This is a genomic window from Fibrobacter intestinalis, from assembly GCF_900167415.1.
Classification (GTDB): Bacteria; Fibrobacterota; Fibrobacteria; order Fibrobacterales; family Fibrobacteraceae; genus Hallerella; species Hallerella intestinalis.
Genome location: NZ_FUWU01000018.1, coordinates 1 through 56,578 on the forward strand (window position 1 = coordinate 1; position 56,578 = coordinate 56,578).

At 49.9% G+C, this 56,578-nt stretch carries 51 protein-coding genes and 4 tRNA genes; 26 read left to right on the forward strand and 29 right to left on the reverse strand.

Annotated features, from left to right (window positions below):
- Positions 1-214 precede the first annotated feature (214 nt).
- The 3 genes from metG to B5D40_RS06340 are packed head-to-tail and all read left to right on the forward strand — an operon-like array spanning position 215 to position 5,166.
- Positions 215-2,308 (forward strand): methionine--tRNA ligase, encoded by a 2,094-nt coding sequence (gene metG / locus B5D40_RS06330; protein WP_078776244.1) that lies wholly within the window; start codon positions 215-217, stop codon positions 2,306-2,308.
- 22 nt (positions 2,309-2,330) lie between these two features.
- Entirely contained in the window at positions 2,331-3,086 is a 756-nt protein-coding gene (locus B5D40_RS06335; protein ID WP_078776245.1) for a TrmH family RNA methyltransferase, read from the forward strand.
- 40 nt (positions 3,087-3,126) lie between these two features.
- Complete coding sequence (locus B5D40_RS06340; protein ID WP_078776246.1) at positions 3,127-5,166, forward strand: ATP-dependent DNA helicase RecG; 2,040 nt, start codon at positions 3,127-3,129, stop codon at positions 5,164-5,166.
- A gap of 126 nt (positions 5,167-5,292) precedes the next feature.
- On the opposite strand, the gene B5D40_RS06345 is transcribed toward B5D40_RS06340, so the two are convergent.
- The 4 genes from B5D40_RS06345 to B5D40_RS06360 form a co-directional block, all read right to left on the reverse strand.
- Positions 5,293-5,937, reverse strand: a complete 645-nt coding sequence (locus B5D40_RS06345; protein WP_078776247.1) for a 50S ribosomal protein L25 — start codon at positions 5,935-5,937, stop codon at positions 5,293-5,295.
- Positions 5,938-5,964: 27 nt separating this feature from the next.
- Positions 5,965-6,037, reverse strand: a tRNA-Gln gene (locus tag B5D40_RS06350).
- Between the two features lie 45 nt (positions 6,038-6,082).
- Positions 6,083-6,934, reverse strand: a complete 852-nt coding sequence (gene ispE, locus B5D40_RS06355) for a 4-(cytidine 5'-diphospho)-2-C-methyl-D-erythritol kinase (RefSeq protein ID WP_234978158.1) — start codon at positions 6,932-6,934, stop codon at positions 6,083-6,085.
- A 115-nt stretch (positions 6,935-7,049) separates the two neighbouring features.
- Entirely contained in the window at positions 7,050-7,640 is a 591-nt protein-coding gene (locus tag B5D40_RS06360; RefSeq protein WP_078776248.1) for a hypothetical protein, read from the reverse strand.
- A gap of 69 nt (positions 7,641-7,709) precedes the next feature.
- Here B5D40_RS06360 and B5D40_RS06365 point away from each other — a divergent pair.
- Positions 7,710-7,782: transfer RNA gene (locus B5D40_RS06365), tRNA-Gly, on the forward strand.
- A 105-nt stretch (positions 7,783-7,887) separates the two neighbouring features.
- Here the strand turns inward: B5D40_RS06365 and hisD are convergent.
- From hisD to B5D40_RS06390, 4 genes are all read right to left on the reverse strand, one after another.
- Positions 7,888-9,165 carry a histidinol dehydrogenase gene (hisD, locus tag B5D40_RS06370; RefSeq protein WP_078776249.1) on the reverse strand — a complete coding sequence of 426 codons (1,278 nt, stop codon included), beginning with the start codon at positions 9,163-9,165 and terminating at the stop codon, positions 7,888-7,890.
- Positions 9,162-10,748, reverse strand: coding sequence for a citramalate synthase (gene cimA, locus B5D40_RS06375; RefSeq protein WP_078776250.1), 1,587 nt, complete (start codon positions 10,746-10,748; stop codon positions 9,162-9,164). The genes hisD and cimA overlap by 4 nt, the downstream gene beginning before the upstream one ends.
- A 43-nt stretch (positions 10,749-10,791) precedes the next feature.
- On the reverse strand, positions 10,792-11,349 hold the full coding sequence (locus B5D40_RS06380) for a DJ-1 family glyoxalase III (RefSeq protein WP_078776251.1): 558 nt from the start codon (positions 11,347-11,349) through the stop codon (positions 10,792-10,794).
- Positions 11,350-12,162: 813 nt separating this feature from the next.
- Entirely contained in the window at positions 12,163-13,638 is a 1,476-nt protein-coding gene (locus B5D40_RS06390) for an amidophosphoribosyltransferase (protein WP_078776253.1), read from the reverse strand.
- 272 nt (positions 13,639-13,910) lie between these two features.
- Here B5D40_RS06390 and B5D40_RS06395 point away from each other — a divergent pair, with 272 nt between their 5' ends.
- Complete coding sequence (locus B5D40_RS06395) at positions 13,911-14,843, forward strand: NAD-dependent epimerase/dehydratase family protein (RefSeq protein WP_233126366.1); 933 nt, start codon at positions 13,911-13,913, stop codon at positions 14,841-14,843.
- Here the strand turns inward: B5D40_RS06395 and B5D40_RS06400 are convergent.
- The gene (locus B5D40_RS06400) at positions 14,818-15,840 is read right to left on the reverse strand and encodes an aminoglycoside phosphotransferase family protein (protein ID WP_078776254.1); all 1,023 of its coding nucleotides are present in this window, start codon (positions 15,838-15,840) and stop codon (positions 14,818-14,820) included. The two genes, B5D40_RS06395 and B5D40_RS06400, sit on opposite strands and share 26 nt — an antisense overlap.
- 315 nt (positions 15,841-16,155) lie before the next feature.
- Between B5D40_RS06400 and B5D40_RS06405 the strand changes: the two genes are divergently transcribed.
- Complete coding sequence (locus tag B5D40_RS06405; RefSeq protein ID WP_078776279.1) at positions 16,156-17,556, forward strand: anthranilate synthase component I family protein; 1,401 nt, start codon at positions 16,156-16,158, stop codon at positions 17,554-17,556.
- A gap of 29 nt (positions 17,557-17,585) precedes the next feature.
- Complete coding sequence (locus B5D40_RS06410; protein WP_078776255.1) at positions 17,586-19,187, forward strand: bifunctional anthranilate synthase component II/anthranilate phosphoribosyltransferase; 1,602 nt, start codon at positions 17,586-17,588, stop codon at positions 19,185-19,187.
- 308 nt (positions 19,188-19,495) lie between these two features.
- Here the strand turns inward: B5D40_RS06410 and tnpA are convergent, their stop codons facing one another.
- From tnpA to B5D40_RS06435, 5 genes are all read right to left on the reverse strand, one after another.
- Positions 19,496-19,819, reverse strand: coding sequence for an IS200/IS605 family transposase (gene tnpA, locus B5D40_RS06415; RefSeq protein ID WP_078776280.1), 324 nt, complete (start codon positions 19,817-19,819; stop codon positions 19,496-19,498).
- A 189-nt stretch (positions 19,820-20,008) separates the two neighbouring features.
- A complete protein-coding gene (locus B5D40_RS06420) occupies positions 20,009-20,539 on the reverse strand; it encodes a hypothetical protein (RefSeq protein WP_143394379.1) in 531 nt (176 codons plus the stop codon).
- On the reverse strand, positions 20,511-21,572 hold the full coding sequence (locus tag B5D40_RS06425) for a LamG domain-containing protein (protein WP_078776257.1): 1,062 nt from the start codon (positions 21,570-21,572) through the stop codon (positions 20,511-20,513). Before B5D40_RS06425 ends, B5D40_RS06420 begins: the two co-directional genes overlap by 29 nt.
- A 90-nt stretch (positions 21,573-21,662) precedes the next feature.
- Positions 21,663-21,944, reverse strand: a complete 282-nt coding sequence (locus tag B5D40_RS06430; RefSeq protein WP_233134237.1) for a DUF4417 domain-containing protein — start codon at positions 21,942-21,944, stop codon at positions 21,663-21,665.
- A 55-nt stretch (positions 21,945-21,999) separates the two neighbouring features.
- Positions 22,000-23,127 (reverse strand): helix-turn-helix domain-containing protein, encoded by a 1,128-nt coding sequence (locus B5D40_RS06435; RefSeq protein ID WP_073306289.1) that lies wholly within the window; start codon positions 23,125-23,127, stop codon positions 22,000-22,002.
- A 359-nt stretch (positions 23,128-23,486) separates the two neighbouring features.
- On the opposite strand from B5D40_RS06435, the gene B5D40_RS06440 reads away from it, so the two are divergent.
- From B5D40_RS06440 to B5D40_RS06455, 4 genes are read left to right on the forward strand one after another with little or no spacing between them, the layout of a single operon-like run.
- Complete coding sequence (locus tag B5D40_RS06440; protein WP_158222084.1) at positions 23,487-24,164, forward strand: DUF4417 domain-containing protein; 678 nt, start codon at positions 23,487-23,489, stop codon at positions 24,162-24,164.
- Positions 24,157-24,588: a hypothetical protein gene (locus tag B5D40_RS06445; protein ID WP_143159516.1), complete on the forward strand. Its 432-nt coding sequence runs from the start codon at positions 24,157-24,159 to the stop codon at positions 24,586-24,588. Before B5D40_RS06440 ends, B5D40_RS06445 begins: the two co-directional genes overlap by 8 nt.
- Before the next feature lie 2 nt (positions 24,589-24,590).
- Entirely contained in the window at positions 24,591-24,983 is a 393-nt protein-coding gene (locus tag B5D40_RS06450; RefSeq protein ID WP_073306283.1) for a hypothetical protein, read from the forward strand.
- A 40-nt stretch (positions 24,984-25,023) separates the two neighbouring features.
- On the forward strand, positions 25,024-25,356 hold the full coding sequence (locus B5D40_RS06455; protein ID WP_073306282.1) for a hypothetical protein: 333 nt from the start codon (positions 25,024-25,026) through the stop codon (positions 25,354-25,356).
- 56 nt (positions 25,357-25,412) lie between these two features.
- On the opposite strand, the gene B5D40_RS06460 is transcribed toward B5D40_RS06455, so the two are convergent.
- The 5 genes from B5D40_RS06460 to B5D40_RS06485 all read right to left on the reverse strand — a co-directional run bounded on the left by B5D40_RS06460 (position 25,413) and on the right by B5D40_RS06485 (position 28,718).
- Entirely contained in the window at positions 25,413-25,655 is a 243-nt protein-coding gene (locus B5D40_RS06460; RefSeq protein ID WP_233126368.1) for a DUF4417 domain-containing protein, read from the reverse strand.
- Positions 25,656-26,011: 356 nt separating this feature from the next.
- Positions 26,012-26,491: a 3-hydroxyacyl-ACP dehydratase FabZ gene (gene fabZ, locus B5D40_RS06470; RefSeq protein ID WP_078776259.1), complete on the reverse strand. Its 480-nt coding sequence runs from the start codon at positions 26,489-26,491 to the stop codon at positions 26,012-26,014.
- Positions 26,460-27,344 carry a UDP-3-O-acyl-N-acetylglucosamine deacetylase gene (locus B5D40_RS06475; RefSeq protein ID WP_078776260.1) on the reverse strand — a complete coding sequence of 295 codons (885 nt, stop codon included), beginning with the start codon at positions 27,342-27,344 and terminating at the stop codon, positions 26,460-26,462. The genes fabZ and B5D40_RS06475 overlap by 32 nt, the downstream gene beginning before the upstream one ends.
- Positions 27,328-27,873 (reverse strand): NUDIX hydrolase, encoded by a 546-nt coding sequence (locus B5D40_RS06480; protein ID WP_233134238.1) that lies wholly within the window; start codon positions 27,871-27,873, stop codon positions 27,328-27,330. Before B5D40_RS06480 ends, B5D40_RS06475 begins: the two co-directional genes overlap by 17 nt.
- A 110-nt stretch (positions 27,874-27,983) precedes the next feature.
- The gene (locus B5D40_RS06485) at positions 27,984-28,718 is read right to left on the reverse strand and encodes a hypothetical protein (protein WP_078776261.1); all 735 of its coding nucleotides are present in this window, start codon (positions 28,716-28,718) and stop codon (positions 27,984-27,986) included.
- On the opposite strand from B5D40_RS06485, the gene B5D40_RS06490 reads away from it, so the two are divergent.
- The 5 genes from B5D40_RS06490 (at position 28,713) to B5D40_RS06510 (ending at position 32,991) form a co-directional block, all read left to right on the forward strand.
- Positions 28,713-29,204, forward strand: a complete 492-nt coding sequence (locus tag B5D40_RS06490; protein WP_073306275.1) for a peptide chain release factor — start codon at positions 28,713-28,715, stop codon at positions 29,202-29,204. The genes B5D40_RS06485 and B5D40_RS06490 overlap by 6 nt on opposite strands.
- A 133-nt stretch (positions 29,205-29,337) precedes the next feature.
- Positions 29,338-30,078 carry a DNA cytosine methyltransferase gene (locus B5D40_RS06495; protein ID WP_198951005.1) on the forward strand — a complete coding sequence of 247 codons (741 nt, stop codon included), beginning with the start codon at positions 29,338-29,340 and terminating at the stop codon, positions 30,076-30,078.
- Positions 30,068-30,463 (forward strand): DNA cytosine methyltransferase, encoded by a 396-nt coding sequence (locus tag B5D40_RS06500; protein ID WP_073306271.1) that lies wholly within the window; start codon positions 30,068-30,070, stop codon positions 30,461-30,463. The genes B5D40_RS06495 and B5D40_RS06500 overlap by 11 nt, the downstream gene beginning before the upstream one ends.
- A 1-nt stretch (position 30,464) precedes the next feature.
- On the forward strand, positions 30,465-31,415 hold the full coding sequence (locus B5D40_RS06505) for an AvaI/BsoBI family type II restriction endonuclease (RefSeq protein ID WP_078776262.1): 951 nt from the start codon (positions 30,465-30,467) through the stop codon (positions 31,413-31,415).
- A gap of 124 nt (positions 31,416-31,539) precedes the next feature.
- Positions 31,540-32,991, forward strand: coding sequence for an NfeD family protein (locus tag B5D40_RS06510; protein WP_078776263.1), 1,452 nt, complete (start codon positions 31,540-31,542; stop codon positions 32,989-32,991).
- On the opposite strand, the gene B5D40_RS06515 is transcribed toward B5D40_RS06510, so the two are convergent.
- Together B5D40_RS06515 and B5D40_RS06520 are read right to left on the reverse strand one after the other, a co-directional pair.
- Positions 32,968-33,972 (reverse strand): tryptophan--tRNA ligase, encoded by a 1,005-nt coding sequence (locus B5D40_RS06515; RefSeq protein WP_073305359.1) that lies wholly within the window; start codon positions 33,970-33,972, stop codon positions 32,968-32,970. The genes B5D40_RS06510 and B5D40_RS06515 overlap by 24 nt on opposite strands.
- A gap of 24 nt (positions 33,973-33,996) precedes the next feature.
- Positions 33,997-34,809 carry a thymidylate synthase gene (locus B5D40_RS06520; protein WP_078776264.1) on the reverse strand — a complete coding sequence of 271 codons (813 nt, stop codon included), beginning with the start codon at positions 34,807-34,809 and terminating at the stop codon, positions 33,997-33,999.
- A 51-nt stretch (positions 34,810-34,860) separates the two neighbouring features.
- On the opposite strand from B5D40_RS06520, the gene B5D40_RS06525 reads away from it, so the two are divergent.
- Positions 34,861-35,391 carry a DUF4416 family protein gene (locus B5D40_RS06525; RefSeq protein WP_078776265.1) on the forward strand — a complete coding sequence of 177 codons (531 nt, stop codon included), beginning with the start codon at positions 34,861-34,863 and terminating at the stop codon, positions 35,389-35,391.
- A 162-nt stretch (positions 35,392-35,553) separates the two neighbouring features.
- Here B5D40_RS06525 and B5D40_RS06530 read toward each other — a convergent pair whose 3' ends face one another.
- The 6 genes from B5D40_RS06530 to B5D40_RS06555 form a co-directional block, all read right to left on the reverse strand.
- The gene (locus tag B5D40_RS06530) at positions 35,554-37,152 is read right to left on the reverse strand and encodes an EAL domain-containing protein (RefSeq protein WP_078776266.1); all 1,599 of its coding nucleotides are present in this window, start codon (positions 37,150-37,152) and stop codon (positions 35,554-35,556) included.
- 66 nt (positions 37,153-37,218) lie between these two features.
- A complete protein-coding gene (locus tag B5D40_RS06535; RefSeq protein ID WP_078776267.1) occupies positions 37,219-38,115 on the reverse strand; it encodes a hypothetical protein in 897 nt (298 codons plus the stop codon).
- Between the two features lie 24 nt (positions 38,116-38,139).
- Positions 38,140-41,523, reverse strand: a complete 3,384-nt coding sequence (locus B5D40_RS06540) for an MFS transporter (protein ID WP_078776268.1) — start codon at positions 41,521-41,523, stop codon at positions 38,140-38,142.
- 33 nt (positions 41,524-41,556) lie between these two features.
- A complete protein-coding gene (locus B5D40_RS06545; protein WP_078776269.1) occupies positions 41,557-45,000 on the reverse strand; it encodes an MFS transporter in 3,444 nt (1,147 codons plus the stop codon).
- 18 nt (positions 45,001-45,018) lie between these two features.
- Complete coding sequence (locus B5D40_RS06550; protein WP_078776270.1) at positions 45,019-45,828, reverse strand: hypothetical protein; 810 nt, start codon at positions 45,826-45,828, stop codon at positions 45,019-45,021.
- 82 nt (positions 45,829-45,910) lie between these two features.
- Positions 45,911-47,290, reverse strand: coding sequence for an aminopeptidase P family protein (locus B5D40_RS06555; RefSeq protein ID WP_078776271.1), 1,380 nt, complete (start codon positions 47,288-47,290; stop codon positions 45,911-45,913).
- A gap of 95 nt (positions 47,291-47,385) precedes the next feature.
- Here B5D40_RS06555 and B5D40_RS06560 point away from each other — a divergent pair, with 95 nt between their 5' ends.
- The 9 genes from B5D40_RS06560 to B5D40_RS06600 all read left to right on the forward strand — a co-directional run bounded on the left by B5D40_RS06560 (position 47,386) and on the right by B5D40_RS06600 (position 52,942).
- Positions 47,386-47,697: a hypothetical protein gene (locus tag B5D40_RS06560; RefSeq protein WP_073305339.1), complete on the forward strand. Its 312-nt coding sequence runs from the start codon at positions 47,386-47,388 to the stop codon at positions 47,695-47,697.
- A 3-nt stretch (positions 47,698-47,700) separates the two neighbouring features.
- Positions 47,701-48,648, forward strand: a complete 948-nt coding sequence (locus B5D40_RS06565) for a PhoH family protein (RefSeq protein WP_078776272.1) — start codon at positions 47,701-47,703, stop codon at positions 48,646-48,648.
- Positions 48,645-50,933, forward strand: a complete 2,289-nt coding sequence (locus tag B5D40_RS06570; protein WP_073305335.1) for an HD family phosphohydrolase — start codon at positions 48,645-48,647, stop codon at positions 50,931-50,933. Before B5D40_RS06565 ends, B5D40_RS06570 begins: the two co-directional genes overlap by 4 nt.
- Positions 50,934-51,054: 121 nt before the next feature.
- Positions 51,055-51,240 (forward strand): hypothetical protein, encoded by a 186-nt coding sequence (locus tag B5D40_RS06575; RefSeq protein WP_073305334.1) that lies wholly within the window; start codon positions 51,055-51,057, stop codon positions 51,238-51,240.
- Positions 51,241-51,315, forward strand: a tRNA-Val gene (locus B5D40_RS06580).
- A 5-nt stretch (positions 51,316-51,320) separates the two neighbouring features.
- Positions 51,321-51,396, forward strand: a tRNA-Asp gene (locus B5D40_RS06585).
- Between the two features lie 141 nt (positions 51,397-51,537).
- Positions 51,538-51,783 carry a hypothetical protein gene (locus B5D40_RS15265; protein ID WP_143394380.1) on the forward strand — a complete coding sequence of 82 codons (246 nt, stop codon included), beginning with the start codon at positions 51,538-51,540 and terminating at the stop codon, positions 51,781-51,783.
- A gap of 28 nt (positions 51,784-51,811) precedes the next feature.
- On the forward strand, positions 51,812-52,372 hold the full coding sequence (locus B5D40_RS06595; RefSeq protein WP_078776282.1) for a YdeI/OmpD-associated family protein: 561 nt from the start codon (positions 51,812-51,814) through the stop codon (positions 52,370-52,372).
- 51 nt (positions 52,373-52,423) lie between these two features.
- Entirely contained in the window at positions 52,424-52,942 is a 519-nt protein-coding gene (locus tag B5D40_RS06600; RefSeq protein WP_078776274.1) for a methylated-DNA--[protein]-cysteine S-methyltransferase, read from the forward strand.
- Between the two features lie 375 nt (positions 52,943-53,317).
- Here the strand turns inward: B5D40_RS06600 and B5D40_RS06610 are convergent, their stop codons facing one another.
- A complete protein-coding gene (locus tag B5D40_RS06610) occupies positions 53,318-54,487 on the reverse strand; it encodes a phosphoglycerate dehydrogenase (protein WP_078776276.1) in 1,170 nt (389 codons plus the stop codon).
- 21 nt (positions 54,488-54,508) lie between these two features.
- Complete coding sequence (gene ispG / locus B5D40_RS06615; protein ID WP_078776277.1) at positions 54,509-56,260, reverse strand: (E)-4-hydroxy-3-methylbut-2-enyl-diphosphate synthase; 1,752 nt, start codon at positions 56,258-56,260, stop codon at positions 54,509-54,511.
- Positions 56,261-56,578: the final 318 nt, after the last annotated feature.

Genomic DNA, 56,578 nt, shown 5'->3' on the forward strand with positions numbered 1-56,578 from the left:
GCGTTCAACTTCAAGAGGGCCATGAGGCGCTTTTTTGCCCTGTTGGAATGGCTGTACTTTTTTTTGCCTTCTGTGGAACGGAATGAACAAAAAATGCGAACGTCCTTATCTTACGTTCGCAAAGTGACTTTTTAAGGGCTGACTAAATATAATTGAGACTATTTGGTGGAAGACTGATTATCATTCCCCAATCAAAAATTCTATCTTTCCGCCCATGAAAAATTTTTACGTAACCACTCCGATTTATTATGTCAATGACGCGCCCCATATTGGGCACTCCTACACGACGGTCCTCGCCGACATCCTCACCCGTTTCCACAAACTTCTGGACTACCAAACCTTTTTCCTGACCGGCACCGACGAGCACGGCCAAAAAGTCCAGCGAGCGGCGGCAAAGCGCGGCGTTTCACCGCAGGAACACGTGGACGAATACAATCTGCGGTTCAAAAATCTGTGGAAGAAAATGGATATCGGCTACGACTTTTTCATTCGCACGACCGATGCCGACCACAAGCAATTCGTGAGCCAGTGCCTGCAAATGCTCTGGGACAAAGGGCAGATTTATTCCAAAGAATACGAAGGCTGGTATTCTGTCGGCGAAGAGCGTTTTTTCACGCAAGACGAACTCGACGAAAACGGCTGCGACCCGATCAGTCACCGTCCCGTCGATTGGATAAAAGAAAAGAACTATTTCTTCAAAATGGGTTCCTATCAGCAGCAACTGATCGACTATCTCGAAAGCCATAAAGATTGGATCGTGCCGGATTACCGCTGGAACGAAATCCGCGGATTTTTAAAACAGCCGCTGAACGACCTTTGCATCAGCCGCCCGAAAGCGCGCTTGAGCTGGGGCATTCCCCTGCCGTTCGATACCGACTATGTGACCTACGTCTGGTTTGACGCCCTGTTGAACTATGTGAGCGCTGTGATGAAATTGGACGAAAACGGCAATCTGGTTCCCCGAAGGACATTTGCCAATGGAGAACCTATTTGGCCGGCATCCTACCACCTCGTCGGCAAGGACATCATCACCACGCACAGCGTTTACTGGCCGACCATGCTTTTCGCTTTGGGATTCCCTCTCCCGAAACACATTCTGGCGCACGGCTGGTGGCTCGTCGGCAACGACAAAATGAGCAAGACGACGGGAAACGTCGTCAATCCGATGGATTACATGGAAAAATACGGCGTCGATTCTTTCCGCTACTACCTCGCCCGGGATATGGTCGTCGGTCAGGATGCTAGCTTTACGCACGAAAGCTTTATCCGGCGCATCAATGGCGACTTGGCCAACGACTTGGGAAACGTCGTCAATCGCGTTCACCGGCTGGTTCTCACCCATTTCGGCGGAGTTCTGCCCAAGCCCGAATTCCCCTTTGGAGACGAAGAAAAAGCCATTCAAAATCAGTCCGAAAAATTGAGCGCATCCGTCAATGCCCTGCTGGAAAATGTGAAACTTTCCCAGGCCGTCGAAGAAATCATGTCGCTCGTGCGCTCCGTAAACCGCTACTTTGAAGTCAAAGCTCCATGGAAAATGGCCAAGGAAGAAAGTCGGAAGGGCGAACTCGCCACCGTACTCTTCACCGCCGCCGAAGCCATCCGCTTGGCGCTCAGCTTTCTTTCGCCCATCATTCCGTCCAAAAGTCGGGAAGGTCTCGCCATGCTCGGCACTTCCCTCGACAGCGTTCAGGATTTGAACTGGGGAAAATTCCAGGGCGGCGAAAAATTTGGCGAAGGCGCAGCCCTTTTCCCGCGGATCGTCGAAGAAATCAAAAAGCCCGAAGCGCAAGCAAAGCCCAAGCAAAACAAGCCTCTTTCGGCAGAAGACGTCCCAGCGGCGATGGATATCCGCGTGGCAAAAATTGTCGATGTGCAAAACCATCCGGACGCCGACTCGCTCTACGTGCTAAAAGTCGATGCGGGCGAACCTGAAATGCGCACCATCTGTTCGGGCCTTCGCGCAAGCTATACTGCGGAAGAACTCCAAGGCCGCATGATCGTCCTTTTTGCCAACCTCAAGCCCGCCCCGCTCCGCGGCATCATGAGCAACGGGATGCTCTTTGCCGGCGACACCAATACGGAACACGTCTGCAAACTGCTCACCCCACCCGAAAGCGCAAAACCCGGCGACCGCGCCCTCTTCCAGGGAATCGCCCCTTCAGCGGAAGCCCGCATTCTCAAGGTCAAGGATTTTGAAAAAATTTCGCTCGACGTACACGGCCAAGTGGTTTTCTGCGGAAAGAACGCTCTGGAAGTGAACGGACAGCCCGTCAAATGCGACGTGGCGGAAGGCGCAAAAGTCCATTAAATCCGCACTTTCGGCAACGCGCATGTATTCCGAACGCAAATTTTTGAATCTTCCGCCCAAGACCCGCGCCAAACGCTTTGCGGAACTTTTGCGGATTCTCATTTTGCAGCTGGGAAACGACATCGCCCAAGCCAAAAAGGAATACGGCGATTACGCCGAATGGGCGAAGCTTCCTCCCGAAAAACGGCTGGACGGCAAGAACCAGGCGGAACTCATCGAGCTATACAAAAACTTTCGGCAGGAATGCGGACTCGGTTTTGAACGGGACGTGTATCTGGAAAACGAACCCGGCGACAGACAGGATTCCGTTTTGCCCACGCTGCCTTATAGCGTCCTGGCGCACAATCTGCGCAGTGCTTTCAACGTCGGCTCCCTATTCCGCACAGCCGATTGCTTGGGACTTGAAGCGGTCCACTTGTCCGGATACACACCCGACATTTCACACGCCATGCTGAAAAGCGCCGCCCGGGGAACTGAAAAATGGGTAAAGAGCCAACGCTGGGATTCGCCGCTGGACTGCATCCAAAATTTTCGGCAGCAGGGCTACGCCATTTTGGCACTGGAAACCGGCGAAAACGCCATCCCCATTCAGAACGTCGTCTGGCCTAAAAAAGGACTCATCCTGTTGGGAAACGAAGAGCTGGGAATCGCTCCGGAACTTTTGAAAGAATGCTCCCTGAAAATCGAAATTCCCATGGCCGGCAGAAAAGCGAGCTTGAACGTCGCCAGCGCCTTCGCTATTTTAGCCTACGCCATCCGGAACGCTTACGGATTCTAACATACCCCAATTTTCCATTCCGTCTTTCTATTTTTAAAATATGGATTTGTCTTCGATTCCGGGGCTTGGACCCAAACGGCTGAAAGCGCTTTCCGAATCCGGACTGCACTCGGTTTCCGATTTGCTTTTCAACATTCCGCGCACCTGGCTCGACAGGACCCGCCTGAATAAAATCGCCGAAAGCAAAGTCGGCGAAAACGTCATCTTTACGGGCGTGATTCGGCGTTCGGGAATTGTGCCGGGCAGAATGAGCCGGGTCTTAGCCGTTCTGGACGACGGAACAGGGCAAGTGAACCTCGTTTTTTTTCGCGGGGCGAGGCATTGGGCCAAGACGATTACCGTAGGAAGCCGTTGGTGCGTCATCGGCAAGCTCGGCGATTACCGCGGCCTCCAGCTGGTCCATCCCGAAATGCAAAGAATGGAAGAGGGCGAAGAATTTGCCGGCGGAATCGAACCCGTCTATACCATCACCGAAGCGGAACACGCGGCCAAAATTGAGCAGAATTTTTTCCGAAACCTGTATCCCAAAATTTTTGCATTGCCCAATCTTTCGGTTCCCAATGCGCCACCGTCGGAACTGACTGACTATATGGGAATCGCGCCCGTTATCGAAAATTTGAAACGGCTGCATACGCCCAAAACCTTTGTCGAAGCGATGCAAGCCAAGCAGCAACTGAAAAAAATCGAACTGCTCCCCTTTTGCCTGCGGATGAATGTCCGCCGCCGCAATCTGGTCTTTCGCGGAAAAGCGCGTGACATCGACCAGGAGCTTCTGCAAAAAGCGCAAGCGTCCCTGCCATTTGCACTGACCCGCGGACAAAAAGACGCCGTCCAAAAAATTCTGGACGGACTCCAAGGGAAAAAGCAATTCCACGCCCTGCTGCAAGGCGATGTCGGCAGCGGAAAAACCGTCGTCGCCATGCTTGCCATGCTCGCCGTCGCCCAGTGCGGCGAACAATGCGCCCTCATGGTCCCCACCGACATTCTGGCTCGCCAGCACTATAAAAATCTGAAGCCCTTTTTCGACGCTGCCGGCATCCGTTCCGCCCTGCTTTTGGGAGCCTGCTCCGCCGCCGAAAAAAAGACGATTTCCGGAGAGCTGCAAATGGGACTCACGCAGATCGTCATCGGAACCCATGCGCTGTTTTCCAAGGATGTCCTCTTTAAAGATCTCACCTTTGTCGTCATCGACGAGCAGCATCGCTTCGGCGTAAACCAAAGGGAAGCCCTGCTAAAAAAAGGAACATACCCCGATTTGCTGGTCATGAGCGCGACTCCCATTCCCAGAAGCCTGGCCATGACGATTTACGGGGATCTGGAACCCATCATTTTAAATGAGAAACCCGCAGGTCGAAAGCCCGTCAAGACCCGACTGGTCGCCCCCGCCAAACGGGACGATATGAAAAAATTCATTTTGAACGAAGTGCAAAACGGCAACCGCTGCTATTGGGTCGTAAGCCGTGTTGAAATCGACGACGAAGGCGGTTCTCGGAGCGTCGGCGAAGTGCAGGAAGAATTGGAATCATTCAATTCCCATTGGAAAGTCGGAGCCGTCCACGGACAAATGGACGAAACCGAACGCGATGCCATCTTAAATGCCTTTGCCAAAGGCGACATCCAGGTTCTTGTGGCGACGACGGTCATCGAAGTCGGCGTGAACGTTCCCGAAGCCAACCTGATGGTCATTGATGCGCCCGAACGCTTTGGACTCGCCCAACTGCACCAGCTGCGCGGACGCGTGGGCAGAGGAAATCAGGAAGCCTGGTGTTTTTTAATCGTCCCACAGCAAAGCCCCGCCCACGAACGATTGACCCATTTTGCCAGCACCGACGACGGATTCAAAATCGCCGAAATGGATATGCAGGAACGCGGCGCGGGAAATCTGGAAGGTTCAGAGCAAAGCGGGGCCTGGGTTTTCCGCTGGTTCGACTGGATTGCCGACCAGGGACTGATTCAAAAAATGCTCACCCTTGCCGAAGAAATTCTGGACAACAAACCCGGATTTTCCAAAGAGACGCAGGAAAAAATCCAAAACTGGTACGCCGCCCTTCCCCAAGGAAACAGCGACGGCGTGCATTAGGAGTGGTAGCTGGCGTTTTGAAAATTACCAGCGCAAGGCGGATTCTAGCAAAGGGCTAGCCCTATGGGTCTTTATACAAAAAATGCCCGCATTTCTGCGAGCATCCTTGTTTCATCAATATGAAAACTACTTTTTGGCATCTGCAGCCGGAGCAGCAGCGGCTGCAGGAGCTGCGGCAGCTGTCGCATCTGCCGTTTCAGCAGCAGCGGCTTTCGCTTTCGACTTCGTAGAAATCGTAAAGATTACGGTGCGTTCCGGAGAAGCCAATTCGGCACCTTCCAACTTGAGATCCTTCGCATAGAAAGTCGTTCCCGCATGGAAGTCGGTAATGTCCAGAGCAACGTTTGTCGGAATCTTTTCCGGAACCGTGCTGAGTTTGATATACCGGGTAATCTGGGAGAAAAGACCGCCTTCATTTTTGACGCCGACGGGGAGACCGCTCAAAACGACCGGGACGCGAATCGTGACCGGCATTTTTTCGTCAATCTTGAGGAAGTCGATATGCTCGATGGCAAAAGAAATGGAATCTTTCTGATAGCTGTAAATGACAGCCGGATTGCCGACCTTGCCATCAATTTCAAGATCCAGAAGCGTATAGCGCTTGCCCGGAGCGAGAATCTTCGCCACATCCTGAGCCTTGACGCTGATACTTACCGACTCTTGACCCTTACCATAATAGACCGCCGGAATCAAGCCTTCCTTACGAAGACGACCTGTTGCGCGCGACGACCCTGCTACTCTCGAGGTTGCTTTGAGTGTTGTAAGCTGCATTTTTTCTCCAGTAAAATAAAAAACCTATTGGGGTAGCTGGACTCGAACCAACGAATAACAGAATCAAAATCTGTTGTCTTACCAACTTGACGATACCCCAAAGGGTTTCCCAAAGATAGAAAAGTTTTTTCCAGTTCGCAAGGTATCAGCGCAAAAAACCGCAAAAGAAATCAGTAACGGCTTCATAACGGACAGTGGGCGCCAATTTTTTCGCTGCATTCTCCGCTTGCAAGCGAGAGGGAAACACGCCGAAAACCGAAGCTCCAGAGCCTGACATGAGGGCAAAGTCCGCTCCCAACGACAGCATTTCCTGTTTGAGGCGGGCAATCGGCGGGAACTGGGGCAAAACCGTTTCTTCAAATTTATTGAACGCGCCCGACTTGAAATCGGCGAAATCGGATTTTCGATAGGCCTTCCAACGGGCATCCCCGGAAGGAATGCAACCCGCATAGGCGGCCTTTGTAGGCACGGTACACAGCGGGGTCGCCACCAGCAAAGCGGAACCCGCGGGCAATGTCAATGGAGAAAGCGGAGTGAGCCTGTCTCCAATGCCTTCGGCAAAAGCGCTGCCCCCGCAAATCAAAAAGGGAACGTCCGCACCGATTTTCGCCCCCAGCGATTCCATTTCCCGCGAAGAAAGATTCAAGTTCCACAAACGGTTGAGCAGCCGAAACGCCGCTGCGGCATCGGCACTGCCCCCACCGAGCCCCGCCCCGAGCGGCATCTTTTTTTCCAGATAGAAATCCGCGCCCGCCCGAACGCCAAGCTCCTGTTTCAACAGAAGCGCAGCCTTATACACCAAATCTTTTTCTAGGGGATATTCCTGTGGAAAGTTGTAGCGCACGGAAATCTCCCCCGACGTATTGGCCTCCGCAGAAAGCTCGTCGCCCACATCAATCGTCTGGAAAAGAGTTCCCAAATCGTGATAGCCGTCGGGACGTTTGTCCAGAATGTCCAAAAAAAGATTGATTTTCGCCGGAGCAAATTCATGAATCATCTGAAAAATCCTTTTGTTTTGTAAGAACCGAATCCGTTTAAAACTTCCTGTTTAAGAGACCATTTGTGAGAGTCGCCAATGCGATGCACCGCAACAATTTTTTGAAAATACATTTTTAGAGGTTGCCATAAATCGTGTCATGGACGACAAGCGTATCCCGAATGAAAATCGTATCGTGAACGAAAACCGTGTCATGCACAAACTTGGTGACCGTCACCGTCACGACAACAGAATCCGGAACGGGATCTGCCTTTTTTTTCGGCGGCGTCGCATTTCCAGATGAAGAAGACTGCGGCGATTTTTCTAATAGGGCACTCGACGAAGAAAGGACGACTCGCGAAGAAGAGGAACTCGCCTGCGAAGAAAGATTTTGGCTGGACGAACTGGAACCAGCGGGAGCGGTTTTCGCTTTTTCAATTTCCGCCGAGAGCGAATCCCGGCGTGCGCCCAGCTCTTTCAGGTGCATCTTGTAACGCGATTTCCGAACGGAACGCCGTTCCCGCGAATAACGCCACTGCGTTTCTTGAATTTCATTGTCGATATCGGCGAGCTGCTGATACATGGCACCTTCGCCCTGCGGTTCCGCCTTGGAACTGAAAAAACTCGTAAAGGAATCCCACAAGGATTTCTTCTGGGGAGAATCTTCCGCAAAAGCGTTCAAAGCCAACGCCGACAAGAGTACAAGAAAAAATTTTCTTTTGAACATGGCACAACAATAAAAATTTTCACTCTCCCTTGTCCAAACCGGCATTTCTTTATTACATTTGTAACGTCTGCGGAAATAGCTCAGTTGGTAGAGCGTCAGCTTCCCAAGCTGAACGTCGAGGGTTCGAGTCCCTTTTTCCGCTCGAAAAGAACCCACTGGTGCAAGCCAGTGGGTTTTCGTTTTCTGCAAAATTTCGAGCGAATTTTTCGTTTTTCCAAGAAAAGCACCCTTCGGGGTGCTTTTTCTATTACAGGCGTTTCAAAACCGCCTGTGCATGATGGAAGAAGCCTTCGGTATTCGCCATTTCCGCAATCGCTTTGCCGTTTTTCAGAATCGCCTTCTGCGAATACTGGATGACGCTCATGCGCTTGACAAAATCATAAACGCCGAGAGGACTCGAAAAGCGCGCCGTCCCATTGGTCGGCAACACGTGATCCGGACCGGCAAAATAATCGCCGACGGGTTCGCTGGACCAAGGACCGATAAACACGGCTCCCGCGTTCACAATGCTTTGGGAAAGCTCTTCCGCTTCTCGCGTCATGATTTCCAAATGTTCCGGAGCGATCCGATTGGCAATCGCCACGCCATCGAACCAATCCTTGACGACCAGAATCCGCCCGAAATTTTCCAGGACCTTTTCGAGCAGTTCCTTTTTCGGGGAACGCTCCACCTGCTCGTCCACGCATTCGGAAATCATTTTAGCGGTATCCATATTGTCGGTAATGCAGAGAGCCGCTTCAAAACCGGAGCCGTGTTCCGCCTGGCTCAAAAGGTCAGCCGCCACAAAATCGGGATCCGCCGAGGAATCCGCCAAAACGAGAATTTCCGAAGGGCCCGCAATCATGTCGATATCCACGACGCCAAAAACTTCCTTCTTGGCAATTGCCGCAAAAACATTTCCCGGCCCGACAATCTTGTCCACGGGTTCAACGCCTTTCGCGCCGTATGCGAGCAGCGCAATCGCCTGTGCGCCGCCGATGTGGTAAACTTCCGAAATGCCGAGTTCGCGGAGAACGAAAGCGACCGACGGATGAATCCCGTCTTTTGCCGGAGTCGTCACGACAATTTCATCGACGCCCGCGACCAAAGCCGGAACGGCGTTCATAATCACCGTGCTGGGATAGACCGCAGCACCGCCCGGCACATAAAGCCCGACACGCCGCATAGGGCGAATCCGTTGTCCAAGCACTTCGCCATTCTTGCCCTGAAACGAAAAGCCCTTCAGGTCATTCAATTCGTGCTGATGAAAAGCGACAGCGTTTTTGATCGCCTGGCGCAACGCCTTTGCCAAAGTCGGGGAAACTTTGTCGGCGAGCTTTGCGATTTGGCTTTCTGAAACCGACAGCTTTTTACCCTGAAGTCCGTCAAACTTTTGCGCATATTCGACAGCCTTGGCCATGCCGCCCGTGCGCACGTCTTCCAGAATCTTTTTGACTTTCTGGTGAATTTCTTCCGTCGGAGCGACACCCCGCGCGCAAATGCGATCGACTTCTTGCGAATTCTGCTTGACCTTGATGATTTTCATTTGCCACTTCCTTTTAAGGATTCCAGATACAACTTGTAAGAGAGCCCGTCCACCAGAGCAAACCACGAGGCCTCGATGATGTTCGTCGAAACTCCCGCCACGTGCCAGACCCCGTTTTCGTCGCCAAAGGTACTCCAGACCCGGACATGGGCATCGGAACCGACATTCGATCCGAGAACGCGTACTTTAAAATCCTTCAGATGGACGTTTTTCATATAGGGATAGTAGGGCACGAGCGCTTTGCGCAATGCCGCATCCAAAGCGTTCACCGGGCCATCGCCCTCCGCCACCTGATGGCTTATCTCGTCTTTGACGCGCAGCTTGACGGAAGCCTGCGACACGCTGACGCCCTGTTCCGAACGGTCCTCGATGACGCGGTAATTCTCCACGGAGAAAGGCGATTCAAAACGCCCGAGAGTGCGATAGACGAGCATTTCAAAACTCGCTTCAGCACTGTCGAAATGCCAGCCCGCATTTTCGCGTTCCTTGATCAAGCGCAAAAGATTCTGCACCTTCGGATCTTTCTTGTCCACTTCGATATGCAGCAGTTCCTTGATTTTTTCCACCACCAGGGAACCGCCCGCCTGATCGCTCGTCACAAAGACGCGATTGTTCCCCACCAGTTTCGGATCGACGTGTTCAAAACTCCGGGAGACCTTCATCACGCCATCGATATGGGCTCCGCCTTTGTGGGCAAATGCCGCATCGCCAACATAAGGCGAATGGACGTCACTCGGGAGATTCACAATCTGATCCAAAGCGAGGCTCACCTTGCGGAGTTCCTTCAAATTTTTACCGCAATAGACATTCTTTTGCAATTTCAGAACCAGATCGGCAGCGATAGTCGTGAGGTCCGCATTGCCGCAGCGTTCCCCGTAGCCATTCAACACGCCCTGAATCATTTGCGCACCAGACTTGACCGCCACCAAGGAATTGGCCACGCCGACTCCGCTATCGTTGTGCGCATGAATGCCGAGCGGGACATCGGTCACTTTTTTGACCTCTTCAAAAATCCCTTGCAACTCCCAGGGCATCGTGCCGCCGTTCGTATCGCAGAGGACGATAAAATCCGCGCCGCCGAGAGTCGCCGCCTTGATGGTTTCCAGCGCATATTGCGGATTCGCCTTGTAGCCGTCAAAGAAATGTTCCGCATCGTAAATGACTTCTTCGGAATGCTCCTGAAGAAAACGGATGGAAGATTCTATCATGTCCAGATTTTCTTCGAGGGTCGTGCGGATGACGTCGGTAACGTGCAAGTCCCAGCTTTTGCCAAAAATCGTTTTGACCGGAGCGCCGCTCGCCACCAGAGCCTGAAGCAGCGGGTCGTTTTCCGCCAGAATCTTGGGACGGCGAGTGCTGCCGAACGCCGCCACTTTCGCATGGCTCAACTGCATTTCGCCAATGCGCTTAAAAAATTCGACATCCGTCGGATTGCTGGGATTTGGCCAACCCCCTTCGATATAATCGAATCCAAAAGTGTCCAGCAATTTGGCGACCTGCAATTTGTCCGCCAAGGAAAGGGAGATTTTGCGGTCCTGATTGCCGTCGCGTAAAGTAGTATCGTAAAGAAATACGTCTTGCATAGCGATTTCAATTTAGCAATAAAAAATTCGCTTTTTGATTTTTTTACCGAGCAACCATGGCGGAACGCACCGATTCCGCCTTTTCCTTGCCTTCCAAAAGTTCCAAGAGCGCAAAGCCGAATTCTTCCGCCGTTCCCGGAGCGCGGCTCGTGAGCAATTTGCCATCGACAACAACCCGTTCCTGGGAATAGGAACCGCAATGCGGCAACACATCCGTTTCCGTAGAAGGATAGCTGGTAACGCGCCTGTCGTGCAAGATTCCCGCCGAAGCGAGAACTGTCGGCGCAGCGCAAATCGCCATCACCCATTTATCCGCCGACGCAAAGGAACGGACCGCATCCAGAACCGCTTCCGAAGCCCGCAGATTTTCTACGCCCAAACTGCCGCCGGGCAAAAACACTCCCGAAAACAACGAAATGTCCACGTCCGAAAGCAGCACGTCCGCCTTGACCAGCAAGCCGTGCGCCCCCTTCACATTCAACTCTTTGCGGATACTCGCCAGCAAGACCTTCACGCCGCCGCGAAGCAAAATATCGAACGGGACGACCATTTCCGTTTCTTCAAAACCGTCCGCCAACAAGAACAAAAAATGATTCTGCATAAAACTTCCTTTGGTTTTTGCAAAAAATACATTTTCAAAAAAATCGGAGACGACCGTTGCACTGTCGGTCTTTCAAAAAAACGGAACCCATATACAAAATTCCACCGATTTGCTTGGTTGGTGCCCTTCGATAAACTCAGGGACCGTCGGTTAGTGAGCTTGTCGAACTAGTCGAACCATGGTCAGAGGTTTGTAATTAGTGATCAGTGATTAGTTGTCAGTTGTTAGACTTCATAGGGAAAACAGCATCCTCCTACGAGCATCCCTGAAATTTGGAATCTTTGATTCCGTAGTTGAAGTATCCCTGCAAGGGACCGTCATTGCGAATTTGCCAAGGAGAAAATCAGCCACATTTGAAAGCGACCGTCACCCCGAACCCCGAAGGGGTTATACGACACTTGTCAATTTATTGACTTAGTGGAGTTATCCTCTATGTGGATATACGACACTTGGTAACTTTGTTACCTTAATGGAGTTATACTCGAAGTGTAGAAGCAATCCTTTTCTCGCTGACAAGATTGCCACGGCGCTATCGCTGCTCGCAATGACGAGATGCCTGCACAGATTAAGCATCCCTGCAAGGGAGAATTCGCCTAAAGGAAGCTGAGCCCCCAAGGCTTATGGGGCGCAGACGAGCATCTCACAGTCTGCGAGAAGAATTTATTATGTGAAAAGAAAATTCCCACTTTGAAGAAGAGTTCACCTTGCGAAAGATAATTCACACTTGGGAATGCGGACAAAAAGTTGGACACAATTGAGGTCCGTACATGCCCTATTACTCCTTATCACAGATAGCCAAGGCGCTGAAAACAGCTACTCTTCCTTGGAATGCCCCGGGCATTCGCCGCCGCAGGGACAGTGGAAGCAATCGCCCGTTTCCGCATAATCCTTGCCCGTCCAGCAATACGTGCAAAGCTGTTCCGCCGGAAGCCCAATCGCATGAACCAAATCGTCAATGCGCTGAAAGGCGAGCGACGTCAGATTCAATTTGTTGCGGACGTATTCCACCATTTTTTTGTAGGGTTCGCCGTCCGGATTCGTATATTTTTCCACATCCGCGTTCTCACCTTCCTGTTCCCGAATGTATCGACGGGTAATCAAATCGTATTCGCTTTTAGAACGGGAAAAATTGATGAATTTGCACGGATAGACAAGCGGCGGGCAGGCGATGCGCATATGCGTTTCCTTACAACCCATCGAATAGAGTTTTTCCGCCTGCTTTCCCAGCTGGGTTCCGCGGACAATGGAATCGTCACAAAAAACAAGACGTCTGTCCTTGATAAGCCCGGAAATCGGGATGAGCTTCATCGACGCGACGTGTTCCCGCTGACGCTGGTCCTGCGGCATAAAGGAGCGCGCCCATGTCGGCGTGTATTTGACAAACGGACGTGAAAATTTGATTCCCGCTTCATGCGCATAGCCCAGCGCATGGGAAGTTCCCGAATCGGGAATGCCGCAAGCCGCATCCGCAAGCGTAGGCGTTCTTTTCGCCAGCGCGCTCCCACAACGGTAGCGGGTCATTTCCACATTGCGACCTTCATAGCTGGAAGCGGGATAACCGTAATACACCCAAAGGAAAGAGCATATCGCCATTTTCTTTCCGGGAGGAACCAGAGTCGATTCTCCATCCGGCGTCAATTCCACGACTTCGCCCGGGCCCAAATCGCGTACATACTCGTATCCGAGATTGGGAAGCGCGCAACTTTCCTGCACGGCGATCATCGCCCCGTCCTTTTTGCCGATGACGATAGGAGTTCTGCCCCACTTGTCCCGGCTTGCGTAAAATTTTCCACTGCGATCCAAAATCAGGAGAGAGCAGCTGCCCTTCACCTTGTCCTGAACATAGCGAATGCCATCCACAATAGAATCCTGCGTGGCAATCAGGGCCGAAACGACTTCGGTCGGTCCGACCATTCCGCTCGTCGTCGAAAACTGGAGCTGCATACAGTTGTTGCGGAAAAGTTCTTCCTTCAATTCTTCGATATTCGAAATAAGCCCGACAGTGACAATCGCAAACGTCCCCAGTTTTGAAGTCATCACGAGCGGCTGCGGATCGGTATCCGAAATCACTCCAACGCCGACGTTTCCCGAAAAAGAGCGGAGGTCATGTTCAAATTTGCTGCGGAACGGCGTATTCTGGATATTATGAATCGAACGGTGAAAATTGCCGTCCGGCTTCAACACGGCCATGCCGCCCCGATGGGTTCCAAGATGTGAATGGTAATCGGTTCCATAAAAAAGATCGCTGACACAATCTTGTTTAGAAACAACGCCACAAAAACCGCCCATATACAGCTCCTTGATTCAAAAGGATTTTTTCGGAAAACAAAGATAGAAAATTACCAAGACTTGAGAATAGCGCCAAAACGGGAAAAACGCCGTCTCAGACACATACGATGGAGATGGAAGAAAATTTCTGCCGCCCTTCGATAGGCTCCGAGACCGCTGGTTAGCGTGTTTCGACAAGGCAATTTTTAATGGAGGCCTTATTAAACTTTTACATTGATAAACGTCCATTTTCCAAAAAGAAATCTAGTTTCGTAAAAAGCATTTTTTGAGGAATGAATATGCGGATTTTCATGACTGGCGGAACCGGCTTTATCGGCCACTACGTGGCCAAGGAACTTGTAGCTTGCGGACACGAGATTGTGATTCTCACCCGGCACCCGGACAAAATTCCAACGCTTGCCCATCATCCACAAGTCACTCTGGTGACAGGATCCATTCAGGACGTTGCCGCCATATCCAAAGGACTCGAAGGCTGCGACGCCTGCATCCATATCGCACTAGGCTGGGGAGAGACCCCTCTTTCCATGCTGGAGAACGACACCCGATCTTCCGTCCTTATTTTGCAAGCCGCCGCCAAAGCGGGCTGCCAAAAATTCATCTATACCAGCAGCACGGCGGCCATGGGAAAATTCCGCGCCGTCATGAACGAAAATGTTTCAAACATTCCCATCGACCTTTACGGAGCGACCAAAGCTGCCGGCGAAGCCTTTGTACTGGGCTTTCGCTCCACGTCGATGAAAAGGAACATCATCCGTCCCGGCTACACCTTTGGAAACCCCGCGTTTTCATCCGATGGGGTAAGCCAACCGGACAAGCGTTTCGCCTTGATGGCGCAGGCGATCGTTCGCGGCGGCGAAATTTCTCTCATCAAAAACGATGGCACACAGTTTATTTCGGCGGCGGATCAGGCCAAACTATTCCATCGGGTTCTCGACAGCGATTACAACGAAGAAATTTTCCTCGGACTCGGTTCGTCTTGGATTTCCTGGCGCAAAATAGCCGAAAGCATGATCGCCAAATACGAAGCCATCACCCGACAAAAATGCTCCGCAAAAATTGTGGAGCAAGATCTGGGATGGTCCGACAGACCCATGCTGTTTTCCGTCGAAAAAATCGCAACCACATTCGGATTAAGCTTTGACGCCCACGCCGAAATTGAAAACCACATCGAGTGGCAACTCAAGAAGACGCTAGCGAATTCTTGAGAAAAGCAATTGCTTTGTGGTAAGAAGGACTCAGCGACTCGTAAAGTTCCAACACGCGCAAAAGCCGTTTTTTTCCCGGTTCGATATACGCTTCAAAGCTCTGGATTTTCTTTTCCGTCGAAAGGAAACAGAATGCGCCCAAAGCCTGCATCAGGCGTTGCAAACTGGCTTGAATAAATAGAGTCCAAGCGTCTTCGGGACTAAAGGACTGCGAGACCGGCAAATAAGTCCGATACCATTCCGTGAAAAAGTCCACAACGATTTCTTCGGGAAGGGAGACATACGGATCCCACAAGAGCGAAGCGATATCATAGAACATGGATCCTCGGCGCGCGCCCTGAAAATCCACGAATCCCACTTCGGAATTGCTGCACACCATGATATTCTGCGACTGAAAATCCCGATGCATCAGGACTTTCGGATGCGTATCCACCATGCACGCCAAAGTCGCAAAGAAGTTTTCCACTTCCATCGGAATTTCCGTGATTCCCTGCTTTTTCTGCAAATAGTTCGTCCGGAAATAATCGGTTTCCCACTTGAGCGCATCGTAATCAAAACGCCGTGCGGCAATATCCGGGCGAGAAAGGAAAAATCTCGAACTGGATTCCTGCCAACGCACAAGCGCTTCGATGGCCACCGGATAAAGAATGCGGACATTCCCCGTCAGTTCCCCGTTGTTCAGCATTTGCGAAAGAAGCGTATTTTCTCCCAAATCCTGCATCAGGACCTGACTGGATTCTTCATCGACTGCCCAAATTTCAGGAGTCGGCAACTTGAACGCCGAAAACGACCTGCCCAAAGAAACGAAACGTTCAAAATCCTCGTTGGCGGAAGCATTCGTCTGGAGAATGGCGGACTTGCCGTTTTCACGAATACGAAAATACTGTCGCCCAGAGCCGGCAGAACCGGCGAGAGACCAAGTTGCGGAAGAAGAGAATCCCCTATTGCCAAGGGTCTTGAAAATTTTAGCACCTATTTGCGGCATTTCAACAGCCATGATAAACCGTCCTATCTGTTTTTTCCTTAATCTACACCATTCCGCGCATGAAATACCGTCGGAAATCAAAAAAAAAAATTTAGAAAAACCATTGCCAAACCACTTTTACTTTTATAATTTCACGGTATGATTCGCTTCACGTTATCCAACCGTTGGTGGTGGCGCACTTCGATATCGGAGTACGCGTGTTAAGCGACGAATTTTAATATTCTATTGATGCGTCAATGGCTCCGATTCTACATCGGGGCCTTTTTTATTTCCCCCAAACCCATTCCCCCTCCCACCCTTCAAAAAAAACAACAAAAGGACAATACGATGAACAAAAGAACCGACAACTTATACCTCTCTCTAGAAGGAGACCGCTACACTCCCTTTTCTCTCGCCAAAAAATTGGGTGCCAAAGCGATTCTCGAATCCGCTTCTTTTTCCCAAGGATCGGCCCGTTATTCCATCCTGATGCTCGAAGAAGCTTTCCACGTCATTGAAGACGAGCAAGGCGTCGCGATTGTAAGCGAAGGACAGCGCAAGCCCTGCGACAGCCGAAACATTTTGGAAGCCTTGGAAAAAATCGCCGCCGAAAACGAAAAGCCTCCCCAAATTCCGCTCCCGGCTGCGGGAATCGGATTCCTCTCTTACGAATTTTGCGCACGCTGCGACACCATCCATTTGGCAAAGCAAAAAGACGGGTTGCAAATTCCCGAATCCGAATTTGTCGTCGGGCACATCTACATCGTCTTTGACCATTTTACAGATACGCTCCACTTATTCGGATTAAACTACGACGAACATGAAATCGATTTGTCCGAAGCCTTTGCCCGCATTCAAAAGAAACTTTCCAATCTGGATTTTTCCTATCTGGAAGCCTCGACGGAAAAATATCCCTACAGGATTATCAGCGACCTGCAAAAAAGCCACGACGAATACGTCCACTGCGTGAAAGAGCTGAAAAAGCGCATCGTTGCCGGGGATATTATTCAAGCGGTTCCCTCTCGCCGCCTGCAAATCGAATCCCAAATGCCCGCGCTGGAAACCTACCGGAGAATCCGTTCATTGAATCCGTCGCCCTATCTGCTCTACATCGACTTTGGCGATTATCAGCTCATCGGTTCATCGCCCGAAAGCCTGGTACGCTCCCATGGAGGCAAATCTTCCATCCGTCCCATCGCAGGGACCTGCCGCCGGGGAAAAAACGAAGCCGAGGACGAACAGCTCAAGGAAAAACTGGCGAACGACCCGAAAGAACGGGCAGAGCATCTGATGCTCGTCGATTTGGCCCGAAACGACTTAGGGCGAGTGAGCAAGCCGGGAAGCGTCCATTTGACACGGAACATGGAATGCGAACTGTTCAGCCATGTCATCCATATCGTTTCCGAAGTGGAAGGAGAAAATCGCAGCGACATCAAGCCGATTCAAGTTTTGCAATCCGTATTTCCGGCGGGGACCGTCAGCGGCGCACCCAAAATCAGCGCCATTGAAATCGTTTCTTCGCTGGAATCCGAAAAGCGCAACTTTTACGCAGGCGCCGTTGGCTACCTGGAAGCCAATGGAGATCTGGATTTTTGCATTGGAATCCGCTGTACCTTGAAAAAGGGGAACATCTACACGCTGCAAGCGGGTTCGGGAATCGTCTATGCCTCGGATCCGGAACGCGAATGGGAAGAAACCAATGAAAAATTGGGAGCCCTCCTCCAAGTTCTAGAGACTAAAGAAAAATAAGCCACGCCATTTCAAAAAAGGATTCAAAAATGATTGTCATCATCGATAACTACGACTCTTTCACATACAACATCTACCAGTCCATTTCGCGCATCACACCGGAAGCAGTCTGCGTTATGCGCTCCAAGGAATGCACCCTGGAAGACATCGAAAAGCAAAACCCATCCCACCTGATTCTTTCGCCCGGACCGGGACGCCCCGAAAACGCGGGAATCACCGAAGACGCCATCCGCCATTTTGCGGGGAAAATCCCCATTTTAGGAGTCTGCCTCGGGCATCAGGCCATTTGCCACGCCTTCGGAGCAAAAATCGTCTCCGCCAAATTCATCAAGCACGGCATCGCCGAAGAAATGAACTTGGACGGGCGCGGGCTTTTCCGCCATATCGGCAAGCGCGGAACGTTTATGCGCTACCACAGCCTTGTCGTCGAAGAAGAATCCCTCCCGTCGGAATTTGAAATCACCGCCCGGGCCGAAGACGGCGACATCATGGGAGTCCGCCATAAAACCCTCGACATCGAAGGCGTTCAATTCCACCCGGAGTCCATTGCCGCCAAAGAAGGCGACGCTCTTTTCCGTTCCTTTCTCCATTACCGCCGGGACGCTCTTCCCGTTTCACAATTCTTGAGCAAATTGATTTCCAAGGAAAATTTGACCTGCGAAGAGGCGGAACTTTTTATGGAAAACCTGACAGAGGGAATGCTCGACGAAAGACAGACCGCGGCCATTTTAACGGCAATGGCCGCAAAAAATCCCGCAGCCTCGGAAATCGCCGGTTGCGCAAAAGTGCTCAACAAAAAGAAAAAGCCCTTTCCCCACGAAAAGAACGCCCCTGTCGCCGAAGTAGTCGGAACCGGCGGCGATGGCAAGGGGAGCTTCAACATCAGTTCCTTCTCCGCCCTTATCTGCGCGTCCTGCGGTTGCCCTGTCGCCAAACACGGCAATCGGGCGGTTTCCAGCAAATCGGGAGCCGCGGACTTTTTCGAAAGCCTTGGGTTCCATCTCGCCCTGCAACCGGAACAGGCCGCCAAAGTCTTGCAAAAAACAAACTTCGTATTCCTCTTTGCTCAGGTTTACCATAACGCGATGCGCTTCGCCGCTCCAGTTCGAAAATCCCTGGGAATCAAGACCATCATGAACCTCATCGGGCCTTTGACGAATCCCGCCGAAGCCCAATACCTGCTGCTGGGCGCCTACAGCAAAGAATTGCTGAAGCCGATGGCTGAAGCCGCTAAAATGCTCGGAGCAAAACACGTTCTGGCGGTTTGCAGCGCCGACGGTTTTGATGAAATCTCCCCCAATGTTCCCACATTCGCCTATGAAATCGATGAAGCGAACCACGCCTTGGAATACACAATAGATCCGCAAAAAATGGGAATTCCAACGACCAGCGACAACGAACTTCGCGGCGGCACGGGTGAAGAAAATGCAAAAATCGCTCTAGAGCTGGCAAGCGGCAAAGGAAATCCCACCATCCGGAATGCCGTCGCTTTGAATGCGGGCGCAACCCTTTACGTCGCGCGGCGGGCGGCGAATCTCCGGGAAGGATTCCAAATGGCGCTCAACGCCATCGACTCCGGTGCGGTCGCCCAAAAAATCGACGAAGTCCGTTTAGCAACCCTCGCTTCGTAATTTCGTCCTCCATTTCCAAGACCGTCGGCTTTTATCGCTGGCGGTTTTTATTTTTGAACCGGAAGAAAGGGCTTCCTGCCATTTTGCGTTTTCTTCAAAGCGGCAAGGATGCCGCTTCCCCTGTGTTCAAGCCCAAATTCAAGTTTCACATGCAGGCAAAGCGTCTCGCAATCATATAAAACTCCATCCGAATTCCCGCCGGCATAGCCCTAGGATACTAGCAACGCGTAGCACGCGTTGACGGTTCTGACACTGGCGTTCGATCCCTACTGGCTGCCCGTAACCGGGCTATAGTTTACCCATCATGGTCAACTGTTCCCCAAATAATCTTCATCCAGCCGATGCTTGATATAGTTCGCTATCTTGGCCGCATTTTTGCCTGCCGTGTCAACATAGTAGCCGCGACACCAAAATTCCCTGTTCCTGTATTTGAACTTCAACTCGGGAAAGCGTTCGTACAACTGCAGGCTGCTTTTCCCCTTCAAGAAACCCACCACGCTGGACACGGCATACTTGGGCGGGATTTCCAGCCGTCTCTCTCCGTAAAACACCTTCCGCCTGAATTTTGGCGCGAACACTATGTGGTATTTGCAGTTCCAGCTCGTATGGGCAGTTGTTCTTATATTTTCCATGTGAGTTTTCATCGCTAATGCAACTGATGCAGTGTACAGACCGCATCGTAAAATTGGCTGAAGGATTTTTCATCACCGCCAAAAGGCTTCTTGGAACCACCAGCCTAGCTGGTGGTTTTCGGTTTATACAAAAAAGCAAATTTTTCCCATAAAAGAAAAATTTGCTGCTATGCCTTATGTATCAAGGGCTTACGAGAGATTTAGGGATCCAAATGACACATAAGCCAGTTTCTTCAACATTGAATTTTTTAATGCCGTAATGGGTGAAGAAGAATTTGCAGACGAAATGCTGGACAAATCGTTCCGGACCAAATAAATGGTTACAGCATCTTTTGACGTGGCGATCAAATACAAATTTCCTTCCACACGGTGAACCTGAACCAGTTCTCCATAAGAACGAATATTTGAATTTGACAAGAATCCGTTAGTATAAATTTTCAACGTATAATAGCTGCTATCGCCATATTCCTGAACAAGGCAAGTCCAAGCCCCATCGCTCTTTAGAAAATTTTTATAGAAATAAAACCAAACAGCGGATTTGGCTCCCAAACCAAGGGAGGCAATTTTCACATTAAATTCAATTTGAAATAGGCCATGTCCTCGCCAATAGAGTCCAAAACAAATATTTGGGAACCGCACTGTAAAGTCACCCAAATGATGCAAAATAGCTGCCCCACATTCCCACCCTTCTCTAGCGAATTTGAACCCGCCGGATTTCATTGCCGATTTTCAGAAAATAATTACCAGCAGCAGGAAAATGCAAAACCCGATGATTTCCGGCAATTTTTTCCCGAACGAGAACCTGCCCAAGCGCATCGGTAACGACGAGATTGCTACCCTGACGAATGCCCGCCACAGAAAGCGTACGCGAAACAACCGATAGGCGAAGCGGCGAGACATCCGATTGGGCGACGATAAAGTCCGGATTTTCCGCAGACGACGAAGACGATTCCACCCGAGAAGAACTGGAAACGCCAGAAGAATCCCCCGCCGACGGATTTTCCCGGTACAATTCCAAAATTTCCGATTCGGAAAGCACCCGGCTGTAAATGCGCAAGTCGTCGATTTTCCCGCGGAAGAATGACCAAAGGGAACGCGTCCCTATCCGAAGAGGCGAATCGCCGTTCTGGACGACCACTTTGTACGTCTCGTCGTAAAGCGAATCGGAATCCTTGAGTACGCCGTTCTTGTAAACGCGAATGAGATTTTCGCCCGTATCGTAAATCGCCAAAAAATGAATCCATTCGCCAACAGTCACCGGCTCTTGCACATAGCTTCCGGAACCCAATCCTCCGGCGAGATTGAATGCGTATGCCGAAATGCGGTTGGGACGGTTTGCCGAATTTTCTTCGTTATACATTCGGAAACCCCATTCCATATTTCCTTTATCCGTTCCGGTGAAAGTCCCCTTGCCCATCCAATGGATATAACCGTCATCGCTGACCGGAAAGGTGAGGGTGTCCGGGCTCATCCAGACCGAAATGGCAAGTGCGCCCGTCGTCGAAATGCTGTAGGCGTCATCGTCCGGAAATTCCGCATAACTTGATTTGGTCCCGTCAAAGGAAATCGCCGCGCTTTCGTTCCCGAAGCGATCCGGAACAAAGACTCCGTTGTGATTCTCTCCCGGCGGCAATGAAACAGCCGATTGATTTTCGATATTTCCATTAAAAGGAAAATAGGCGACAAGCCCGTCGGTAGGGATTTTCGCCAGAGAAAAGCACGCCATCAAAAAGAGAAAAAATACAGCTCGCATAATCGGAATATATTTCTTTTCCCGGACAAGAGACGCATTTAAAATCGGCGAATTTCACACCCCCATTTTCTTCTTGATGAAAACTTCCGTTCATTTTTCCAAACGCTTCTCCTTTGTCCAATTATCAAACCGCAAGAATTTTGATTCCGAAGGCAATTCGCAAAACACGTCCCTCGGCATCGCCCCATAGACCACGACAATCTGCGGTTTCAAAATTTTCAGCATTTCTATAACCCCTAAGTGCATCAATCGCTTTTCATCTTGAGTTTGGCAACATCCGTATGTCCCTATCGAAACAATTGAATCGTGCGGTATGCCAACATTTTTTTTTGCATTATCTGTACTCCTTTTTGACCGGGCGCGCAGAAACAATAAAATTCAGAATATTGGAACGCTTCTGCAGCGTAAGAAAATGTGCTTTTTTTTCCTAAAAAGGTAATGAACTTTTTAAAGACGTATCCATTTTTTTTAACCACTCTTCAAGGGAAGATTTTTTCCAATTCAAAAGCTCCGCTGCTGTTGCTGAAGAAATTTTTTCATCCAGACGCAGTTTTAGCACGGCATCTCGAAAAAACGGATCTTCAAAGCGATATAAGGTTTCATTTAACGCAAAAGGTTCGTAATGCCCTTTAAAAGATATGTTGTTTTTATTTGCGTACATCGCCTGAAATTTTTTGGTCACGTTAGAATATTGTTCTGAAATTCCGTATTTATTGCAATACTGGTGAAGAACAGTCCCATAACTTACTCGATAAACCTGTTTGATTTTTAGAACAGCGTCAATAAACGAAAATCCATTCGTATCTTTAACTTTTTCATAAACGACATCTTGTGGACACAGTAATTCACCAGCAAAAAGATTGGCGTCGTGTTCTTCAATTGAATTTTTTTCTTCTTTCGTCTCTGTATTTTTGTATGAATCCTTGTGCAAAAGAATATGACCAAGTTCGTGAGCAACGGTAAAAATTTTCCGCTCTACAGATGCAATCGCACTATTTAAAATAATCGCAGGCCCTCCATCACTGGCTGCGACAGAAGCTCCATAAGTTTTAGCATAATTAAAATTGAAATAAAAAAATTTTATTCCCAATTTTGAAATCATTTCGCAAATGTCCAAAATAGGTACACTCTGAGAAATAGAGAGTTGTTCCCGCACGCTATGCGCAGCTTCGATTGGATTGTTAAATTTATCATCTGAAAAAGTAAATTTGTTTTCTTTTTCAGCAAAGCTTTCTATATGCCGATATTCTTGTATTTTATCATGGATTAAAAAAAGAAGGTTTTCGCGGCAAGCCGTCTCCTTTGCCGTGAGTGCATATAAAGAACGAAATCGGATATTGCCAAAAGAAGGTTTTTCGGCAAATAGCTGAACCATCGTAACACCTAATGCGCCTGCGATTTTTTGGATAATCGAAATTCGTGGATCCGATTTTTCGTTTAGGCAGTTCGACAATGTTGTCGTACTTATTTCCGCTTTGTCTGCCAACGAAGGGATCGTCCAATTTTTCATTTTCATGTAACGGCGAATATTTTCACTTAAAGTCGTTTGAACCATAAGATGACCTCTTTTACAAAAATTACAATTTTTCTAAAAATTTTCTATAAAAATTATTGAGAAAAATTTGATATTTTACATTATCCTGTAAAATAACAAAACAAATGCGACATAAAACCTAAAAAAAACGACCGTCATTCTGTAAAAACTCGACTTGACAAAGGGGTGAAAAAGAGTTATATATGAATATATGGGGTGCACTGCATTCCAAGACTATAAAAGGGAAACGCCTTGACGTTCGGACAAACCTCAAGGCGTAGTCGAAATTACGCTATAGCGAATTCTAACTATTTTCAATATAGCATAATTTTCCTTAACATTCATTTTCTTAGCGTAATTTGCAAAGGTAAATTATGGTATTGAATCACAAAATCGATTTGTTCGCTATCTATGCGGAGCTACATCAGGAACTGCGAAAGCATAACATTCGATTTTCTAAAAGCGGTTTCCCGCACTTCAGAAAATCTTTTTTCGCTGTTCAGAAACCCTCAGAGATTCTTCCTTTCCGGAATAGACTTCAGACTAAAGACAAAAGTAGTACGGCTTTATGCACTTTCTGCGACGACGAATTCATTTATCCACGTCTAAAAAAATTAAAGGAAAACTTACCTGAATATAAAGAGTATTACGCAATGGTAGTCTTCGATTTGAGTCCCCGTGCGGAATGGAAAACGGAACAGCAACGTTTTAATATTTGTTTGAATCAAATGGCGGCTATTTATTTAGCATTAAACGGAGTGAAACTGATAGGAAATTTTCGTATAGGGGATAACTCTACATATGACGCTCTTCATAGTTATCCGGAAGGTATTTCATTCTGCGTTGGGACTCTCGGTTGTACAAAGCAAAGTAGTCCAAGTGACGCCTTCCTTTTTGAGCAGAAGTTATTCATTAAAACTCCAAAAGAATGTTGGCTGTATGGTAGCGAAGATAAGCAAATCATCAAAATACTCAATGATTATGGCGTAAAACATAAAGTCTTTAAGGATTTCAGAACACGATCCTATGCAAAATCGCAGGAGGTTGCTAATGGCTGACACTAAACACGATTATCGAGTAAAGGTATTTTTTCAAAAAGTAAAAGGTTTCTTTTCAAAAAGATTGGATCTTTTGTTCGAAAGAGCTCAAAAAGAATCATTTCTCTACAAGAAAAATTGGCAAAAGGTGAACATTAATGCATTTGTAAAAAAATTTGCTTCTGGAGCCAAAGGCGAAATTAGCGAAGATGGAAGAAAAATTTTTTACCAAAGCAAGCATAATAATTTAAGAGTTGTCGCCGATGTTGCAGGTGGCTATTGCCGATTGGAAGATACGACAAAACGCGGCAAAGAACGCTTCCTCGACATCAACGGCAACGATGCTAGAAACTATATTAACAGCAGGGGCAAAAAGCAGGGTAGAAACAACGCTCAGTTCAATGCTGCAACCCATTTTAAAATCTTAAAAAGAAAGGAGATGTAATTATGCAAGAACCGCATGAACCTTGGCGACGTATGTTAGTGCCCATAAATCAACAAGGTTTAGAAATTGATATGCTGCAAATGGGAGACCCATGCACTGGGAATTTTAAAGAGTGGGCTATTACGACAGAGGAAATGAATTCGATAATCAATTCCATTCTCTTTGACTATTGTAAAAGATTCAATGTGTATATAGATTCCTCCGAAGACTGCGTATTGGGCAAGGAATGTATTGCTGAAGCGTTGGAGATGGCGAAGGAATTTCTTCAAAAGTGCAGTACGAGATTTTTTCAGAAGCGTAGCAAGAAAGAAGTGCTAAAGAGGGCAGTCCAAAAACTCATTGAAGCTCTGGAATTTGCGAAATCCACTGATATGCCGATATGGTTCTGGTTCTAGTATGCCCAACTGTTATTGCTACCAAAAATTTTTTAACCTGATGGAGACGGATTTTATCGATTTGAAGAAACTTCGTTATACAAAACCAGTGACACTCCCTTTATGTTCGTTTACGGAACGCCGGAATCTCTTTGACAATCCGTCTTCGAAGCTGTTGCGTTTCATTAAAGTTTCCTGGCTGGATTCTCATATTGATACGGAAGCTGATTTCAAACTTTTGCTTCGCCAGATGCATGATGTGGGAACTATCGTGATTATCGACGACAGGGAAAAATGCAACAACTCTATTTATAAAGCTTACTCCAAGGAAATGCTCAAAAGCTACATCAGAGCTTTTCTAGATAGCGGCATTTCCTGTTTTTGGAAGAAATGAACTTGCATATCGCCGTTCGAATCAGGCTTGAACAACTCGGAGCAGAAGTTTGGTGACTATAAAATCGGCAACTCTAAAAAATTTGGCTCAGGAATTAAATGTGATTGATTTGGGCAAATATTTTTATGGCAAGGATAAAAAACAAAAGCCACAGCTTCCGGCAACTCTATGGTCGTAAACGTCCGCTCATCGCCCCATCGAACATTCGGAATTTGATAAATGCCGCAGTGTTGCAAGAAGCTTGCGTTTCGACGAGATAGGAACAAGTTCGCGATTTGGGCGCAAAGAGGCGCGTCCACAAGCTTGACCTCATTTTTCTCCTTTGCAATTGGCCAATACGTGTTTTTGCAGCACCAAAAGATGATAAATCAAGATTAAACGGTTAGTAATACTTCAGCCTTATAGCAATCGTTTATTCGAACTGCGCCAAAGTTCGCCCAAATATAGATACCATTTTCCAAAATAGGCGGCAAATCGAAAAAAGATGCCTTTTTGAAAATCACCTTTTCAAATCCCCAGATTTTCTTTATCCTGTTTAATAAGTGCGAAAATCCAGACTGAGACGTGGCGTGCATCATCTGCTCTTATCCTATCTCTATAAAAAACGATTCCCGTTTCCGAGAACCGCCTTCATCCGATTTGCCGTTTGGCAAAATCAAATCATCGTGGCACTGAAAGTTGCGCTGCAAACCACCGCATCGTCCGAGCGGATTTCCCCGCTAAAGAAAAGAATGCCGCGACGCATTTTGTCAAGGGAGACGCGGACCTCAAGCCGGTCGCCGGGGCGCACGGGTTTGCGGAAACGGCAGCCATCCACGCCCATAAAGGCGGGACGCTTTCCCGAGCATTCCTGTTCGCAACAAAGACTGGCAAGAATCGCTCCGGCCTGCGCCATCGTTTCTATTTGAATGACGCCGGGCATCACCGGCTCTCCCGGAAAATGCCCCTGAAAGAAGGGTTCGTTAAAGGAAACATTTTTGGCGCAAACAATCGACGGCACTTCTGCGGACGCTTCCAAAGAAAGAACCTGATCGATAAACAGGAACGGATAACGATGCGGCAGAATTTTCAGTATCGCCTCGTAATCGTAAAGAACGCCGGGTTTATTCGACTTGGGAAAAGTTTCCAAAAGCATAATCCAGTAACCTCTCTAAAAGTTTTCGATGGGCGATATGCCCACCATTGTGAATTCTGATTTTCAATTTAGGTAAAAAAGGAAGCGGCAGGGACAAATCGCCAATCAAATCCAAAATTTTATGCATTGCCGGCTCGTTTTTTTGTCGGAAGGGCGCACCGACAAGCGCACACGCTTCCCCATTCCGCTCCGAAAGCAAAAGCCCGCTATGCGCATCCACGCCGGAAAGCAAGCCTGCGGCCTGCGCCTTTACCAAGTCCTCTTCAAAAATAAAAGTCCGCGCGGGAAAAATTTTCACCAGATCCTCGGCATCGTAAATAGCGCAATACGCCGAATCCGAAAAAGCGCTGTGCGAAATAGAGTACTCCACCTCCAAAGTTTCCGAAGGCGAAATTTCCCAGAAACCGTTTTCAAATTCCAAACGCTCCCGAAGCGGCACATCGTAAAAAGCCAGTTCCTGCGGAATGCCCGCCAGAGAACGAACGGCTTCATACCACGGGTACGCGCTCCCGTCCAAAAGAGGAAGCTCGCCAGAAAGCGCCTGGACTTTAAAGCGCATTTGCGGATAAAGCAAAAACACCGGAGCAAGATGTTCCAGCAAAGAAATTCCCTCTTCCGGATTTTTAAAAAGACCCGAAGAACGGAGGGAAAGAAAATACAGCCGCCGGAACGAATCCGCATCGTCCGAAGCCCAAAGAAGTTCGCCGGACGGTAAGAGCCATTCGATTTTCGGCAACGCAAGACGGTCGCAAGAAATCCGCACGCCGGCATTTTTCAACGACAGCGAATGGGAAAAAATTTCGGTTTCAAAGACGGATTGTTTCATGAGCAAGTCTTCACGCAGAAAGTCCATACAGAAAAAAAGCGGCAATCTGGTGCGGGTGGCAAATTTCCCCCGCGCGCATTTTTTGCATGACTTCTTCCGTGGAAAAGGAAAGGGTTTCAATTTCTTCGCCCGAGTCGAAACGCGTACTTCCCTGCGCGGAAACGCCCGTTGCCCGAACGACAAAAAAATGCCCGCGATGCCTATCCGGATTGACCGGAAGCTTTGCCACTAGTTCAAAAGCACCGCCTCCAAAAGCGCACTCCTCTTGCAATTCCCGCTTTGCCGCCGCCACCGGAGACTCGCCCGATTCGATAATTCCCGCCGGAAATTCCAGCGAAATCGTTCGGCTGCCGTGGCGATACTGCTTTTCCATCAGCCAAAGCCCTTCAGCATTCTGCGCTAAAATCAAAACCCAGTCCGGCTGCCAAAGGGTGTAGAAATCCGGAATGACATTCCCGTTCGGCAATTCGCACGTTTCCTTGTCCACACGCAAATATTTCGTGTCCAAAAGCGATTCCACCGATCGGATTTTCCAAGACTCCAGATTTTTTTGCATTTAGGATTCCTCTAAAAAAGGCCTCAACGAAGCCCGATATTTCAACGACTGACCGCAGACAGCAAGCCAATCCATTCAACCGATTTTGAAAATTTCCTTCGCAGTTCCCGTTAAAAAGTCGAGTAGGGGTCCAAAAGGGAATCGTCAAAAGAAATGTCGGGATACTTGTAATGGAATTCCTTTTCCAGCAAGTAGAGCGCGAGTTCCTTGGTCGTCCAATTCTTTTTCACGCCGATGCTTTCCAGCCCTTTGGTTATCAGCGGAAGCGTCGCTTTCAAATCCAGCTTCCACGCCGAATCGTCCCATTCAAAAATGATGACGGGAACTTTGGGACTTGACGCCAGCCCGACACTCCCCCTGTCCTTTTTGATTTCAAAAGGCCCGAGCTTTAATCCGGTCGTCCGCACGAACACGCCGCTTTTTCCCGTGAAAAGGGAGAGCATCCGATAATCTTCATTCAGGTTCGGATCCCATGCCCGCTCGTGCTCAAAAATGCGATAGACAAGAACGGCGAGCATTTCACCAAGCGGCAATTCTTCGACGCGTTCCGCAGGCAATTCCTTAGCATAACGCTGCAAGGTGTCCGTCCAATAATAAGATGTGTCCGTGAGAAAAACAAGAAGCGATTCCGGCGGGATGTTCTCGTTCATTTTTTGGAGCAAAGTGGCGAAAGTCTGTTCGAGCTTCTGCATTTTCTCTTCGGAAGTCTGCTCAAAAGTCACCGCATCGGAAGTCTTTGCCGCCGTATGCCCGGCGCAGGCAAAAAGCACGGCAAGGAGGCCGACGAAAAGGAAAAACAATACGCCTTTTGTCGCAGAGAATATTGTATTTTTTTGACGATGCATCGCGATTCCTATTTGAAAATGCCGCTGAACGAACTGCTCAAAGCCTGCAAAGTTTCGGGCTTTCAAGGCGGCGGTCCCGGCGGTCAGTTCCGCAACAAGACCAATTCCGGAGTCGATCTTCGGCTGTCCGCATTCAATTTAGCAATCAAATCTTGCGAAAGCAGGAGCGCCAGCGAAAATAAGGTGCACGCATTGCACCGGATGCGTCTGGCCATTGCCCTAAACGTCCGAGAAGCACCCAAAGCGACAAGCGAATTGAAATTTCCGGGAAGCATGGGGCACATCCAGCCTTCCAACGAGGCCTACCCGCAATTCATCGCGGACGTTCTGGATATCGTCGCCGCCAACGGAGGCGATACGAAAGAAGCGGCAAACGCCTTCGGGCTGACGCCAACCGCCCTGACCCGCATTCTCCATGCGAACAAGGCGGTGCTCGCCAAAGTGCAAGAGCTGCGCGCTGCCGGGCGCAAGCCGCCACTACGCTAACAATTTGATTGGGCACAAGAATCAAAATACCCCAGACCATCTCAAAAGGCGAATTATTTCCCGATGAATTTACACCCATCCCAACTTTTCCTCACAAAGGAAAAACTATTTTCTATAGGCAATGCAAAATAAAATGAAAATAATCTCTTTGTTCAGCGGTGCCGGAGGACTGGACATAGGCTTTCATGAAGCGGGCTTTCAAACAGCCGTCTTGGTAGAAAGGGACTCGGCTTGTTGCAACACTCTTCGCACAAATATGCCCGAAGTTCCTGTTATTGAAGGCGACATCAACGAAATTCCGACGGAATGTATTTTGAATGCAGGCCATTTGAAACCTCTTGAAGCAGCTCTTGTAGTTGGCGGACCTCCTTGTCAAAGTTTCAGTTTGGCCGGAAAAAGAATGGGCCTGAACGACCCTCGCGGTAAACTCGTTCTTCAATTCATCCGGGTTGTGCGTGAAGCCCTGCCCGTCGGATTTGTTATGGAAAACGTACGGGGACTTGCCAACTGGGAACACGGAAGGGCTTTGAATGCCATCATTGAAGAGGCCACTCAACCAATACAATACAAAGGCAAAACATACCAATACGAAGTCAAGTATCAAATTTTGAACGCGGCTTCTTATGGAGTCCCCCAATTTCGCGAGAGAATTTTTATTGTCGGAAACAGGCTACACATTCCATTTGTCTTTCCGGAACCTATTTATGGTTTTTCACAAAGCGAACAGACTCCAAATCTATTCGACAAAAAATTAAGGCCTTACAAAACAGTACAGGACGCCATCGGAAAACTTCCTCCAGCAACTGCTCCATCCGAAACAGCAAGGCGAGTTGCATCCTCTATTAAAGGGAGAATAGAAAAGCATGGTTATTAAAAATCACGAAGCTACAGCCCATGCGCCTTCAACCATAGAAAAAATAAAGAAAGTGGGCATCGGGGAAAAACTTGCAGACAAAGAAAAAATTTTTGGAAGTGCCTACAGAAGATTAGACCCGAACCGTCCATCGCCAACCGTCACGCGGAGCGGCTACAGGGATTTTATCCATCCTAAATACGACAGGACACTAACCGTGCGCGAATTAGCTTGTTTGCAAACTTTTCCACTGGAATGGGAATTTACAGGTGTCCGGCTAGATTCCTACAGCCACTCCCGAAATGTGGCAATGACCCAATTTGGCCAAGTCGGAAATGCGGTTCCCCCCGTTCTTGCGGAAGCTGTAGCCAAAGCCGTAAAAGAACAAATTATGAAGGAAAAATAAAATGGCAGCATTCCTTCCGTACATTTCTCGGGCTGAAGATTTTGTCACGACACCAGAAGCAAGAAGAAACGGATTTCTTGAAATTGCATTGCGACGAAATGCCGAATCTATTCCCTATCTCGAACAGGGAAAAGCCCTGTGGGCGAAATTAAATTCAGAAACCAATTCCTGCGACGATATTATGAATCAGGTCGATATCCGTGAAGCCCTTTTGCTTGCTTCCGGTTTATCCGTAAAAGCCCAGTGCCATTTGACTGTGGATGACAAGACAAAACTTCTTGAAGAATTTGTAGATAGGGTTCTACGCCCCTGCGGCAATAAATATGTCGATGAAATTGTATATCGTTATCTTCTCGCATTAGGCGACCAACTCGGTGGAAAAATGCGAAACATCATTGGCAAAATAGCCGTAGAAAAGCTGTCCCGAAAAATTATTGCGCAATTGAGAGTTTACGGCTTTCCGTTTGAAATTCATCGAGGCGAAGGAAAATGGATGAATGGACAAAATTGCTTGCCAAACGACGAAAGTGCCGCAAAGGCGATTCGCTGGAAAAACGGAAACTATCCAAGAATGCTCATTCACAATACAAATATCCCAGGCGTTTCAAAAAATGTGGACTTTGTAGTTTTTAACCAATTCGCCGAAGCCATTGATAAAAAGCATCTGGAACCGATTTTAAAAGACTACAAGAATTACATAGTCATGGGAGAGCTGAAGGGAGGCATAGATCCTGCCGGAGCCGACGAGCATTGGAAAACGGCCAGAGCAGCTTTAGATCGTATCCGGTCTTCTTTTAAAAAAGTGTACATCGCATTTATCGGCGGAGCTATTGAAAAGGCGATGGCTGAAGAAATATATAGCCAGCTTCAAACTGGAATGCTTGACTATGCAGCCAATTTGACAAATGACAACCAGCTGTCTTCCTTTTGCGATTGGCTAGTGAACCAGTAACCGCTACACCCTTGTCCCACTATTTTGGACTCTCCCATCAAATTCAACACCTCTACAATTTTCGCTATTTGACCAATTCCGACTTTAGGATTAAATTTACAAGGAACTTTTTCCCGGAATTTGCATGAAACATTTTTTCAAGACTTTCATTCTTCTTTTCGTCCTTTTCCTGACCGAATTCACTTGGGCAAAAACCGCCGTCTGGATTTCCCTCGATGGCGACGTCGATCCGGGAATGTACGATTACGCCGCCCGCGCTATTGGCGAAGCCGTGCAGAAAAATCCCGACTACATCGTTTTTGACATCAATACTTTCGGCGGAAGACTCGATGCGGCATTCGATATTGTCGATACGATCATGGGAATCAAAAAGGCGAAAACCGTCGCGTTCGTTTCCAAAAAGGCGATTAGCGCCGGGGCTTTAATCGCCCTATCCAGCAAGGAACTCTATATGCTGCCGGGAACGACCATCGGCGACTGCGCCCCGATTGTGCAGAACAGCGACGGCACTCCGCAAATCGTCGGTGAAAAGATCCAGTCGCCCCTTCGCGCCAAATTCCGAAACCTCGCCCAAAAGAACGGCTACCCGGAACTGCTTTCCATGGCAATGGTCTCTCCGGATTTGGCGGTTTACGAACTCAAGCGGAAAGATTCCGTCATCGCGGTCGAAGCGTCCAAATACGAAAAATGGAGCAAGCAGGACAAGGCTTTCTGGGGAACGCCCAAAGTTCTCGTGGACTCCGGGGAACTTTTGACCATGACCGACGAAGAAGCTGTCGCCCTGCAATTTTCCAAAGGAACTCCCGAAACCAAAGCCGCTTTTGAAAAGATGCTCGGCATTGAAAACAGCCACGAGATTGAATCCACTTGGGGAGAAAAAATCGCCCGATTTATCGCAGGCATTTCCGGGATTCTGCTGATTCTCGGTTTCGGCGCGCTTTATATCGAATTTAAAACGCCGGGATTTGGACTTTTCGGCATTGCAGGAATCGTTTTGATTGCCACCGTTTTTCTGGGACAATACGCCAACCATCTGGGCGATTACCTTCCCGTCATTTTGCTCGTCCTCGGCATCGGGCTGTTCGTCGTTGAAATTCTGGTGATGCCCGGAACTTTCCTTTTTGGCATTGCGGGCATCCTGTGCATGGGAATCGCCCTCGTCCTCACCTTCGATATTTCCAGTTTGCCTTCATTCATACCCGGCGTTTCCGAAGCCGGAACTTCCTGGCAGCCCATTTTGCTTTATGTGGCCGCCTGCGCCCTCATCGCCGTGCTCTTCCCCATTCTCGCTTCCAAATACCTGATTCCCCTTTTGCCCGAAGGCTGGACTCCCATGCTTAAAACCGATTTGGGAAACGCCACCTCCCCCACAGAAGATATGCGGGAAATCCAAATCGGGGAACTCGGAAAAGCCGAGACTCCGCTCCGCCCGGTGGGGCACGCCCGATTCAACGGCAAATCTTTTGACGTGCAAACAAGAGGCGAAATGATAAACGCAGGCGAAACCGTCTGCGTTACCGAAATAGCGGATGGAAGAATCTGGGTGGAAAAATCAGAAAATCTTCCCGTAGCCTAGCACTTCCCGAATCTGTTCCAAATGGGCGCGCGCCACAGGCCGCGCCTTTTCTGCGCCCGCGTGAAGAATTTCATCGATTCGCGTCGGATTCGCCATCAAATCGTTATACTTTTCACGAGCTTCGCCAAATGTGCGTTCCAGCACCTTGAGGAGTTCCCCTTTGGCAAAGCCCCAGCCCATACCGCCCGCGCGATAAGTTTCCGCAAGAGCCGCCGTTTCTTCGGGAGTCGCAAACAACTTATAAAGGTTGAAAACATTGCAGGTTTCCGGATCTTTCGGGGCTTCTATCGGCAGGCTGTTCGTTACGATTTTTCCGATTTTCTTTTTCAGCGCTTTCGGTTCCAAAAAAATTTCAATCGTATTGTCGTAGGACTTGCTCATTTTGCGTCCATCGAGTCCGGGTATGACATCCGTCGTTTCCTGGATGAACGGTTCCGGGATCGTAAAGACATCTTTGCCCATCTGCTTGTTGAATCGTATTGCCACGTCGCGGGCAAATTCCACATGCTGTTTCTGATCCTTGCCGACGGGAACCACGTCCGCATTGAACATCAGAATGTCCGCATCCATCAAGCAGGGGTAGCAATAGAGACCCATGTTGATGTTCGTGTCCAGGTCTTCGCCGGCAGCGCGATTCGCTTCGACTTTCGCCTTGTAAGCGTGAGCGCGGTTCATGAAACCCTTCGGCGTGAAGCAGCTCAAAGCCCAGCTCAATTCAAAAATTTCCGGGATGTCGCTCTGTTTATAAAAAAGCCCGCGTTCGGGATCGAGTCCGCAAGCCAGCCAAGTCGCTGCGACCTTGCGAATATTTTCCCGCATTTCATCTCCCTGGTGCACCGTGGTCAGCGCATGATAGTCGGCGATAAAATAAATGGTGTCGTAATCTTTAGCAAGTTCCAAAGCCGGACGGATGGCGCCCAGATAATTCCCCAAATGCGGGGTTCCTGTAGGCTTAATGCCTGTAAGCGAAATTTTTTTCATAACCGCAATTTAGAAATAATTCCATTAAACCGCAATCGGAGCTTTAATCGTCGGCCACGGGTCGTAATTTTCCAGACTGAAGTCTTCAAACCGAAAATCGAACAGGCTTTTCACGTCGGGATTCAGCTTCATGGTCGGCAAGGGGCGCGGCGTGCGCGCGAGCTGCTCCTTCGCCTGTTCAAAATGGTTGTGATACAAATGCAGGTCGCCAAAAGTATGCACAAAATCTCCCGGTTCATAGTCCAGCACCTGCGAAAGCATCAATGTGAGAAGCGCATACGAGGCGATGTTGAAAGGAACGCCCAAAAACATATCGGCACTCCGCTGATACAGCTGGCAACTGAGTTTTCGCCGACCGCTTTTTCCCACACCCCCCACGTAAAACTGGAAAAGGCAATGGCAAGGGGGAAGCGCCATCTTGTCCACTTCAGCGACATTCCAGGCGCACACGAGATGACGACGGGAATCCGGATTGTTCTTCAGCGAGTCCAATAGATTCTGAATCTGGTCTATGTGCCCGCCATCCGGCGTCGGCCAGCTGCGCCACTGGTGCCCGTAAACCGGACCGAGGTCGCCGTTTTCGTCCGCCCATTCGTCCCAGATGGTCACCTTGTTTTCGTGCAGGTAGCGAATATTCGTGTCGCCTTTCAAAAACCAGAGAAGCTCGTGAATAATGCTGCGCAAGTGGAGTTTCTTGGTCGTCAGGCACGGAAATCCTCGGGAAAGATCGTAGCGGTTCTGCCGCCCGAAAACGGAGCGCGTCCCCGTTCCCGTCCTATCGGAACGGTCAACGCCATTTTCCATAATGTCGCGTAATAAATCGAGATATTGCTGCATAGGACAAAAATATAAAAGTTCTTTTCCGAGCAATGAAGCTATCTTTGCGACATGGGACTAACGCACAAGCCGCAACCATCGAAACTCGTCATGGGCTTTCTCGCCAAAGACGCCGAACTCATCGCACGAATCCGTCCGCGCCTTCGCCACATCTACGGTGAAGAGGATCTTGTTCTGGAGCCTTTCCCTTTTCGCTTTACCAACTACTATAAAGAAGAAATCGGCGAAAATCCCGTGCGCGCCTTTGTCAGCTACCAGAAACTCATCGAAAGGGAGACTATTGTCGATATCAAATTGCAGACAAACGAAATGGAGCTGGACTTTGCCAAGGAATGCGGCAGCGATGGGCTGCGCCCCGTGAATCTGGATCCGGGCTACATGACCCTCGGCCAATTTTTTTTAGCGACGACAAAAGACCAGCGGCAGCGGGTTTATATGCGAGACGGCATTTATGTGGAGCCGACTCTCTATTTTCAAGACGGGCACTTTCACCCTTTTGAATGGACCTATCGCGACTACCAAAGCGAAGAATACATCCGTTACTTAGAAAACGTCCGCAAGGAATTGCGAAAAGTCCTTTAAGGCTTGCGCTAAAAATTCATATTCAAAAGCGATTAGCGACCGGTTGAGAGTTGGGAGTTGGAAGTTGGAAGTTGGAAGTTGGAAGTTGGAACTGAAAACTGACAACTGAAGACTGACAACTGAAAACCGAGTTCGCCTCGTCTGAAAAAGAATTCCCATTTTTTAATTGTTTTCCATGCACTCCGCCGATCCATACGCACGGACGGGCTTTCCTAAATCGTCAAATTCCGTCGTGTAGCGGACCCGGAACGGAATACGATTTTCCGTTAAAGGAATCACCGCTTCCAAAGATTTGACGCCTGCGGCAATCTGGCGATGCCAATCCCGATACATATCGGCGACTTCGGCGGGGAAAAGCCCCGAACGAATAACGGGCTCCGGATAATTGCGAATCAAAGGCGGAAGCCCCAAATCGCGCATGCAGCGGAAGCAAGGGCGCATTTCCTTTTTTTCCACCCAGTATTCCCAACAGTAGATATTTGCCTGTTCGCTGGCCATGCGGAATTTGCGTTCGCTTTCCGACAGGGACTGAATTTGCGATTTTTCTTTGGTGATATTCCGGATGCTCACAAAAAATTGCCGACTGACCGCGCACTCCCCGATAAGCTGAAAAGAACTGCGGATGCAGACCTTCTCGTCGCCACAGCACGCCGACTGGAGTTCCCGCCAAGTTTCGCATTCCTGTTCGGTTTTTGTCGAAATCACCGCATCCAAAGTTTTCAAATAAAGTTCCCGATCCGCCGCCGACATCGTGTTCAAAGGATTCGAGCGGATGAGGTCCTTTTCCGACTGGTTCATTCCCATTTCGCGCAGGTATTTCTGGTTTACCCGCAAAACTTCCACTTGCCCGTCGTGATAATCGATTATGGCGGAACCGCCCACAAAATGGTTGAAAATCAGCGATTCCATCGATCCCGGATTCCAAAACCGGTTGGCATCCAAAGAGTCCAGCAATTTCATCTGCGGCACAATCGCCCCGACCGTGGCTCCACTCAGCAATTTTTCGTAATCCTGCTCGGGCATCGGCTTGGAATATAAGTAGCCCTGCACATAGTCGCACCCGATGCTGCGCAAAAAGTCAGCCTGTTCCACCGTTTCCACGCCCTCGGCAATGACGGGAAGTTTCAACCATTTCGCCATGCGAACGACCGAACTCAAAATAATCCCGCCACGATGATCGCCAATCGCCCCGTCCGGAATAAAATTCATGTCCAATTTCAGCACGTCAAAGCAAATATCCTTGAGAGCCGCCAGCGAAGAATAGCCGCTGCCAAAATCGTCCATTTCCACTTTATAATTCAAAGCATGAAACTGGTCCACGGAATTCATGACGACCTTCGCCCCATGGACAATCATCGTTTCCGTAATTTCGATATGAATAAGATTCGAAGGGATTTTGTATTTCTGGCGAATTTCTTCCAACCGCTGGGTAAAATCCGGTTCTATCACATCGCAACGAGAGAGATTCACCGAGATCCGAACGACAGACAGATTTTTGTCCAGCATTTTCCGCAAAAAACGGCAGACCTGTTCAAACACATAGGCGTCCAATTCCGGAATACGCCGATTTTCTTCCAAGACAGGAATAAAATCCAACGGAGGAACGATGCCGTGTTCTGGAGAAATCCAGCGGACCAGGGCTTCCGAACCGATAAGGCGGCCCGTAGAATGGCTGAACTGCGGCTGGTAATAAACAGCAAACTCTCCCGCTTTTAGCGCTGACGGAAATTTTTCTAGAACCTCTTCCGGAGAAAAAAACATGACGACCTCACATTTACCCTTTAAAGATAAGCTTTTTTTACAAAAAAGCAAAATTCAACGAGAATGCTATTCTTGTTTTGCGGAACGCTGCAGTACATTTTGCCTAAAATCGGGAGTTAAATGCGCACAATTCGCCGCTTTCGGAGCCGATATGTAGATTTTCAGTTCCTTGGTAAAAAATCCCGTCATTTCAAATGAGGCCTTCCAGACGCTGGAATCCGGACATTCTTCCCAGGATTTTCGATTTTTTGCCTGCCATGCAAATTTTCCGCGCTTTTCAAAAAGGAAATCGTCGGATTTTGCCGGTTCATAACCGATTTGCGCCCAGGTTCCGAGCTTTTTGTTTTTCTGATAGAATTGCCGCTGCAATTGCACAAAGCGGGCGGTTTCCCGCTCCAACTCCGCCGCTTTTTCCAAATTCTCCTTGGCAGGATCCCTTTGCAGAACAAAAAACGACAATAGCACTACCGTGACAAGGGTCGCCAAAGCAAACAGCGTCTTTTTGGAAAGCGAAAAAGGCGATATCGAATTGCCCGAGCCTTCCCCGGCCACACGCAAAATCCGAAAGCGAAGAAGCCTTTCGGCTATCCACGACGGGAAAATCCAAAAAACAAGGGCGGCAACTCCAAAAAGCGATGCGCTCACAAAGGCGATCGGTTTCAGACATTCGACGAGCGGCAAAAGCTCGTCCTTGACCGAAAGCAGAATGGCCATCAGCCGCTTGTCCTCTTCAAAATTGTTCAAGGCGAATTTGCCGGTGAAATTGCTGTAGCGCGCCATGGCGAGATTCACCACCTGCGACGCAAAATCGTCCACGTATGAAAGCGCAAAGAACAGAACGCCAAAAAGGATTGCCAGAGCTAGAGCCACGATTCCCAAAAGGCGCACCGTACGGATTTTGGAAAATCCCTTTTCCGTTTCGGATTTCAAAAGGTCACTTTTCGGCAAAGCTTCTTCTGGCATAAATCCTCCCAAAAAACGGAACCGCTACTTGGTCAAAAGTTCCACGGCGAGTTTCTTGGCGGTCGCAAAATCCGCCTTGCCCGAACCGAGCTTGGGCACTTGCTCCACTTTGAATGCGGCTCCCGGAATCATCATTTGCGGAATCCCCGACTTGCGAATTTCCCGCAGCAGTTCATCGGCATCCTTATCGCCGGAATAGAGCAGCACAATCCGTTCGCCTTTCACCTCGTCCGGAATCGCGACAATCACATAATCCATGCCAGCAAGAAGCCCCGTATCGTTCAATTTTCCTTCGACGGCTCCCAAAGAAATCATTTCACCGCCGAGTTTCGCAAAGCGGCTGTAACGGTCCACGATAAAGACAAAGCCGTCCTTGTCCAAATAACCCTTGTCGCCCGTCTTGTACCAGCGATGACCGTCGATTTCTAGAATCACGCTCTTTGTGCGCTCCGGATCCCGGAGGTAACCCTTCATCACCTGGCACCCGCCGATAAGAATCATGCCCTCTTCGCCCTGCGGCAATTCCTCGTTGGTTTCGGGATCGATGATTTTCACGCCGACTCCGGGAATCGGCATTCCGACCGACTGGAGGTTCGCCCGCGGATCCGTGGTCAAAAAGTCGTCCAAAAGAACGTCTTCGGAATTGAACGTGGCGACCGGAGCGGTTTCCGTGCAGCCATAGCCTTCAAAAATGTCCTTTTTGAATTTTCGGGCAAAGAGGTCGCGAATTTCCGTGCGCAATTTCTCGGCACCGGAAAGAACCAGGCGCAGATGTTTGAGGCACATCGGGTGCACCCAGCGGTTAATGCCTACCGCGCGCAAAAAAGTCGGCGTTCCTACGAGAATGGTCACGCGGTATTCCGCACAGACCCGCGCCATCGTTTTCACATCCGTCGGCTCGGAGCAAGTGACCATGGGGATTCCCTCCAGAAGCGGCAAAAGCATCGTCACCGTCAAACCGAACGAATGGAAAATCGGCAGTTCCGCAAGCATCACGTCGTGCGGGCGAATCGAAAAGATGGAATTGGCCTGCTGCGTATTGGAAACCAGATTGCGATAGGTCAGCATCACGCCTTTCGGCATGCCTTCGGAGCCAGAACTGAAAAGAATGACCGCATTGTCCTCGGGCTTCACCGATTTGGCAAACAGGAAATGAATCAGCCGTGCGGGAAGCAGTATCGACGAAGCAATCGCCAGACCGCGGTAGAGCGGACTTACGGATTTTTCCAAATCCTCCACGCAGACCAGTTTGCAGACAGTCCCGAGTTTAAAGAAATCCTGTCCCCGGCGCTGCAATTTGTTCAAGAACGCCCAACTCGTCAGAACCGTCTTGATTTCGGCGCATTCCATGCACTTCAAAACGGTATCGATTCCCGACGTGTAATTCAAATTGACGCTGGTTTTCCCGACCGTCCAGATGCCGAGCAAAAGCGAAACCCCTTCCGGCGAAGGCGGCAGCATGAACCCCAGCCGTTCTTCCTTGGCAGCCATCTTCTCGATTGCGCGGGCGTAAATCAACACCTGCTGAATAAGGCCATAGCCCGTCAAGTGATTGCCCTGCGGGCTGTAAATGGAAACATGGTGGCGCACGCGGCGTTTCGCCGCTTTCAACCAGAGCGGAATAATCGTCGGGTAGTACGAAAGCGATTTCGCCCAAGCCGACATGGAAAGCTCCCGCAGGATATTGCGCAACTTGGCCGGTTCGGTTTCCAGCGGGACTTCTTTTCCAAATGCGATGGAAACAATCCGGGTCGTCTTTTCGCCGAAATTGACGCTTTCATTCGTGTAGCTGTATTTGCCTCCCCAGACCCCCTGGATGTAGAACGGAATTAGGCGCGCACTCGTGTCCTTGACCGCCGACGAATAATCGATGGAAAAACGCCCGATGTTGCAGGATTTGGCAAGCTCGCCTTCCGGAAACACGACGACGGCTTCGCCGTGCAGCAGCGCTTTTCGGATTTTCTCCATGGCGGGTTCCGGGTTGCGGCGGTTGATGCGAATCGCGCCCAAAAGTTTGAGAACCCCGCGGAAAAAGCCGTGCTCCGACTTATTTTCGTTCATCGCCAAGCGCAAAGGCCGAGGGGAAGACATCTGCAAAAGAATCCAATCGATAAGGCTCGTGTGGTTGCCAATCAGCAAAACCGGACCTTCAATCGGGATGTTCTCGTTGCCCGTCACCTTCAGATTGTAGCGGAACACATAGTAGGCGCGGAACATCGTCCGCAAAAGCGACTGCGGAAAACGGATGAACGCCCAGACAAACGCGCCCAGCAAAAAGAGCGAGAAAACAAAAAGGAAAGTTTCACGGTCGATGTGCGTGAATTCGAGCAGAATCGCTTCCAACCCGACGACAAAAATCAAAAAGAGCATCGTCACCATATTGGATACGGCGACGATTCGACCTGTGGAAACCGGGCGGGAGTATTGCAAAAGAAGCGAATTGAGGACCGTCCCCAGCGCCCCGAAAAAGAGGCCAAGAAAAGCGTAAAGCATTCGGATGATGACGGGATTATCGACCATCGGGATGAAGAATGCGCAGACGCTGCAGCCGAACACGGAAACGGGAATCAGCCCGACTTCGATAAACTGGTGCGAAGAGCGCGAAGCGAGATAGCCGCCAAAGACCATGCCCACCGCCGAAAAGACCAGACCGTTCCGCACCACCGCCAAAAACGCTTCGCCGGAAAGGCTTTGGGAAAGCAGAATAAAGACCTGAGCCAGTCCCCAAAAAACCGCAAGCCCGATGATAATCATGCGCGAAAGGCTGATATACCAAGTCGCATGAAAAATCCGACCCGGCGAGCGAATCTGCAAGGATTCTCTTTCTTGACCCGTTTTGGGAATGAAAAACGCCGCCACCTCGGAAAGCACCGCCACGCCGACAAAAATCCAAAGCAGATAATCGACGCCCAGCAAAGTGGCCGATTCATGATAAAGGCTTATCACCCCGACAGACGCGACCAACGCCCCGATAATCATCATGGTGAACATGTGGGCGACTCCGGTCGAGAGATGCTCGGTTCCGAACATTTCCTTGACCACGCCGTAGCGCGCGGGACTTCCCAGCGCAAACGAAGACGAAACCAGCAGCACAAACCAGATGGCAACCTGCGGAAGTCCGACCGTCCACAAGACGCCGATGACTATCGATCCCGCCACATAGCCGAGCGAAGACCAGGCGATGACCTTCCCCTTGCCAAAGCGGTCCGCAAGAAAACCGGCAATCGGGAAAAAAAGCAAATAGGGCACATAGAACATCGCTTGCAGCAATGCGCTGTAAACCGGAAATTCATTCGGTTCTGCAAACGAATATTTGAGCCACTGTTCAAAAAAAAGAAAAAGCCCCATCTGCATAAAAGATGAAGCTAAAACAGTTACCAAATACGGGATCAGGCCTTTTTTTCGCATGATAATCCTTATTTTGGCGGAAATTTAGAAATTCTACGCTTTGGCAAGTTCCAGGGCGAGCTGCTTGGACGCTTTAAAGTCCGCTTTGCCCGTCCCGAGTTTGGGAACCGCGGGAACCTTGAAAGCCAGCCCGGGAACCATCAACGGCGGAATGCCCGACTTGCGAAGCGCGCGCAAGACATCCGCAGGCTCCTGTTCCGAACCCGAATAGAGCAGCACGACGCATTCGCCCTTGGCACTGTCCGGAATCGCCGTGACCATGTAATCGCTGCCTTCCAGAATCTTCGTTTCGTTGATGCGGATTTCCACCGCTCCCAAAGAAATCATTTCCCCGCCGAGTTTTGCAAAACGGCTGTAGCGGTCCACGATCGTGAGGAAGCCGTCCTCGTCCAAGTGTCCCTTGTCACCGGTGCGATACCAGCGGCGACCGTCCAGTTCCACAATCGCGCTCTTCGTATGTTCCGAATCCTTCAGATAGCCTTTCATCACCTGGCAACCGCCGATGAGAATCATGCCGTCTTCGCCGACCGGCAATTCCTCGTTCGTATCGGGATCCACAATCTTGTAGAGGGTTCCGCAAAGCGGCATTCCCACCGAACCCGGCTTGTGATTCACCTGCATCGTCAGGTAATCGTCCAAAAGGATATTGTCCAAATTGACGGACGCCACCGGAGCGGTTTCCGTGCAGCCGTAACCTTCCAAAATATCCTTGCCGAACTTGAGCCGGAACGCCGTCGTGATTTCGGGACGGAGCTTTTCGGCCCCCGCGATAATCAAGCGCAGATATTTGAAGCACATCGGATGCACCCAGCGGTTTACCGTAAACGCGCGCAGGAATGTGGGCGTTCCGACAAAGGCCGTCACCCGGAATTCGGCGCAAGCGCGCGCCATCGTCTTCACATCCGTCGGGTCAGCAATCACCACGATGGGAATGCCCTCCACCAGACAGAGAAGGACGTTCACCGTAAGTCCAAACGAATGGAAAAGCGGGAGTTCGGCCAGCATCACGTCGGACTTGGTCGCATTGAAAATGCAAGAGAGCTGCTGGCAGTTCCCCACGATGTTGTAATGGGTAAGCTCCACGCCCTTTGGCGTTCCTTCCGAACCCGAGCTGAACAGGATGGCCGCCGTATCCGTAAAGCGGACTTTTTTGAAATAGAAAAATTCAATCAATTTGACGGGCAAAATGATGCCGGCAAACATGTGGAACACCATCGCCGACTTGGGAATTCCCTTGAGCACATCTTCGGCGTAAATCAGCGTGCAGACTTTGGAAAGCACGGAATAATCCGTTCCCTTTTGTTTTAGGCGTTCCAAGAAAACGCGGCTCGTAATAATCGTTTTGATTTCCGCCCGTTCGATGCACTTTGCGACGATATCCGGCGAAGACGTGTAATTCAGGTTCACGTTGATTTTTCCGCGCACCCAGCCCGCCAGGTTCGCAATGACACCACCCGCAGAAGGCGGCAGCATAATCCCGATATGCGATTCTCCCGAAAGGCGTTTTTTAAATACGCAGCTAAAGGCCAAGGTCGCGCAAAGCAGCTTGTAGCCCGAGAAGTGCGCACCGTCCGGACTGTAAATCGAAGGTCCCGAACGCACGATGCGTTTACAGGCGTAAAGCCACGACGAAGCGATCGGCTTGTAGTATTTTAGCGAGTTGCTCCAGGCATCGATAGAAATTTCCCGCACAATGTTGCGAATCTTGTTCGGTTCCGTTTCCTTGGGGAGCGCTTCGCCGAAAGCCACGGTAATAATGCGGCTCAAGGCCGGCCCGAACAAATGCACATCGCTCGTATAGGCGTAACGGCTCCCCCACAATCCCTGGATGTAAAACGGAACGATTACCGTTTCCGTGTCCTTGATGGCTTCGGAGTAGTCCATGCGGAATGGCCCGATGAACGGGGACTTCGCAATTTCGCCTTCCGGGAAAAGCACCACCGCATCGCCGTTCAGCAAGGCTTCATGAATTTTTTGCATCGCTTCGGCGGAATTCTTCTTGTGAATTCGGATAACGCCCATGCGTTTCAAAAGCCAGCGCAAATACCACTTTTCAAAATGGTCCTTGTTGCTCGCAATCCGGAGCGGACGCGGAGTCGCCATCTGCAAAACAGCCCAATCGATAAAGCTGAAATGGTTGCCCATCAAAAGGACGGGGCCTTCATCCGGCACATTCTGGAGCCCCAGGACCTTCAATTTGTACGGGCTGAAAAAAGTCCGCAAAAGCGAGCGCAAAAGGGCCTGCGGCAGATGCTTGAGGGAATAGGTGAATCCCACAAAGGAAATCAAGGCGAGCGCAATAAAAAATCCCGGGAAAATCCAGCTGCGGTATTCCGGGAAATGCGTCTGCACATTGTAAAGGACAACGGATTCCAGCCCGAGGAAGGCGCCCAAAAGAACAATCTGAATCAAATTGGAAACGGCGAGAATCCGCCCCGAATTGGTCGCCGTCGTATTGAACTGAAGAAGCGCATTGAGAGTCACCAGGAACATCCCGCCGAAAGCGCCCATCAAAAAGAAAGCCACGTCGATAAAAACCTGCGAAGACAGGAACGGAACGATGACAAGGCAGACGGACGATCCGAGCGCTCCCATCGGAACAAGGCCCGTTTCGATATAATCTTTGGAAGCCCGACCGACGATGATAGAACCGAGCAAAAGCCCGAGAATGGCAAAGAAAATCCCGTTTTTGAAAAGAGCCAGCGTTTCATTGGGAGCGGCAGTCTGCTGCTGAAAGACCATTACAAAAACCTGCACACCAATCCAGAAAATGGAAATGCCGACCATGCAAGCGCGGACCGTCGGAATTTTCCAGGTGTGCGCCAAATTGCGGAAAACGGAAGAACGGCGCGCGGACGCATAGCCACGGTGTACCTGCGGAACAAAAAACGCCGCCAAAGTAGAAATGGCGCTGATTCCCATAAAGACCCACGGCCAGGCGACCGTCTTGCTCAAAAATTCTTTGACCGTCGGCGAACCGTCAAAAGCGGAATCCACCGCATCCAGACCGGGAACAAGCAACGCCGCAAGCGCCAGAGCAATCACGGAAATCACCTGCAAAACCGCATTGGCAAAACCGAGGCTCTTGGTCCCATACATTTCTTTTAAAATGCCGTATTTAGCGGGACTGTGCACGGCAAACGCCGAAGCCGTCAGGAGAGTAAAGAAAATCGCCAAGTTGTAAAACTTGAGGGTGTAAAACACGCCCGTCGCAATAAACGAAGCGGTAATGACGACCGATGTACAAGCGAGAACCCGATTTTTAGAAAAGCGGTTCGAAAAGAAACTCGCCGGCACCACCATATAAATAAACGGGAGCAGGAAAAAAGCCTGAAACAAGGCACTCCAGAACTGGAGCTGCGAACCGTCGTAATGCGTCGTCAAAACCTTTTGCGTAAAGACAAAATGCCCCATCACCGCAAAAGTGGTTCCAAAAATAGAGAGAAACAGGGGAAGCGTACCTTTAACATTCCACATAAGCCAATCACCTCAAAATCAGAAATTCAATTTCGCATCCACGCCAAGGGTAAAGCTGTAATACATAAAGGCGTGCTTGCTCGTATATTTCCAGAGGGGAATCGAAAAATAGGGTTCCACCTTGATTTTTCCCAAATCGATAACGGCCTTGGGTTGGATGGAAAAGACCATCACGTATTCGAAATCTTCGCCACCACCAATCGCGCGAACCGTTCCCGGCGTATTGCTCCCCCAAGCGCTGGAATTTCCGAAAATCCATTCAAAGGGAAATCCCAGACCGAGCTGAATCAGCCCCAGATTCAATTCCGGGCGGATAAGGAAAAGAAGCTCGTCCGCAGAATGTTCGTTAAAATCCAAAAAATACCAGGAATGCAGCCGAATCCCGAAGGATTCCCAGTTGCCGTAAAAACTGGTTCCGCCAAAAATCAGAGCCGGAGAGGGATTTTCCCCGTTTCCTAACAGATTTTTAGACCCCGCCGGAAACACGAAATTCAAAAATCCCGCCGAAGAAGGGCTTCCGTATTTAATGCCGAGAATCGGCCCCCAAAAACCCGTCGCATCCTTCATATCTTCATCGCTGCGAAATGGATAGCTGAAATTAAATTCAATGCCCCGAACCGGGCTGACCCGAATCGTCGGAATCAAATTCAACTGGAGATAGGTTTCGTCCAAAGAGGCCTTATCGCCGTCGTGATACAGATTGCTATACAAAACCGTATTCCCGGAGAGCTGCACCTGGAACGTTTTAGGAATGACTCCGAATTCGTTATTCCACGCCAAACCCAGCGCCGAAAAAGCGAGAACAAACAATAGACCTGTTTTTTTCATTGGCTACCTCATTTTCAGCCCAAAGATAATTAAATAACTCATGCACCCAGCAGAATTGACCGAGGATTTCAGGACTTTCCCCTCAAAATTCCGCCATCGCCAATTCCATTTCTTCGATTTCCCGCGGAATCGCCGCCGAAATATCCTCGCAGCCATCCGGAGTCACCAGCAAGTCGTTTTCAATGCGGATTCCGACATTTTCCGCATAGCGCACGCCAGAAAGCTCGATTTCAAAATAGCCGTAAATTCCGGGTTCATTCGAAATCAGCATCCCGGATTCAAGCGGTTTGTCCATATAGACGCGGAAAGGGTCGCCTTCGTGAATCTGTTCCCCGATAAGATGGCTGACGCCGTGCGGTCGCTTGTCGTAAAGCAGACGGCATTTGCCGCCTTTCTGCACAAAACGTTCGTCGAGTGCTTTTTCAATAAAATTCCAGACATTCGCATCCAATTCCCGCAAAAACGCTCCGGGCTTCACCTGCGAAGCGTGAAATTTTTGAGCATCCAGAACAATGGAATACAGGATTTTTTGCAGCGGGTTGAATTTTCCGCCGACGGGAACCGTTCTCGAAATGTCGCTGTGCTGCGTTCCCGCCCGGATTCCAAAGTCCATCAGCAAAAGTTTTCCGCTTTCCAAAGGCTCGTCATTTTTCACATAGTGCAAGCAGCAGGCATTTTCTCCGCAAGCCATAATCGTCGGGAAAGCCAAATCCCCGTCACTTTGCCGCTGCATCTGGTAATTCAAGAACAAAGCGGCATCCCGTTCCGTCCGAAAATTTTTCATTTCCTTCAAAAAGAGGCGAAACGCTTCGGCAGTCCAGCCCTGCGCTTTCCGGGAATCCTTCTGCTGAAAGGGATCGAGCACGACCCGCAAATCGAAATGCTTTTCCGCCAGGCTCTTTATGCGACAGGAATCGCCGAAATGCGCTTTCAATTCATCGGCGAAACGCCCGTTGTGATCCCCCGTAATCCCCCGGACGCCGTTCTTCGTCAAAAATTCCAGGAAAAAAACTTCCAGCGAATCGAGCCGCCATTTTTCCACGGACGCATCCAAATAGCGCCAGAACTCCGTCGAAGGATAAATCCTTTGAAAACCCGTCCTTTCCTTCACCTCGTCCAAGTCGTCCGAATACGCGAGCTTTCGCCCCGTCCAGAATTCCCCCAAAACGTCCTTCTTCGGCAAAAACAGCACCTCGCGTTCCCCTTCGCTTTCCGCAAGCGGATTCAGCAAAAGCTTGCAACCCGGCTGATTCAAGCCCGTCAAATACAAAAAGGATGGATCCTGGACCATCTTGTTCCCGATTTCCGTAAAGACTTCTTCGGAACCCGGATTTTGAAAAACCCCGGCAAAAAGGCCGATGGTTTCCAATTTTTTCAGCAGTTTCTTTCGGCGGGAACGATAAATTTCGGTTGCGGGCACATCGCCCGACGGTTCAATAAATACCTGAGAATAGCGATTCATGCCACAAAATCTACTTTTTTTGACGCCTAAAACGAAAACACGCCGATTTTTCTATATATATTTCCGTAGAACCAATTTTGCATGGAGCTTTTACAATGTCTTTATCTAAACTCTGGAAACTCGCCCTCGCTTCTCTTTGCGCATTCTCCCTCGTCGCTTGCGCAGGCTCCCGTCAAGGGGGCAGCGAGGACTCTGGCGAAGAATACACGGAAGAATCCGAAGGCGGTTCCGCCAAAGCCCAAAAAGTGGATGAAGGCGAACTGCAAAGAACCCAGCAAGAAGCCATGAAAATGACGGAAGAAAACCACGAGCTGCGCCGCCAGATTTTTGAAGCGAAAACCCAGCTCGGCATTTCCACGCAACCGGCCGCCGAAGAACCCGCAGCCGATGCAGAAGCCGTCCAATAATTGATGGAACAAGAAGTCCGATACCCTCTTTCCGACAATCTCAAACGGATTATCGCGGGAGAAAATGAAACGGTTTTCCGCATGGTGGAAGACCGTTTTTCCGTTATCGTCCATTCCCGCCTTTCCGGACTGCGCATCGAAGCCAAAGGGGACAAAGCCGACCTTCAAGGAGCCTTGTCCATGCTCGACCAGGTGAAAATCGCCGCCAAAAACGGCACGTTCATCTCGCCGCATTTTCTGGCGGGCCTTGCCGAAAAAAGCCCGAACGAAACTCCCTTCATTCCTCAGGAAGTCATCCTCCGGAACAAAACGGGAATTCCCGTCGTCGCCAAGACCGCATCTCAAGCGGAACTGCTCAAAGCCTGCGAAAAAAACGACGTCATCTTTGCCGACGGGCCTGCGGGAACGGGAAAGACTTTCCTCGCTGTAGCCATCGCCGTCGCCAGCCTGGAACAAAGAGAAGTGGAACGCATTTGCCTGGTGCGCCCAGCGGTCGAAGCGGGAGAATCGCTCGGCTACCTTCCCGGCGACCTCAAAGAAAAAATCGCGCCCTACCTGCGCCCCATCCAAGACAGCCTGGCCGAACTGCTGCCCGCGGAAAAATTGCGCAAATACCAGGAAAGCGGTCAAATTGAAGTCGCACCGCTCGCCTATATGCGAGGCCGAACCCTCAAGCACGCCTTCATCATTCTGGACGAAGCGCAGAACACGACCATTCCGCAAATGCAAATGTTCCTGACGCGTCTGGGTTCCCACTCCAAAGCGATTATCACCGGAGACTCTTCCCAAATCGATTTGGGTCCCAAGCAGACTTCCGGTTTTGCGCACGCCATCCGGCTTTTGTCCAAAGTCAAAGGCATCGCCCACATCCGCTTTCCGGCGACAGACGTTCTGCGCCATCCCCTGGTACGGGAAATCATTAAAGCATACGAATCCGGAGACAGAAAATGAATCATAAAACTTTGAAGCGGCATCTCTTTTTCGGATGCCTTATCGTCATTATTTTGGGAATCGTCCTGTTCCCCGACAAAAATTTGGCGCAAAAATCCGAAGTTCCCCACCTGGGGCAGATTAGCCCGCGGACCATCGTCGCCCCCATTTCTTTTGAAGTCCCCAAGTCCGCGCAGGAAATCATCAACGAAAAATCCCGCGCCGCCGACAAAGTCTATGCGGTATTCGAATACAACCACGACGAAACCGTGCGCATTCTCAACGATTTAAAATCCTACCTTTCGAGTCTTTCCCGCTATGGAACTCTCCAGGCCGAAATTTCGGCGGATACCGACGATTCGACCATGCAGATCAAAGTGCAGCAGGCCTCCCAGATTTTTCACCAGCTGACGAACCGCCTTTCCAACACGGCCGTGCAGCAGCTCTCTTCGAGCAAGCGGGCAAGGGATTCCCTGGAAAGCGCGTTCAACCGGATGCTAGATCAAGGCGTTTCCAACACGCTTCTCGCGACGAACAACACCAGCGTGCAACTTTTCCGAGACACCTACAACATCCAGGACGTCAATTACCTGCCCTATTCCAAAACCGAAGTTTCCTTTGTGCGGGACAATGAAGAACGCAAGCTGGACGCCAGCCGCATCCAGCCACGCGAACGCGCCATCGACGAAACATTCACCGACTTGCAACAGTATTTTAAAAACCAGGCGATGCAGAGCGCATTTTACGAGGCTCTCTATGTGTTCACCCTGCCCAATGTATTTTATCTGAAAAAAGAAACGGAACACCGCCGGGAACTGGCCGAAAATCAAGTGAACGCTTCCAAAGGCATGATTCCCCGCGGCATGGAACTGATTTCGCAAGGATCGATTGTCACCAAAGACGTGCTGGAACGGCTAGAAGCCATGCAGAACGCCATGCAAAAAGAAGAAGGTTCGCGGCACTTCACCGCCATCTACGGTCAAGCCATCTTTATCGCCGTCATCATTTTCCTCTTTTTCCTGTATTTTTACTACTTCCATTCCAAGCGTTTCCGCACCCGCCGCCAAATCTGGAGCATCGCCGCCCTCGCCGCCATCCAGCTTTGCGCATTTGCGGCCATTCACCATTTTGGCGCTTATATCCAGACGACCACCCCGAACCTGCCGCAGGACATCGACGTAACGTGGTTCTTCCCCTTCATCCTTTCCCCCGTCATTTCCACCGTCCTCTACGACCGGAAAATCGGCACGCTCTTCTCCATTTTTTCGGCATCCTTTTTGGGCATTCTCTCTGGCTACGACCTTTCGACAACCATTCTCGCTTTTGGAATCTGCTGGGCCGGGCTTCACAACCTGAACCGGATCCGTTACCGTTCCCAATTCATCTGGAGCATTCTGGCCGCCATCGTCGCCTTTGCCATCGCCCTTTCCATCCAACTGCTTTTGCGCAATCGCTTCCAGTGGGAAATCATCTACCCGACATTCCTCGCGGGCGTTATCAATATCGTCACGTGGAGCGCCGTCTCCTCCGTGGTGCTCATCCATTTGGCCGAACGCATTTTCGGCATCACGACCGACTTGACGCTGCTGGAGCTTTCGGACTTTAACCGCCCTGCGCTCAAAAGACTTTCCGACCTTGCTCCGGGAACCTTCCACCACTCCATTCAGGTGGCGAATCTCGCCGAAAAAGTCGCCGACGAAATCGGCGCGAACGCCCTGCTCGTGCGCACCATGGCCCTTTACCACGACATCGGGAAAACCATGCGTCCCGAATTTTTCACGGAAAACCAGAAACAGGGCATCAACCCGCACACGAGTCTCCAGCCGCGCGACTCCGCCAAAATCATTCTCAGCCATGTTACCCAAGGAATTGAACTCGCCAAGGAATTCAAGCTGCCCGAAGCCATCACCGACGGCATTGTGGAACACCACGGCACGAGCATCATCCAGTATTTCTATCAGGAAGCCAAAAAGCAGGATCCAGGAACGAAAGCGGCGGACTTCACCTATCCGGGACCCAGGCCGCAATCCAAGGAAACCGCGATACTGATGATTTCGGACGTCGTCGAAGCTTCCAGCCGCGCCATGCCCGAACCGACGCCAGAAAAACTGGAAAACCTCATTTACACGACCATCAACGCCCGGCTTAACGAAGGCCAGCTTTCCGAAAGCGGACTCAATCTGCGAGAAATTTCCCAGCTCACAAAAGTCTTTTTGCAGAGTCTTGACGGCACATACCACACCCGCGTGAAGTATCCAGCCGCAGCGCTTGCCGCAGGAAGAAGGCGTCCACAACTCCAGCCCTGACAAAATTCGAGTATTTCAAAAAAAATTGCATTTTTTCTTGGAATACCCCTTGACACGGTTTAAAATCATTTATATATTTGGGCTACCCTATTGGTGATAACACTAAACAAGGCTTGAAGTTATGAAGAAGAACATTCTTTTAGTGGCTCTCGGAGCTTTGTTGATAGTGATCGGATTTGTCTGCCTCGCCCAAGGGCCTGCGGACAACCCTGTATCACTGACGGTCGCACCGATTATTTTGGTTCTTGCCTATCTGGTTGTCATTCCTATTGGAATCTTCTGGGGTGGCAATGATCGAAAGAAGTAGGGGCGATTAGCTCAGCTGGTTCAGAGCGTCTGCCTTACAAGCAGAATGTCAGCGGTTCGAATCCGTTATCGCCCAGAAACGGGGTGGTAGCTCAATTTTGGTTAGAGCACCGGCCTGTCACGCCGGAGGTTGCGAGTTCAAGCCTCGTCCGTCCCGCTAAAAACCTCTCTTCGGAGAGGTTTTTTGTTTTAAACTCGCGCGCATTTCCGCATCCTTTCGCAAAACTTCTGCGCTTCCTTTCTTTTTCATCTGGCTGTCACGGGTTTGCCTCATGCCCACGCCTGCCATTTTGCTAATATGAATGGACTTGCCGGATTTTGCGGCAAGGATTGGAGTGCCGCGGCAAGCGTTCACGCGCACAGCGCGGGAATGGAGCGAAAGCGGAAGCACGGAAAGCCTGATTTTTGTGAAGCGGTGCGGAACAAAAAGCCGCCCGAAAAAAGGAGAAACACGATGACCAAAGTGAAATGCGGACACGCCTGTACGATAGGCGAATCGCAGTCTCGCAAGCCCGGATTGTCAAGTTTTTGCCGCTGCACTTAAATTGCTCGTCCCCCAAAACGGAGACTTCATGGAAATTCTGCCGATCAAAAACCGAGGCGAATTTAGACGCTGGCTTTCGGAAAATCATGGCAAGGAAAAAGAATGCTGGATTATCGTCCAACGGGGACGCCCTGTGGATGATGGCACTTTCTGGTACATCGACGCTGTCGAAGAAGCGCTCTGCTTCGGTTGGATCGACTGCACGACCAAAAAAACGGGACTCGGAACGGCGCAGCGTTTTGCACCACGTCGCAAAAAAAGCGTATGGTCCGAACTGAACAAAGAGCGTTGCCGCAGAATGGAAAAACTCGGCAAGATGACAGACGCGGGCAGAGCCGTTCTTTCCGATATGTCTGAAAAGGGCTTTGTCATGGACGCAGATGTGCTCGCCGCCCTTCAAGCGGACAAAAAGGCGTGGCACTATTTTTTGACTTTTCCGGTTTTATATCAGCGCATCCGAATAGACACGGTTCAAATCAAAAAGAAAAATCCAAAAGTTTTCCGTTTCCGCCTTCAAAAACTCATAGAAAACAGCAGGAACGGCGTTATGTACGGCGAGTGGAACGACAACGGACGACTTTCATATTGAAAAAGCTCGTGCCAAAAAGCAAAAATAAATTACAATCTAAAGGTTACTGCTATGTTTTGGACAAACAAATACCATTCTCCCATCGGCGGCATAACGCTAGCCAGCAACGGAACAGAACTGATCGGGCTTTGGTTCGACGGACAAAGATTTTTTGCCGACACATTGCCCGAAGAATACGAAGAAAAGGATTTGCCTGTTTTCGAGCAAGCACGGAAGTGGCTCGACATTTATTTTTCGGGAAAAGTCCCGGGTTTTACACCGCCACTTGCATTCGTCGGGATTTCGCCATTTAGAAAGCGCGTCTGGGAAATCATGCTTGACATTCCGTTCGGAGAGACTTCCACCTACGGAAAAATCGCCCAGCAAATCGCATGGGAAACGGGCAAAGCGGTCTCGGCGCAAGCCGTCGGCGGTGCGGTCGGGCACAATTCCATTTCGCTGATAATTCCCTGCCACCGAGTCGTCGGAACGAACGGCGGCCTCACCGGATACGCTGGCGGTATCGATAAAAAAATCGAACTGTTGAAAATGGAAGGCGTTGACATTTCAAAATTTGCGTTGCCGATATAAAAGAACCGTTCCCTTTTGCGCCAAGGATTGTAGGGGCTGCGCCAGCAGTTCCGAAGCGTCGCGCCGGAATGAGCGATAGCGGACCCCCGCAAAGCCTGTTTTTGTGGATCTTCGCAAAACAAAAAGGCGCCCAAATAAACCCAAACGTTCAACTCGTCGATTGCGTCGTCTCAAAACCGATTTTTGCGTACGGATTTTCAAAAACGTTTCGGCTCATTTTCCGAATCGATTTTCGGAAGTTCTGTTTGCCTCTTTTCGACGGCGCTGTCCAGAATTTCTTCCACAAATCAAATTCAAGCCGACAAACTAAAAAACGCATCGAATACAAAAACGCCGAAGAAACTCTTCGGCGCATATAAAAGACAGGGCAAAAAATTAGAAATGGATGACGCGAACGCGAATGACCTTTTCCAACTTTTTCAGCGCATCGATAATGGAATCATCGACGGAAGTTTCCACATCAATCAGATTGTATCCGATTTTGCCGTTGCTCTTGTTGCTAAAGCTTGCAATGTTGATGTTTGCGGCACCAAAGACCTTGGTGATTTCGGCAATCATGTTCGGCACGTCCTGGTTGATGACAACGACGCGGCTCTTGACTTCTGCATGCGGATAGCTGTCCAGCGGCGGAAAATTGACCGAGTTGCGCACCACGCCAAATTCCAAATAGTCCTTGAGTTCTTCGACAGCCATTACCGCGCAATTTTCTTCCGCTTCTTCGGTGCTTGCGCCAAGGTGCGGGAAAATTTTGATTTTCGGATTCTGCAAGGATTTTTTGTCGGCGAAATCCGTCAAGTAGCTCTGCAAACGGCCTTCGTCCAGCATCTTGTAAACGGTGTCCATGTTCACGATTCCGCCGCGGGCGAAGTTCATGATAATGGAGCCTTTGAATGTGGCAAGGTTCTTTTCGTTCAGCATATTTTCCGTGACGCCCTTGATGAACGGAACGTGGACGGTAATGAAATCCGACTTGGCAATCACTTCGTCGATGGTCTTCACCACCGAGACGACATTTGAAAGCTTGTGCATGTTCGCCGCGCTCGGATAGGGGTCGTAAGCGACGACGTTCATGTTTTTCCAGCGGGCATAATTTGAAACGAGAACGCCGATTTTGCCAAGGCCGATAACGCCCAGGGTCTTTCCGGAAAGTTCCGTTCCCGAGAACATTTTCTTGCCTTTTTCAATCGTTTTGTCCAAAGCGGGATCGTTCGGATCCAGATTCTTGACCCAGTTCGTCGCTTCAAAAACGTGGCGCACTTCCATGCCGAGAATCGTCATGACCAATTCGGCGACAGCGTTCGCATTGGCTCCCGGCGCATTGAATACGCAAATTCCCTTTGCGCTCGCCTTGTCGATGGTGATGTTATTGACGCCGGCACCGGCGCGGGCGACGGCCAGCAATTCGCTGAAAGAATCCGTATCGACCTGGGCGCTGCGGACAAGAATCGCTTCCGGATTTTCAACCGATTCCGAAACTTCGTAATCCTTGCCAAACAGGCACAGACCTTTCTGGGAGATATTATTCAGGGTTTTGATTTTACGCATGGTGAGTTCCTTTGTTATTATTCATTTAGATTCTTTTGCTTCCACATAACGACCGCGGCTCTTGATGAGTTCCACGAGTTCGTCCAAGGCATTTGCCTCGGGGACATTCTTTTTGACACAGGTTTTGCCCTCGAACAGATTGATGAATCCGGGGGCCCCGCCGATATAGCCGAAATCCGCATCGGCCAATTCTCCAGGACCGTTCACAATACAGCCCATCACGCCGATGGAAATGTTTTGCAAATGTCCCAGCCGGGCCTTGATTTTTCCGACGACTTCCCGAATATCGTAGAGAGTTCTGCCACAGCCCGGACAGCTGATGAATTCCGTTTTGCTCCGACGCACGCCGGCAGCCTGCAAAATGTCGAAAGCGAGAGACACGGCCATATTCTGGTCGCATTTCGATTCGACGACAACGGCATCGCCTATTCCGTCGGCGAGCAAGCTGCCAAATTCGGCTGCCGTTTTCAGCTTGTCGCTTTCCGAAGCGGAAATCCGTTTGTAAAGCAGCACCGGATTTTTCTGTTTTCTCGATTCCAAAGCCGAAACCAGCGCGCGGTTGCCCAAAACGAATTGCTCGCCCACATACGCCACCAAAGAATCCTGCGGGATATTTCTGCTTCCATCGGCAAAAGCGGCGATATCCAATTCGTCCTTAAAAGCGACTATGTTCTGCCCAGCAAAGCCGGTGAACGCAAATTCCGGAGACCGAAGTCCATTGGAAAGACTGAGAACCGGAGCCGAAACGCCAACACGCACCATTTCCGCTGCACCGATAGCGACCCCCGAATACGAAACTTTTTCCGTTTCCAGACGCTTGTAATGGTAAGGGTCCTTTGCCCAATCGGGAACGTGAAAGTTCAACGTTTTTTGCGGAAGTTCAGAAACCCGAATCAATTCTTGCGCGACAGGAACCTCGGCAACAGGATCCTCGGTCAAGGAAACGCGAATCGTATCGGCAAGGCCGTCGATTAAAAGCGAGCCGATGCCGACCGCCGACTTGAGCCGTCCATCTTCGCCAGCTCCCGCTTCCGTAACGCCAACATGGAACGGATACGGTTTGAAATGCTCTTTTTCCAATCGGGCGGCAAGCATCCGATAAGCGGCAATCGCCACGCGGGGCGTCGAAGATTTCAAGCTGACCACGACCTGATCAAAATGTTCCGCTTCGCAGACCGCCAGATATTCCATGGCGCTTTCGACCATTCCCTCGACCGTATCGCCATAACGGTAAAGCATCCGAGCCGAAAGGGATCCGTGATTGACGCCGATGCGAATCACCCGTCCGCGCTCTCTGGCCTCCCGGACAAACGGCGTAAAGGCCTCGACGACTTTTTCTTTGCCTTCTTCAAAATTTTTTTCCGCCTGCTTTTCCAAAGTGGCAATTCCCGAATCGACAAAATTGCCCGGATTGATGCGCACTTTTTCGACCCACTTGAGGGCTTCGAATGCGGCCTTCGGCTGGAAGTGGATATCTGCAGAGACGGGAACCCGACAGCCCATAGCGCGAATCTGGCGCATCACTTCTTCGAGTGCCTGGGCGTCGGCAAGAGTCGGCACGGTAATACGGACAAGACAGCATCCCGCCTGAGCCAAGGCCAAAGTCTGGCGAACGGTTTCTGCGACATCTTTGGGTTTGGTCGTCGTCATGGACTGCACGAGCACGGGGGATTCGCCGCCAATCACGGCTTCGCCAACTTGAACCCGGACCGTTTTTCTGCGAACCGGAGAGAAGCGGTTCGGCATATAGGGATAATTAAAATTTTCGGACATGGCTTCAATATAGCACTTTTTGGGATTTATATACAAAATTCCACCTCGATTTGCTTGGTTGGTGTGCTTCGACAGGCTCAGCAACCGGTTGTCGAACCATGGTTAGCAACTAGTGATCAGGAGGAGGTAGTTGGGAGTTGGAACTGATAACTGATAACCGAGTTTCCCCTTTCGCGAAGTAACATATCTCATCCCGCCCCAAAATCTAAAATTTCCCACCGCCAAGCGTGGCGGGGGATAGGGTGAAGGGAAAAGGGGCTGCCCATGAGTCTTAAGAGTTTTACTCTTTTAGACGAATTGTCCCTGGAAGGGAGCCTT

Coding starts and splice junctions, on each gene's coding strand:
- B5D40_RS06425 (WP_078776257.1), bottom strand. CDS start 21,572: ATGCGAGCTGTATTTTTTCTCTTTTTGATGGCGTGCTTTTCTCTGGCG.
- ispG (WP_078776277.1), bottom strand. CDS start 56,260: ATGTCCGAAAATTTTAATTATCCCTATATGCCGAACCGCTTCTCTCCG.
- B5D40_RS06340 (WP_078776246.1), top strand. CDS start 3,127: ATGGATTTGTCTTCGATTCCGGGGCTTGGACCCAAACGGCTGAAAGCG.
- fabZ (WP_078776259.1), bottom strand. CDS start 26,491: ATGCTTTTGGAAACTTTTCCCAAGTCGAATAAACCCGGCGTTCTTTAC.
- hisD (WP_078776249.1), bottom strand. CDS start 9,165: ATGAAAATCATCAAGGTCAAGCAGAATTCGCAAGAAGTCGATCGCATT.
- B5D40_RS06335 (WP_078776245.1), top strand. CDS start 2,331: ATGTATTCCGAACGCAAATTTTTGAATCTTCCGCCCAAGACCCGCGCC.
- B5D40_RS06510 (WP_078776263.1), top strand. CDS start 31,540: ATGAAACATTTTTTCAAGACTTTCATTCTTCTTTTCGTCCTTTTCCTG.
- B5D40_RS06520 (WP_078776264.1), bottom strand. CDS start 34,809: ATGCAGCAATATCTCGATTTATTACGCGACATTATGGAAAATGGCGTT.
- B5D40_RS06490 (WP_073306275.1), top strand. CDS start 28,713: ATGCATCGCGATTCCTATTTGAAAATGCCGCTGAACGAACTGCTCAAA.
- B5D40_RS06380 (WP_078776251.1), bottom strand. CDS start 11,349: ATGCAGAATCATTTTTTGTTCTTGTTGGCGGACGGTTTTGAAGAAACG.
- B5D40_RS06555 (WP_078776271.1), bottom strand. CDS start 47,290: ATGAATCGCTATTCTCAGGTATTTATTGAACCGTCGGGCGATGTGCCC.
- B5D40_RS06495 (WP_198951005.1), top strand. CDS start 29,338: ATGAAAATAATCTCTTTGTTCAGCGGTGCCGGAGGACTGGACATAGGC.
- B5D40_RS06500 (WP_073306271.1), top strand. CDS start 30,068: ATGGTTATTAAAAATCACGAAGCTACAGCCCATGCGCCTTCAACCATA.
- B5D40_RS06475 (WP_078776260.1), bottom strand. CDS start 27,344: ATGGACTTTCTGCGTGAAGACTTGCTCATGAAACAATCCGTCTTTGAA.
- B5D40_RS06575 (WP_073305334.1), top strand. CDS start 51,055: ATGAAGAAGAACATTCTTTTAGTGGCTCTCGGAGCTTTGTTGATAGTG.
- B5D40_RS06560 (WP_073305339.1), top strand. CDS start 47,386: ATGTCTTTATCTAAACTCTGGAAACTCGCCCTCGCTTCTCTTTGCGCA.
- B5D40_RS06525 (WP_078776265.1), top strand. CDS start 34,861: ATGGGACTAACGCACAAGCCGCAACCATCGAAACTCGTCATGGGCTTT.
- B5D40_RS06550 (WP_078776270.1), bottom strand. CDS start 45,828: ATGAAAAAAACAGGTCTATTGTTTGTTCTCGCTTTTTCGGCGCTGGGT.
- B5D40_RS06345 (WP_078776247.1), bottom strand. CDS start 5,937: ATGCAGCTTACAACACTCAAAGCAACCTCGAGAGTAGCAGGGTCGTCG.
- B5D40_RS06395 (WP_233126366.1), top strand. CDS start 13,911: ATGAATATGCGGATTTTCATGACTGGCGGAACCGGCTTTATCGGCCAC.
- B5D40_RS06450 (WP_073306283.1), top strand. CDS start 24,591: ATGCAAGAACCGCATGAACCTTGGCGACGTATGTTAGTGCCCATAAAT.
- cimA (WP_078776250.1), bottom strand. CDS start 10,748: ATGCAAGACGTATTTCTTTACGATACTACTTTACGCGACGGCAATCAG.
- metG (WP_078776244.1), top strand. CDS start 215: ATGAAAAATTTTTACGTAACCACTCCGATTTATTATGTCAATGACGCG.
- B5D40_RS15265 (WP_143394380.1), top strand. CDS start 51,538: ATGAATGGACTTGCCGGATTTTGCGGCAAGGATTGGAGTGCCGCGGCA.
- B5D40_RS06515 (WP_073305359.1), bottom strand. CDS start 33,972: ATGAAAAAAATTTCGCTTACAGGCATTAAGCCTACAGGAACCCCGCAT.
- B5D40_RS06535 (WP_078776267.1), bottom strand. CDS start 38,115: ATGCCAGAAGAAGCTTTGCCGAAAAGTGACCTTTTGAAATCCGAAACG.
- B5D40_RS06400 (WP_078776254.1), bottom strand. CDS start 15,840: ATGGCTGTTGAAATGCCGCAAATAGGTGCTAAAATTTTCAAGACCCTT.
- B5D40_RS06405 (WP_078776279.1), top strand. CDS start 16,156: ATGAACAAAAGAACCGACAACTTATACCTCTCTCTAGAAGGAGACCGC.
- B5D40_RS06455 (WP_073306282.1), top strand. CDS start 25,024: ATGGAGACGGATTTTATCGATTTGAAGAAACTTCGTTATACAAAACCA.
- B5D40_RS06565 (WP_078776272.1), top strand. CDS start 47,701: ATGGAACAAGAAGTCCGATACCCTCTTTCCGACAATCTCAAACGGATT.
- B5D40_RS06420 (WP_143394379.1), bottom strand. CDS start 20,539: ATGAAATCCGGCGGGTTCAAATTCGCTAGAGAAGGGTGGGAATGTGGG.
- B5D40_RS06410 (WP_078776255.1), top strand. CDS start 17,586: ATGATTGTCATCATCGATAACTACGACTCTTTCACATACAACATCTAC.
- tnpA (WP_078776280.1), bottom strand. CDS start 19,819: ATGGAAAATATAAGAACAACTGCCCATACGAGCTGGAACTGCAAATAC.
- B5D40_RS06390 (WP_078776253.1), bottom strand. CDS start 13,638: ATGGGCGGTTTTTGTGGCGTTGTTTCTAAACAAGATTGTGTCAGCGAT.
- B5D40_RS06570 (WP_073305335.1), top strand. CDS start 48,645: ATGAATCATAAAACTTTGAAGCGGCATCTCTTTTTCGGATGCCTTATC.
- B5D40_RS06485 (WP_078776261.1), bottom strand. CDS start 28,718: ATGCATCGTCAAAAAAATACAATATTCTCTGCGACAAAAGGCGTATTG.
- B5D40_RS06610 (WP_078776276.1), bottom strand. CDS start 54,487: ATGCGTAAAATCAAAACCCTGAATAATATCTCCCAGAAAGGTCTGTGC.
- B5D40_RS06540 (WP_078776268.1), bottom strand. CDS start 41,523: ATGCGAAAAAAAGGCCTGATCCCGTATTTGGTAACTGTTTTAGCTTCA.
- B5D40_RS06445 (WP_143159516.1), top strand. CDS start 24,157: ATGGCTGACACTAAACACGATTATCGAGTAAAGGTATTTTTTCAAAAA.
- B5D40_RS06600 (WP_078776274.1), top strand. CDS start 52,424: ATGTTTTGGACAAACAAATACCATTCTCCCATCGGCGGCATAACGCTA.
- B5D40_RS06595 (WP_078776282.1), top strand. CDS start 51,812: ATGGAAATTCTGCCGATCAAAAACCGAGGCGAATTTAGACGCTGGCTT.
- B5D40_RS06435 (WP_073306289.1), bottom strand. CDS start 23,127: ATGGTTCAAACGACTTTAAGTGAAAATATTCGCCGTTACATGAAAATG.
- B5D40_RS06530 (WP_078776266.1), bottom strand. CDS start 37,152: ATGTTTTTTTCTCCGGAAGAGGTTCTAGAAAAATTTCCGTCAGCGCTA.
- B5D40_RS06545 (WP_078776269.1), bottom strand. CDS start 45,000: ATGTGGAATGTTAAAGGTACGCTTCCCCTGTTTCTCTCTATTTTTGGA.
- B5D40_RS06505 (WP_078776262.1), top strand. CDS start 30,465: ATGGCAGCATTCCTTCCGTACATTTCTCGGGCTGAAGATTTTGTCACG.
- ispE (WP_234978158.1), bottom strand. CDS start 6,934: ATGATTCATGAATTTGCTCCGGCGAAAATCAATCTTTTTTTGGACATT.
- B5D40_RS06480 (WP_233134238.1), bottom strand. CDS start 27,873: ATGCAAAAAAATCTGGAGTCTTGGAAAATCCGATCGGTGGAATCGCTT.
- B5D40_RS06360 (WP_078776248.1), bottom strand. CDS start 7,640: ATGTTCAAAAGAAAATTTTTTCTTGTACTCTTGTCGGCGTTGGCTTTG.